A 50206-nucleotide genomic window follows, 5' to 3' on the forward strand; every position below is an offset into this window, starting at 1 on the left:
ACGGACGGCCTGACGCCGCGGTCATACTTCCGGGTTGTCCGCTACTAATCGACGAATCTAGTGCTCGGTTACCGATACGCTGGAGATTGATCCGCTCAGGTTACGCTCTCTGGTAGACAGCTCTGCCCCAACCCGGCGGGCAATATCCCGGTATCGGCGTGCGACTTCGGAATCCGGTTCGGCGACTACCGAGGGGATGCCGCCGTCGGTCTGTTCACGGATAGTCATGTGCAACGGTAGCTGGCCGAGGAGTGTAGTGTCGTATTCCTCCGCGATGCGCTCGCCGCCGCCGTGACCGAACAGAGGTTCTTCGTGGCCGCAGTTGCTGCAGATGTGGACGCTCATGTTTTCCACCACGCCCAGCACCGGGATGTCGACTTTGCGGAACATTTCGATGCCTTTTTTGCCGTCCAGCAGGGCGATGTCCTGCGGGGTGGTGACGATGACGGCGCCGGTGACGGGGACTTTCTGGGCCAGGGTGAGCTGGATGTCGCCGGTGCCGGGGGGCATGTCGACGATGAGGTAGTCGAGTTCGTTCCACAGGGTCTGTTGCAGCAACTGCATGACGGCGCCGCTGACCATCGGGCCGCGCCAGACCATGGGGGTTTTGTCGGTGACGACGAAGGCCATGGAGTTGGCTTGCAGGCCGTGGGCGTCCATGGGGACGAAGTATTTGTTTTCGCGGGTGTCGGGGCGTTTGCCTTCGGGCACGCCGAGCATCATGCCGATGCTGGGGCCGTAGATGTCGGCGTCGAGGATGCCGACTCTGGCGCCTTCGGCCTGGAGGGCCAGGGCGAGGTTGACGGCGGTGGTGGATTTGCCGACGCCGCCCTTGCCGGAGGCGACGGCGATGATGTTTTTCACGCCTGGCACCGAGGGCAGGTCTTTCTGGACTTTGTAGGAGTGGATTTTCTGGCCGACGTGGACGTCGGCGCTGTCAACGCCTTCGACGTCTTCCAGGGCGTTGGTGACAAGTTGTTTCAGGGCGCCGGCGATGCCTTTTGACGGGTAAGGCAGCTCCACCATGAGGGTTACTTTGCCGTTGTCGTCCGCGGTCAGGGACTTGACGGCGCCGAGGTCGTATAGGTCCTGGTCACGATACGGGTCGCGGTACTGGCGAACCGCCGCTTGCAGGGCCTGTTCTGAAATCTGGGTCATCGGGTTCTCCGGAATAAGCTCATGCTCTATTTTAAGCACGGAAACGGGTGTTTCGGATGAAAAATATCTGCCCGGAAGGTATCATCTGTGCCCGTTTCTGGCCATACAGAGTCTTTACCCGGATCAAGGGGCATCTCTGTTTCACTGATTAACGCCAAATCCTTATTCATTAAAGGTTCGGATATCAACATGACGCAAGCGAGTTCAAAGCAACAGCGCGATATTCTGGTCACCAGCGCCCTGCCTTATGCCAATGGCCCTATTCATCTGGGTCATCTGCTGGAATACATTCAGACGGACATCTGGGTGCGTTACCAGAATATGCGAGGCCAGAACTGTTACTACGTTTGCGCCGACGATGCCCACGGTACCGCGATCATGCTGCGTGCCGAACGCGAGGATATTACGTCCGAGCAGCTGATTGATCGCATCCGTGACGAGCATCAACAGGATTTCAGCGGTTTCCATATCCGCTTTGACAACTATTACACTACGCATTCCGAGGAAAACCGTCAGTTCTCGGAATATATCTACCGGCAGCTGCAGGAAAACGGGCATATTGCGACCCGCAAGATCACCCAGTCCTTTGATCCGGAAAAGAACATGTTCCTGGCGGACCGGTTTATCAAGGGCACCTGCCCGAAATGTAAGACCGAGGATCAGTACGGGGACAACTGCGAAGCCTGTGGCGCCACTTATACGCCGGCGGAGCTGATTAACCCGCGCTCTGCCGTGTCTGGCGCCACGCCGATTGAGAAGGAATCCGAGCACTATTTCTTCAAGCTGCCGGACTTTGCCGATTTCCTCGCCAAGTGGACCCGTAGCGGTACGCTTCAGCCGCAGGTGGCCAACAAGCTGGCTGAATGGCTGGATGCCGGTCTGCAGGAGTGGGATATCAGCCGTGACGCGCCCTACTTCGGGTTCGAGATTCCGGACGCTCCGGGCAAGTATTTCTATGTCTGGCTGGATGCTCCCATCGGGTACCTGGCCAGCTTCAAGAACCTGTGCAACCGGGAAGGCATCGACTTCGAGCATTTCTGGAAGGCCGATTCCACCGCCGAGGTGTACCACTTCATCGGCAAGGACATTATCAACTTCCACGCGCTGTTCTGGCCGTCGATGCTGCACGACGCCGGTTTCCGTACGCCGACAGCGGTCTGGGCCCATGGTTTTGTAACCGTCAACGGCAAGAAGATGTCCAAGTCCCGGGGCACGTTCATTATGGCCCGTACTTACCTGGATCACCTGAATCCGGAGTACCTGCGCTATTACTTCGCTGCCAAGCTGACCGGCGGCGTGGATGACATGGACCTGAACCTGGAGGACTTCGCCTTGCGGGTGAACTCGGATCTGGTGGGTAAGGTGGTCAATATCGCCAGCCGCAGTGCAGGGTTCATTACCAAGCGTTTCAATGGCCAGCTTGGTCAGGTCACCGAGCACGACAAGCTGAAAGAGTTTATTGATGCCGGTGAGGAAATCGCCGACTTCTATGAGGCCCGCGAGTTTGGCCGTGCCATGCGCCGCATCATGGAGCTGGCGGATATTGCCAACCAGTACGTGAACGATGAGCAGCCGTGGGTGATCGCCAAGCAGGAAGGTCAGGAAGACAATCTGCAGGCGATCTGCACCAACGCCATCAACATGTTCCATCTGTTGATGACCTATCTGGCTCCGGTGCTGCCGGAGACCGCGAAGGCCTCTGAGGCATTCCTGAAGGCCGGGCTCGACTGGAACAACCGCGGCGAGCGCCTGGAAAACCACGGCATCAACAAGTTCAAGCCGCTGATGAGCCGGGTGGATATGGCACAGATCGAGAAAATGCTGGATGCGTCCAAAGAGGAGCTGCCCGCAGCGACCGGAAAACCGGCTGAGACTGCCAATCTCGAACCGGTGGCCGACGAGATAGAATTCGGGGACTTTGCAAAAGTGGACCTTCGGGTCGCAAAAATTGTCAAAGCCGAACATGTCGAAGGCGCAGACAAGCTGCTTCGGCTGACGCTGGATATCGGGCATGGTGACCGCAACGTGTTTGCCGGCATCAAATCCGCCTACAAGCCAGAGGAACTGGAAGGCCGGCTGACGGTGATGGTTGCCAACCTGAAGCCCCGTAAGATGAAGTTCGGAATGTCTGAAGGCATGGTTCTGGCAGCGGGCCCCGGCGGCAAGGATATCTTCATCCTGTCACCGGACTCCGGAGCCACCCCGGGCATGCGGATCATGTAAGGCACCTGCGTAAACGCAGTGTGATGGAGCAAGGCGAATGACCGAGTATTTGCTGATTCTGGTCAGCACCATTCTGGTGAACAACTTTGTGCTGGTTCAGTTCCTGGGGCTGTGCCCGTTCATGGGGGTGTCCGGCAAGCTGGAGACCGCCATGGGCATGTCTCTGGCCACCACTTTTGTGCTGACCCTTGCTTCGGTGTGCAGTTATCTGGCCTACACCTACCTGCTGGAGCCCCTGGATCTGGCGTTCCTGAAAACCATCACCTTTATCCTGGTGATTGCGGTGGTGGTTCAGTTCACCGAAATGGTGGTGCGCAAGACCAGCCCCCTGCTCTATCGGGTTCTCGGCATTTTCCTGCCGTTGATCACCACCAACTGCGCGGTACTCGGCGTGGCGTTGCTGAACCTGAACAAGAACAACAACTTCGTGGAATCTGTCCTGTACGGTTTTGGCGCAGCCGCCGGCTTCTCGCTGGTGCTGGTGCTGTTTGCCGCCATGCGTGAGCGTATCGCCGTTGCCGATGTGCCCGTGGCCTTTCGAGGCGCGGCCATCGGCATGGTGACCGCCGGGCTGATGTCATTGGCGTTCCTGGGCTTTACCGGCCTGGTCGGCGTTTGACGGGATAAGGTTTAAGGGTAACGGTTTATGTGGACTAGTATTCTCGTCGCTGTTGTTGTTCTGCTGGCCCTGGCCGTGGTGTTTGGCGGGCTGCTGGGTTACGCCGCTGAGCGCTTCCGGATTGAAGGGAACCCTCTGGTGGAGCAAATCGATTCCCTGCTGCCGCAGACCCAGTGTGGCCAGTGCGGCTACCCGGGGTGCCGCCCCTACGCGGAATCCATTGCCGAGGGTGGCCCCATCAACAAATGCCCTCCGGGCGGTGAAGGCACCATCAAATCCCTGGCCGACCTGCTGGATGTGGAGCCGGAGCCTCTGGACGCCGAGCACGGCGTGGAGCAGGAAAAACGGGTAGCGGTGATCCGTGAGGACGAATGCATTGGCTGCACCAAGTGCATCCAGGCCTGCCCCGTCGACGCCATTCTGGGTTCCGCCAAGCACATGCATACGGTGATTGAAAGCGAATGCACCGGCTGTGACCTGTGCGTGGACCCCTGCCCGGTCGACTGCATCGACATGGTCACCATCGAACCAGACATCCGCGCCTGGACCTGGAATCCGCCAAAGGCGGACATCATTGCCACTGATCGCCAGGGGGCCAGCGCCTGATGACACAACTCTGGGATTTCGCCGGCGGTATTCACCCGGCAGAGCACAAGCATCAGTCAACGGGGCGCCCCATCCGCCCCGCCGGCATTCCGCAACGGCTGGTGTTGCCGCTGCAGCAACACATCGGCGTTCCCGCAGAGGCAATGGTGGCGATTGGCGACCGCGTACTGAAAGGCCAGCGAATTGCAGAAGTGTCCGGCGGCATGGGTGTGCCCATTCACGCGCCGACTTCCGGAATCATTGAGTCCATCGCCCGCATGCCGGTCCCCCATCCCTCCGGCATGGATGACTGGTGTATCACCCTGAAGCCTGACGGCGAGGACCAATGGTGCCAGCGCCACCCGCTACCGGATTATCGCACCCTGGATCGCGAGGAAGTTCTGGAAACCATCCGCAATGCCGGCATCTCGGGCATGGGTGGCGCGGGCTTCCCGACCAACATCAAACTCAGGCCGCCCAGGGATCGCAAGGTTGGCACCCTGATCCTCAATGGCGCTGAGTGCGAGCCGTACATCACCGCCGATGATATGACCATGCGCGAACGGGCGGATGAAATCATTGCCGGCCTGAAGATCATGGCGTGGATCCTGCGCCCGGAACGCTGCGTCATCGCCATTGAGGACAACAAGCCGGAAGCGATTGCAGCGATGAAGACGGCGGCCGAAGGGACGCAGATCGAAGTGATCGTGGTGCCGACCAAGTACCCGTCCGGCGGCGAAAAACAGCTGATCCAGATCCTCACCGGCATGGAGGTGCCCAGTGGCGGCATCCCGGCGGACATTGGCGTTATGTGTCAGAACGTCGGCACCGCCATTGCCGTGGCCCGCGCCATTCTGGAGGGCGAACCGCTGACCCGCCGCGTAATCACTATTACCGGCGAAGCGGTTTCCGAACCCGGAAACTTCGAAGCGCTTCTGGGCACCCCCATCCATTATCTGCTGAGCCAGGCCGGATTGCAGGAAGCACAACTGAACCGGCTGGTCCTCGGCGGCCCGATGATGGGATATACGCTGAATACCCCCGACATACCGGTGGTCAAGACCAGCAACTGCGTGATTGCCGCCAGCGCGCAGGAACTGCCCGAGCCCGAACCGGAACAACCCTGCATCCGTTGCGGCCAGTGCGCCGAAGCCTGTCCCATGGAGCTGCTACCGCAACAACTGTTCTGGCACGCCAAGGCCGGCGAATTCGAGAAGGCAGAACACCTGAACCTGTTCGACTGCATTGAATGCGGAGCCTGTTCCTATGTCTGCCCCAGCTCCATTCCCCTGGTGCAGTATTACCGGTTTGCCAAGGGCGAAATCCGGGTGCAGCAGGCGGAGCATGTAAAAGCAGATCGGGCCCGGGAGCGTTTCGAGGCACGTCAGGCCCGGCTGGAACGGGAACAACAGGAGAAGGAATTGCGCCGCAAGGAACGCGCCAAAGCCGCAGCGGAAGCCCAGGCGAAGAAGAAAGAGGAAGCGGAGCAAGCCGCTGCCAAAGGCGAAGCCGTCGATGAAAAGGCCGCCAAGGCAGCTCTGGTCCAGGAGGCGCTGGCTCGCAAGAAAGCCGGCACGCCAGCTGTGTCCGAAGCACAGGCCACCGCCACGGAGAACACGGCATCGGCGCCCGATATTCCCGCCCTGGAAAAGCAGCTGACCCAGGCGAAGTCCAAGCTGGAAACCATGCAGTCAATGCTGAATGACGCCAAGGCACAGCAAGCGGACAACGTCGACAAGCTCGAGCGCGCGGTTGCCAAAAATCACGAACGGGTAAAACGGGCGGAAGAAGCCCTGGCTGAGGCCGGTGCGGACACGGCCCCGGCGACCCAATCCACCGAATAACGGACATCAGGGCCAAGTCTTCATGGCATTAGTACAACAGTCTTCTCCCCATGCCCGCAAAGCCCGGTCAACTTCCCGGCTCATGCTTTGGGTGATTCTGGCCGCCGTGCCAGGCTTGCTGGCGCAGACGATCTTCTTCGGCTGGGGCAACCTGATCAATGTGGTGTGGTGTATTGCCGTTGCCCTGGCTGCGGAAGCCGCCATGCTGTCGCTTCGCAGGAAGCCGCTGGCGTTTTTTCTCAGGGACAACACCGCCGCCGTGACCGGCCTGCTGCTGGGGTTGTCGCTGCCGCAGTTTGTTCCCCTGTGGGTCTCGGCCATCGCCGTGATCTCTGCCATTGTCATGGCCAAACAGCTCTATGGCGGGCTTGGTTCCAACCCCTTCAACCCGGCCATGGTGGGTTATGCGCTGGTGCTGATTTCCTTTCCGGTGGCGATGACGACCAACTGGGCCCAGCCCGGCCTGCTCTGGGAGTCCGCCCCCGGGTTGGGCGAAACCCTCAACCTGCTGGCATCCGGTCAGCAGGCCGTTGTGGATGGCTACACCATGGCCACACCGCTGGATGAGTACAAGCACAAGATAGCCACCCACACGGCTACGGAAGTACTTGCACACCCCACCTTCGGCGACGGCATCGCCCACGGCTGGGAGTGGGTGAACGCGGCTTTCCTGCTGGGCGGTCTGGTGCTGATCGGCCTCAAAATCATTACCTGGCACATTCCCGTCAGTATGGTGGCCGCCATTGCCGTGATGAGCCTTGCCTTTGGCAGTAATCCCGACCAGTACGCGCCGGTTACCCTGCATATGCTGGCCGGCGGAACCATGCTCGGCGCCTTCTTTATAGCCACCGATCCGGTCTCCGCCGCCACCAGTCATCAGGGAAAGCTCATTTACGGGGCCGGTATCGGGGTGCTGATATACGTTATCCGCAGCTGGGGCAATTACCCGGACGCGGTTGCATTCAGCGTACTGTTGATGAATTTCGCCGTGCCCTTTATCGATCACTACACGCCGCCACGCACTTATGGTCACCATAAGGCCCGGCGCGGCGTTCCCGGCAAGACTCAGGGGTAACTCATGGCCGCTATTGCACAGTCCGTCCGTCGCAGCGCCATTGGTCTCGGCCTGTTCGCGGTCATCACCGGCGGCACCATTGCCGTCACCCAGGTTATGACCGCCGATCGCATTGCCGAACAGGCCGCCCGCGCCGAAGCCCAGGCCCTGTTCGAGATTATTCCCGAGAGCCATCACGACAACGATCTGCTCAGGGACACCGTGCAACTGCCGGCAAGTGATCGCCTGGCCCAGCCTGACCCCATAACCGCCTGGGTAGCGCGCAAGGGTGAGCGGCCTGTCGGACTGATCCTTCCCGCAGTGGCGCCGGATGGCTATTCCGGAAACATCCGCCTGCTGGTGGGCATCGACCTTCAGGGCAACGTTCTCGGCGTGCGGGTAACCAGCCACCGGGAAACCCCGGGGCTCGGCGACGGCATTGAAACCAAGAAATCCGACTGGATTTATTCGTTTGACGGCCGTAGCCTCGGCGATCCGGCCCCCGACCGCTGGAACGTAAAAAAGAACGGCGGTGTCTTTGACCAGTTTACCGGCGCCACCATTACCCCAAGGGCCGTGGTCAAGGCCGTTCAGCGGACCCTGGTATACTTCCACCAGAACCGGGAGGAAATGCGGGATATTCTCAATGAGCCTCCGGAAAGGCGAAGCAGCCCCATCAGTCCGGACACTGTCGCTGGCGAACATCAAGACGCGGAGCATTCCTGATCATGGCAACCAAGAGCAACCCGGAAATCATTCGTGAGGGCCTCTGGACCAACAACCCTGCCCTGGTCCAGGTACTCGGCCTGTGCCCATTGCTGGCGGTCACCAGTACCGTGGTCAACGCCATCGGACTGGGGCTGGCGACCCTTATGGTATTGATGGGATCAAACCTGGCCGTATCGCTGATCCGGAATTTTGTGAGCGAATCCGTACGCCTTCCCGCGTTTGTGATGATCATCGCCTCCTTCGTCACCTGTGCCGAGCTACTGATGCAGGCTTTCACCTATGAGCTGTATCAGATCCTCGGCATTTTCATCCCGCTGATCGTCACCAACTGCGCCATTCTGGGTCGGGCGGATGCGTTCGCCTCCAAGAACGGACCGGTACCGGCCCTTCTGGACGGCGTGATGATGGGGCTGGGGTTCCTTGCGGTGCTGGTGGTGCTCGGCGCCATGCGCGAGCTGATTGGTCAGGGCACCCTGTTTACCGGCATGGATCTGCTGCTTGGCCCCATGGCCGCGGACTGGGGTATTCGCCCGCTGGAAAATTACCCGGACATGCTGTTCATGGTACTGCCGCCAGGTGCGTTCGTGGGGCTGGGGCTATTGATCGCACTGAAGAACGGCATCGACAACCAGATCAAGGAACGCCGCAGTGCCGGAGTGACCGATCCGGTCAACACAGGCAGCAAGCGGGTTCGGGTTACAGGGCAGGTTTCTTGAAATGAACCGGGAAAAACGCACTGAAATATTCACTCGTCTGCGGGACAACAACCCCAACCCCACGACTGAACTGAACTACTCAACTCCATTTGAGTTGCTGGTCGCCGTCACCCTGTCAGCCCAGGCCACCGATGTCGGGGTCAACAAGGCCACGGACAAGCTGTTTCCGATTGCCAACACGCCTGCCGCCATCCTGGCCCTGGGAGTGCATGGTCTGAAGGAATACATCAAGACCATCGGCCTGTTTAACAGCAAGGCGGAGAATGTCATCAAGACCTGCCGGATACTGCTGGAAAAACACGGGGGCGAGGTACCCGATAATCGTGAGGATCTGGAAGCCCTACCGGGCGTTGGCCGGAAAACGGCGAATGTGGTACTTAACACGGCCTTTGGGCAACCGGCCATGGCGGTAGATACCCACATTTTCCGGGTGTCCAACCGCACCGGAATTGCCCCGGGAAAAAACGTTCTGGAAGTGGAAAAGCGCCTGATGCGCCTGGTGCCAAAAGAGTTTCTTCTGGACGCCCACCACTGGCTGATTCTTCACGGCCGATACACCTGCACCGCCAGAAAGCCCAAATGCGGCGCCTGTCTCATTGAAGACCTGTGTGAGTTCAAACAGAAGCGGGACTATCAGTAGTCAGCTGGCAGCCGCCGGAACAGATTGCCCGGCGGCCGGTAATGGCGGGGCGACTTACCGCTGGCCCAGCATGCTGGCTTTCAGGTCTTTCTGGGCAGGCGTGTCGGACAGCCAGATACCGAACAGGGCCTTTTTGAACTCCAGATCACCCACGGTATCCCGGACCTCACCATTCTTGAGGACACGTACACCTTCAGACGGAAGGTAGACAAGATCGAATACGTCACCCTCGGTGATCTCTTCCTCAAAGACTGACATGAACCGGTCCACATCGTCCTGGATTGCCGACATATCCCCATCGGTCGCGCTTTCGAAACCTTCCAGGGTGGCCTCGGTCATGCGATCGCTGGTGATCATGCCGGAAATGATGTGCAAAGTGATTGCCTGGGGTTCATCGGCGTTAATCACCGCTACACCATCATCAATAGTTTCCGGCACGTATAGACCACCTACATACAGGTCCATAAACCATTTGGAACGGGTACCGGCACCGTTGAGCTTGAGTTCGGTGTCCATGGCGGAATAGGTGTCCGGGACATCCACGCCTTCCACAGTAAGGGCGGACACCGGAGCCGACAACGCGGCAGACAGTGCCAGTGACACAAAACCTGTTGATAGAGCCTTCTTCATCATCCTTTCCTTTTCAGTCGTTATTATTGAGTCGTTCTATTTTTATACCGGGTTTCGACAGCCTATCCCTGCCCGGGAAAAACATTCTAACAGGGGGAATAACGACGATTGCGCAACGTGGTTCTCATTTGGGCGCCTACTGAAACAGAAAAGCCGGCCATTTTCCATGGCCGGCTTTCGGGGATGACAGGACTCTAATGTTTACATGAACAGCAGGGAACCTGACAGACCTTCCTTCTCCAGGATCTCCCGGAGACGACGCAGCGCCTCCACCTGGATCTGGCGTACCCGCTCGCGGGTCAGCCCGATTTCCTGGCCAACTTCCTCGAGGGTGCTGACCGGATAACCACGCAGACCAAAGCGGCGGGAAAGCACTTCCTGTTGTTTGTCACTCAACTGGTCGATCCACTTCTCGACACAGGAGCACATGTTGTTGTCCTGCAGCAGGTCGGCGGGATCCGAGGCGCCCTCATCCGCCACCGTATCCAGCAGGGATTTCTCACCACCAGCGCCGATCGGCGTGTCCATGGAAGCCACGCGCTCATTCAGCCCGAGCATCCGCTTTACATCATTCACAGGCTTGTCGACCATGCGGGCGATTTCTTCCGCGGAGGGCTCGTGATCCAGCTTCTGGGTCAGCTCACGGGCGGCGCGCAGGTACAGATTCAGTTCCTTGACGACATGGATCGGCAGGCGGATGGTGCGGGTCTGGTTCATGATCGCCCGCTCGATGGTCTGGCGGATCCACCAGGTTGCGTAGGTGGAGAACCGGAATCCGCGCTCCGGATCAAACTTTTCCACCGCACGGATCAGACCAAGGTTACCTTCCTCAATCAGATCAAGCAGCGTCAGCCCCCTGTTGACATACCTGCGGGCGATTTTCACGACCAGCCGCAGGTTGCTCTCGATCATACGCTTACGGCCGGATTCCTCGCCCTTACGGGCCAGTCTGGCAAAATACACTTCTTCTTCGGGGGTAAGCAGTGGGGAAAAACCAATTTCGTTCAGGTATAACTGGGTCGCGTCGAGTTGTTTCTGGCTGGTGAAGTATCGGCCCTGGGCCGGGATACCTTCTTCGACTTCTGCCACTTCCGTGTCAGAAGTACCCTTATCGACCTTGTCTTCCGCCAAAATCTGATCTTCGGCGTCTTCCATATCGCTCACACGATCGATGATGAGATCTTCTTGCTCTGCTGACATATCTCTTGCCCCGCCTCTCAATAATCCTGGTTATTCGCTCACGAATTCTTTTTATTGTGAGCACCTGCTGCGTTCGCGTTCTTGTTCAGGACATATAGTTGTTGGCTGGTTACAACCGTAACCATTATTTTTATTTTTCGCTGTCGGCTTTTTTGTCAGTGCCGGGACGTTTTCTGTGTCTGGCTGGCTTCTCGGTCAGCGTGGCGGCAAATAATGCATCGGATCAACCGGATTGCCATTTTTTCGAATCTCGAAATGCAATTTGGGTCGATCTGAACCGCTACTCCCGAGCTCTGCGATTACCTGCCCGGCTTTTACATCCTCCCCTTCCCGCACCAGAATCTTCCGGTTGTGAGCGTAAGCACTTAAATAGTGCTCATTATGATTCACAATAATCAGATTGCCGTATCCAAGCAATCCGCTTCCGGCGTAGACCACATTACCGCCTGCGGATGCCCTTACAGGATCTCCCGGTTTTCCTGCAATATCAACACCTTTATTGACTTTACCGGATGTTGAATAACCTGCAATTACGGTGCCAACGTGTGGCCAGCGCCAATTGACGTTCGACACCGTCTGGGTCTGGCTGTTCAGCGGCGACTTTCGGTCCGGGGCCCTGGAAACCTTCGGCCTGGGTTCCGGCTTCGGGGCCGGCGCCTTGCTCGTCTGCCTTGACGGCGGCTTTGCCGGCGATGGCTTGGTACGCCTCTTATTCTGCACCGAGGATGTGACAGTTCCGCGAAGATCCAGGCGCAATACCTGACCGGCTTTCAGGTGCCACGGTTCACTTATACCATTCGCATTCCCCAATTCCCGGTAATCCCGGCCATACCGCCACGCTATGCTGTACAGCGTTTCCCCGGGCTTGACCACATGCCGCCCCCAGTACACCGGAGGGTTATAGCGATCATCCTGGTAGATCGCATGGGTGTTACAGCCGCTGATCAGCGGGGGCACAAAGAGAAGGAGCAGTAGCAGGGGGAGCCAGGAAGGAGACAGGACTGGCTTTTGTAGCCATAAGGATACCCGGGTACCGGAGGGGAACCGCAGGGATGCTGCACAATCGGTCTTGGGGGACCCAGGTAAACATCTCACAGGTATAAAAATAGCCCCGTTATAAGCAATCCGTATTAAAAATACGGCAGTTTCTAAAGTTCTTGGAGTAACTTGCTAATATATTGCACATTTTATAATCAAATCCAAGTTACTACACGGCCACATTTGTTACTGCCCGAAACATCCGTGTTGACCAAAAAGTAACACCTGCGAACCTTATGGCCTGGTGCGACTTCCCAGCCACTCAACCAACAGCACCATGGCAAAGCCAAGGATAGCCACGCTTAGCGCCACCGGCCATTGGGAATCCAGACCGGTCAGCTCGGCGTAGTAGCCGGGAGTTACGCTGACCTCATTGAGTGGAACCAGCTCGCCCGAGCTGTTGGTGCGCCAGCTCACCGTTTCCTTCCAGGGCCACACCTTGTTAAGCGCACCGATCATAAACCCCGTCAGCAACGCCAGCACCGGATCATGAAACCGGTGAAATGCCCAGGTGATCAAGCGAGCAACAGACAACAACCCGATCAGGCAGCCGGACGCAAACAGCATCAGGACACCCGCTTCCAGATTACGAATGGCATCCAGTACCGGCGCATACATACCGATAACAACCAGTATAAAGCTGCCGGAAATACCCGGCAGGATCATGGCGCATATTGCCAGCGCACCGGCGCCCAGGAACACCAGGCCGGAGGGATCCACCTGCCCCGCTGGCAGTGTGGTCACCCACCAGGCAAAAGCGATACCCGCCAGCAGCGGCCCCAACAGGACCGGAGAAAGTTCACGCACCTGACGTCCGACATGCCAGACTGACGCCACGATCAGCCCGAAAAAGAAGCTCCAGATCAGGACCGGGTAGGTTTCCAGACCGTAACTGATAATGGAGGCCAGCGTCGCAATACTGATCAGGATGCCGACCAGCAGGCTGATCAGGAAGGTGCCGTCACACCGGTCCCAGAATCCTTTCAGATCGCCACGGAACAGGTGCCCTATAACGGCTCCCGGTACGGCATTGATAGCCTCCAGCAATCGGAAGTAGATACCCGTAATGAACGCAATGGTACCGCCGGAGACGCCAGGGACGATGTCGGCCGCTCCCATTGCCATACCACGGAGAAAAACGGCAAAGGGGTGATGCTGGCGCGAGCTATCCGTCAACGGACCACCCCGCCCAACAAAGGCACGAAATTAACCGCTTCGATTTCAGTGGTTTCAAAGCTGTCCCCGTAACGCACCATTTTCACCAGGTTCTGATTCACTTCTCCAACGGGCGCAACAACGACACCACCCTCGGCGAGCTGGGCCCGTAATTCCGTCGGGATTTCCTTTGGCGCGGCTGTCAGCATAATGCCATCAAATGGCCCTCGGTCAGGCCATCCCATGCCGCCATCGGCGTGCTTGAGCAAGACATTGCGCATGCCCAGCTGGCGCAGCCTGTCCCGGGCCCGGTCCTGCAGTGGCTTGATCCGCTCCACACTGAACACTTCATCCACCAGCCGCGACAGGATAGCGGTCTGGTAGCCGGAGCCAGTGCCAAGTTCCAGCACGCGGGACGGCGCATGTTGCATCAGGATCTCGGTCATCCTGGCGACAATATACGGCTGGGAAAGCGTCTGGCTGTAACCGATCGGCAGGGAGGTATCCTCATAAGCCCGGTGTGACAGGGCCTCGTCCAGAAAAATATGGCGCGGTACCTCAGCCATCACATCCAGTACACGCTGGTCATCAATGCCTGCGTCCCTCAGGCGCTGAATCAGGCGCATGCGGGTTCTGCGGGAGGTCATTCCGATACCCTGAAGCTCTGGAACCATCACTGCGCCTCCCCGGAAGTCATGTCATCAACCCACTCCCGGAGTGAAGACAACGCTTCGTGGCGGGTCATGTCCACATGAACGGGGGTAATCGAGACGAAGTTTTCACGAACGGCGTGAAAATCGGTCCCCGGTCCGGCGTCGCTACCCTGACCGGCGGCGCCAATCCAGTAGCGTTCCTTGCCACGGGGACACGTCATCGGAACAGCGCCTTCGGCCCGGTCACGGTGCCCCAGGCGGGTAACACGGAAACCCGCAATCTCCTCCCAGGGCACATCCGGCACATTCACGTTGAGAATGCACCTCGGACCCAGGGCCAGTGCTTTCCTGCCTTCCAGGAGGGTCCGCACTACCCGGGCCGCGGTTTCATAGTGGAAGTGCCCGTTGTTAACGAGAGAAACCGCTATGGCGGGCAGGCCGAGGTTCCGGCCCTCGGTCGCTGCCGCGACGGTACCGGAATAGATGATGTCATCGCCCAGGTTGGCGTGGGTGTTGATGCCGGAAACAACCCGATCGAATGGCTCACTGAACAGACCATTCACCGCCAGGTGAACGCAGTCCGTCGGTGTGCCGTCCACAGACCTGAAACCGTTAGGATGCTGCTCTACCGTCAGCGGTCGGTTCAGCGTCAGGGCATTGCTGGCTCCGCTGTGATCCCGGTCGGGAGCAACCACCTCCAGTTCTCCGATGCCTTCCAGGCCTTCGTGGAGAGCCTGAAGCCCCGGTGAATGAACACCGTCATCATTGGATAACAGTATGCGCACAATTTTCTCCGCTAGCCTTTATGTTCCGGATCGTCACACCTGATAGCAGGTTGTCCGCCCGGACATTTTATTGTTCGGGGTCTTTTGCCCCTTCATACAATTCAAAGATATCTGCCAGGATGGTGGTTGCGTATTGCCCCGGCGCGAGCCAGAAACTGATCCGCAGCATGTCCTCCGCCAGCCATTGCCAGTGCAGCTGCTCCGGCCTGGCAATCAGGGGACGACGCTCCGGCTTCATCCGGGTGGCTGAAAACAACCCTTCCAACCCGGGGTTCCCGGCAACGACGTCACGCTCCAGAGCCCCCTGCTCCGATACCGCTTCGGTACCGCCATCTCCCCACAAGGGACCGGTCGGAACCAGTTCCGAATCCGGGCCCAAACCGGGCTCTCCGTCCAGAAGCTGCCTCCAGTTGCCAGCCTCGACCCGACGACCAAGTGCCTCATTAAACAGCCATGACCGGGCAGCAGAAAAGTACAATACGTTTTTACTGTCCTGACTGCCAGAGCCTGAATGCCTGCCGCCCCTTTTTTTACCGCCCTTCCGGCCACCCCGCTTGAGTTTCGACGGGTCAATGGTGAGGGCACGGTCAAGGTTGGCGCCGCCATGGCCGAATCGCTGGGGACCAAAATAGTTGGGGGCGCCCGACAGGGTCAGCTCAGACAATGCTTTGTCAATGTCTTCTGTGGTGCCTGTCACCCGGCGAAGGGTTATCTCGAAGTGGTTGCCCCGGTGATCTCCCCGGCGAAGTTTACGGGCAGAGCGCGTCCACGCAAGAACCGGCCAGCGCTCCACCACTTGCGCAATGAAGGCTTCATCATCGCGCTCCATACCCGGGCGATAGATGCTGAACCATTGCCGGGTTACGGCGTGGCGGTCTTTTAGGCCGCAAAACCCCACATCGAAATGGCGACACCCGGACAACAACGCCAGCTGGCGCGCGACATATTCGGTATTGTCGCCGGTCTTTTCCAGTAGCAGACAGAGATGCTCGCCACCGGTGGCGTCGTCTCCTGGCGGGCCTTCAGCGGGAAATCCGGGCAACCCCAGGTCCTCGAAAACCCTGAAATCCTCCGGCATGTGTTTCAGTTCTGCCCGGGCAATCCGGCCCCCTCGCGACGTGGGCCAATCCAGTGTCCAGTTGCCGGTATTTACAGGTTGATCACTCATGAGGACACCGGCTCCAACAGGCAAATAGCCTGGCAGGCAATACCCTCACCGCGCCCGGTAAAGCCGAGCTTTTCGGTGGTGGTGGCTTTCACGCTGACCCGGCTGGCCGGGATGGCCAGATCTTCCGAAATATTCAGCCGCATGGCCTCAACGTGGGGAGCCATTTTTGGGGCCTGGGCAATGAGCGTTGTATCCACATTCACGACCGAAAAACCCTCCTCGGCCACCCGGGCCATGACACGACGCAGCAGATCCCGGCTGTCGGCTCCGGCCCACTCATCACTGGTATCGGGAAATAAATGCCCGATATCACCGAGTGCCACCGCCCCCAGAAGCGCATCCGCCAGCGCGTGCAGCAGTACATCGCCATCAGAATGGGCTTTCAGGCCGTGATTATGGGGAATCCGGACACCACCGAGAGTGACATAGGTGCCTTCACAGAAGGCATGGACATCAAAGCCCTGACCAATACGCATAGAGACTTTCCCGAGATCGTGCAGGCAATTTCAGAACTGGCTGAGGATAAATCCCGCCAGGGCGAGATCCGCCGGGACAGTAATCTTGATATTGTCCGGGCGTCCTTCCACCAATACCGGCATGTTACCTGAAAATTCCATGGCAGAGGATTCATCTGTCACAGGCTGACCATTTTCCAGGGCCTGCTCGAGGGCATTGACCAGTTTGTCGTACCGGAACATTTGGGGAGTGAGGGCTCGCCACAGGGAACTCCGATCCACTGTCTCCAGGGCTTCCGGAGGGGTGGCGTTATTCCCCCTTTTCAGAGTATCGGCAACGGGAGAAGCCAGCAGGCCGCCGACATCATGATTCTGCAGCGAAGTTATCAACCGGGCCAGATCGTCCCGGTGGAGGCATGGACGGGCAGCATCGTGGACCAACACCCAGTCATCCGCACCGGCCTGAGGTGCCAGCGCACGAAGAGCCGAAAGAACCGAGTCTGCCCGTTCGGAGCCACCACGACAGGTTTGAATCCGGGAATCGCCACTGGCCTCGGTGTCCGGCCACCAGCGGTCGTCCGGATGGAGAGCAACGATACAGCCATCAAACAAGGCAGAGTCGAGGGTACGTGACAGGGTGATATCGAGAATAAAACGACGATCAATCCTGAGGTACTGCTTGGGGCACTCGGCCTGCATGCGCTGGCCAATACCGGCGGCAGGCACGATCAGCCAGAATCGTGGATTCGTCATTGGCTTGTATCAGTTTTCAACAACCAGGAAGAAGGTTTCATCGTCACGGATAAGCCCCAGGTTCATCCTCGCACGCTCTTCCACCGCGCCCTGCTCGTTATGCAGGTTACGGACTTCAGCGTAAAGGCGTTCGTTGCGGGCGGACAATTCGGCGTTCTCTTCCCGCTGCTCGGAAATGGACTGTTGCAGGGCCCATACCTGCGCAAAGCTGCCCTCCCCGATCCACAGGCGCACCTGCAGCAGGAGTATCAGCACAGCCATGATGGACCAGAGCAACTTCATTGCTAATTCCGTTTAATAAAAGCCGAACAAAAAACCAACACCGAGTGCTGAGTATAGACCTTAGAGTAGATTAACAACAAATTCTGCTAAATGGTTGTGCAAAAAGGCCATCGTGACTGAATGTTCATCCAGATCACGATGGCCTTAACATTTTGTTACCTGAATTGAGCATCAATACAGGTAACAAATGACTCCGTCAGGCCTCAGCCCTGACCCTTGATCTCGGTCAGGCCACGGTAAGGCGCCTTGCCATCCAGGGCTTCCTCGATGCGCAGCAACTGGTTGTACTTGGCAACGCGATCCGAGCGGCACAGGGAACCGGTCTTGATCTGGCCGGCGCAGGTGGCCACCGCCAGGTCGGCAATGGTGGTGTCTTCCGTTTCACCGGAACGGTGGGAAATCACCGCAGTGAAGCCAGCGTCCTGGGCCATCTTGATGGCGTCGAGGGTTTCGCTCAGGCTACCAATCTGGTTGAACTTGATCAGAATGGAATTGCCAACGCCCTTGTCGATACCCTGCTTCAGGATTTTGGTGTTGGTTACGAACAGGTCATCCCCAACCAGCTGCACCTTGCTGCCCAGTTTGTCGGTCAGCACTTTCCAGCCGTCCCAGTCGCTCTCGTCCATACCGTCTTCGATGGAAACGATCGGGTAACGCTCGCTCAGGCCCGCCAGGTAATCGGCAAAGCCTTCGGAATCGAAACTCTTGCCTTCACCGGACAACTGGTACTGGCCATCCCTGTAGAATTCGGAAGACGCGCAGTCCAGAGCCAGGGTCACATCAGAACCCAGCTTGTAACCGGCCTTCTCGACCGCCTCCTGGATAACCGCCAGCGCTGCTTCGTTGGACGGCAGGTTCGGAGCGAAACCACCTTCGTCACCCACCGCGGTGTTCAGGCCCTGAGACTTCAGCACCTTCTTCAGGCTGTGGAAGATCTCAGCGCCAATGCGCAGGGCTTCAGCAAAGCTCTTGGCCGCCACCGGCTGAATCATGAACTCCTGGATATCAACGTTGTTGTCCGCGTGCTCGCCGCCGTTGAGGATGTTCATCATCGGCACCGGCATGGAGTACTTGCCGGACGTGCCGTTCAGCTCCGCAATATGCGCGTACAGCGGCTTGCCCAGAGACGTGGCTGCCGCCTTGGCCGCAGCCAGGGAAACCGCCAGAATCGCGTTGGCGCCCAGATTGGCCTTGTTCTCAGTGCCATCCAGTTCCAGCATCACGTTGTCCAGGGCACGCTGATCGGCTGCATCCTTGCCGATCAGGGCTTCACGGATTCTGGTGTTTACCGCCTCAACGGCTTTCAGTACACCTTTACCCAGATAGCGGTTTGCGTCCTTGTCCCGAAGCTCCAGGGCTTCACGGGAACCGGTGGACGCCCCGGAGGGCGCACAGGCACTGCCAATGGTGCCGTCTTCAAGAATCACATCCGCTTCAACCGTGGGGTTCCCGCGGGAATCCAGTACTTCACGGCCTTTGATGTTGGCAATTTTTGTCATTCGTCCGAATCTCCGTATTTTCAATGTCTAGAAGGTTATGACTTATAGTTCGATCAAGAGCAGTCGGGGTATGACTGCTCGGCTCCCCCCGAGCAATACAAAAACAGACACCGCCCTTCAGGCGGTGTCGATAGGTTTAAAACTCTTAACGAGATCATCCACGGCCTTGACCCGCTGAAGGAATGGCTCCAACTGGCTCAGACGCAAGGCACAAGGGCCGTCGCATTTGGCATTATCCGGGTCGGGATGGGCTTCCAGAAACAGGCCGGCCAGGCCCTGGGACATACCCGCAAGCGCGAGATCGGTTACCTGGGCACGGCGGCCACCAGCGGAATCCGCGCGACCACCGGGCATTTGTAGTGAGTGCGTCACATCAAACATCACCGGCACATTCATGGACTTCATGATGCCGAAGCCGAGCATGTCGACCACCAGGTTGTTGTAACCGAAGCTGCTGCCCCGCTCGCACAGGATGACCTTGTCATTACCGGCTTCTTCGCACTTGGTGATGATGTGCTTCATTTCCTGAGGTGCCAGGAACTGGGCTTTCTTGATGTTGATCACGGCGCCGGTTTTGGCCATCGCGACCACCAGATCGGTCTGGCGGCTCAGGAAAGCGGGCAACTGAATGATGTCGCACACCTCTGCCGCAGGCTCCGCCTGCGCTGGCTCATGGACATCGGAAATAATGGGGACACCGAACTTGCTCTTGATGTCTGCCAGTATCTGCACCCCCTTGTCCAGGCCAGGGCCACGGAAAGAGTTCACGGAAGAACGGTTGGCCTTGTCGAAGGAAGCCTTGAACACATACGGAATGCCCAGCTTGCCAGTGGCCTCAACATAAGCCTCGGCCACTTCCATGGCCAGCTCGGGAGATTCCAGTACGTTCATACCGCCAAACAGCACGAACGGCTTGTCGTTGGCGACCTCAATTCCGGAGACGTTGACCGTGCTCTGCGCCATGCTCAGGATTCCTTCTTGTGGGCCAGTGCTGCCTGGACAAAGCCCTTGAACAGGGGATGCCCGTCACGGGGCGTTGACGTGAATTCCGGGTGGAACTGGCACGCCACGAACCAGGGATGATCCGGAGCCTCGACAACTTCCACCAGACGGCTATCGGTCGAGCGACCGGAAACCTTCAATCCAGCCCCTTCCAGATTCGGCAGGAAATGGTTGTTGACTTCATAGCGGTGGCGGTGGCGCTCACGGATGGTTTTCTTGCCGTAGCAGTTGGCGATGGTGGAGCCTTCGGTCAGCACGCAGTCCTGTGCGCCGAGGCGCATGGTACCGCCCAGATCGGATTCCTCGGTCCGTTCCTCACGCTCACCGCTGGCATCCAGCCATTCGGTAATCAGGCCAACCACCGGTTCCGGTGTGTGCTGGCGGAACTCTGTGCTGTGAGCGTCCTTCAGGTTGGCCACGTTGCGCGCATATTCGATAACCGCTACCTGCATGCCAAGGCAGATACCCAGATACGGCACCTTGTTTTCGCGGGCATACTGTACCGTGCGAATCTTGCCTTCCACACCGCGCTCACCAAAGCCGCCCGGCACCAGGATGGCGTCGGCACTGTCGAGCGCTCCGGTACCGTCACGCTCGATGTCCTCGGAATCGATGTAGTTGATCTTCACCTTGGTACGGGTCTTGATACCGGCGTGCAGCAAGGACTCGATCAGAGACTTGTAGGCATCCAGAAGCTCCATGTATTTGCCAACCATGGCAATGGTCACTTCGTCTTCCGGATTCATCAGGGATTCCACAACCGCGTCCCACTCACTCAGGTCAGCGGCACGCGCATCCAGGCTGAAGCGTTCGATCACCAGCTGATCAAGACCATGTTCATAAAGCATTCGTGGAATGGCATAGATGGACTTGGCATCCTGCAACGGGATGACCGCCCGCTCTTCCACGTTGGTGAACAGGGCAATCTTGCGGCGAGAGCTGGCATCTACCTCGTGTTCCGAGCGGCACAGCAGGATATCCGGCTGCAGACCGATGGAACGCATTTCCTTCACGGAGTGCTGAGTCGGCTTGGTCTTGATCTCGCCGGCTGTGGCAATGTAAGGCACCAGCGTCAGGTGCATGAACAACGCCCGCTGGGGGCCCACTTCCACCTTCAGCTGACGGCAGGCTTCCAGGAACGGCAGGGACTCGATATCACCCACGGTACCGCCGATTTCGATCAGCGCCACGTCAGAACCGGCGGCCCCCTCCACCACACGACGCTTGATTTCGTCGGTGATATGGGGGATGACCTGAACGGTGCCGCCCAGATAGTCTCCGCGACGCTCCTTGCGAATCACCTCTTCGTACACACGGCCGGTGGTGAAGTTGTTGCGACGACTCATGCGGCTACGAATGAATCGCTCGTAGTGTCCCAGGTCGAGGTCAGTTTCCGCGCCATCTTCGGTGACAAATACTTCACCGTGCTGAAACGGGCTCATGGTACCGGGATCCACGTTGATGTACGGGTCCAGCTTGAGGATAGTGACCTTCAGGCCGCGTGCCTCGAGGATCGCAGCCAGTGAAGCGGATGCGATACCTTTCCCCAAGGAGGACACGACACCGCCGGTGACGAAAATATAACGCGTCATGCAGATTCCATGATTATCTGGTTCGGTGAAGAGAGGGAGATTGTCATCTCAAGATGGGACGCCAGACTACCAGAAACCCCCACCTTACTCAATCAAATTCCCGCTCCACAACAATGCGCCAGCCGGCGGCTGGGGCCTCCCCACAGTATTTACCGGAAAGCCACAGGTCGCCCACGGCAACCAGTTCTTCGCAGTCTTCCTGACCCTCGAAAACCAAGGGAATCCGCGCCCTTTCCCAGGGCGGCACCTTCTGTTCCTGCAACCATTTCTTAAGCGGTTTCGAGGGCCCATCAGGACGGGTCCGTATGCGCTCGCCACCTTCCCTCGTAGATATTCGTATTGGCGGAGGAGTATTACCTGGGGTAGCGGTTGCACTCAGGGTAAATCGCCATGCACCGACCTGAACCGGATGCCCGGGCGCCAGGGATTGCGGCACTGGCAGGTCCCCGGGCTGATCGGGCACCAGGTAGATCCAGCCATGGAAGCGGCGCAGTGAGAATCCTTCACCACGGAACTCAGGCTCCCTGTCCGCAGCGGACAGTAACAGCTCATCCAATACCTGTTGCCAGTTTGCCACCGCCGGATAACGGTAACCTGACCGGGTGACCCACCAATGCACCAGGTTTTTCTGCTCCGCGAGACTGAGACCAAGCATCTGGGTGACCCGCAGTCGCCCCTCGCCGCCGGCCACCGAAGCGTAATGAATCTGGGCCAGGGACGCCGCCAGCTCACCCTGATCATGGCAGGCCGAGGCGCTGTGCCCAAGCCGCTTGATCAATGATGGCCAGCGGGACTTGAGCAGCGGCATGACCGAATGGCGCAGAAAGTTACGATCGTATTTAAGGTCGGTATTGCTGGGGTCTTCCACCCACATCAGGCCTGCCTGCTGCGACCAGTCCTGAATCTGCTGGCGACGGAAAGCCAGGAGCGGCCGGTGCAACTCCCCCTGACCAAGAGCCCGACTGGCCGGCATACCCGCAAGACCAGCCACGCCGCTGCCCCGCAACAGTCGGAACAACACGGTTTCGGCCTGATCATCACCATGGTGAGCCATCAGCAACAACTGGCCAGGTTCCAGAATGCTCTCGAACACATCATAACGGGCTCGGCGCGCGGCTTCCTCGACACCACCGGTCGTCGAATCTTCGGTGGCGCTGGCCTCGACGGTGACGCGCCTGACGGTCAGGGGAATCGCCAGGCTTTTACACTGGTTCCTGCAGAATCGTTCGGTCTCTTCAGCGTTGGACTGGAGCTGATGATTGACGTGAATCGCTGCGATCGCCCGATCACTGCCAAGACATCGGGAGACGAGATGAAGGAGAAATACCGAATCGAGCCCGCCGCTAAGGGCAACCCACACACAGGAGGCATCGGGAAGGCGCCTGACCGACTCACACAACTCCGCCGGCCAGGAAAAGTCCGGGGCGGATTTACCGCCCGGTGTCATATCGGGTCAGCCGCTCATAACGGCGTGATACCAATTCATCAGCCGGAAGGCGGCTCAGTTCGGCAACCCCTTTCCTCAGGGTCTCACGGAGCGACTCGGACATCTTCTCGGGGTTCCGGTGAGCACCACCCAGAGGCTCCTTGATGACATTGTCAGCCAGCCCCAGGTGTTTCAGGCGATCCGCCGTCACACCCATGGCTTCCGCTGCCTGGGCTGCGTACTCGGCGCTCTTCCACAGAATGGACGCACAGCCTTCCGGGGAAATCACGGCGTAGGTTGAGTACTGCAACATGTTCAGCTGATCACACACGCCAATGGCCAGCGCACCACCGGAGCCGCCCTCGCCAATCACCGTGGAAATGATTGGCGTTTTAAGACGCGACATCACCGCCAGGTTAAACGCGATTGCCTCGCTCTGGCCCCGCTCTTCGGCGCCGATACCGGGATAAGCCCCTGGCGTATCGATGAAGGTGAGGATCGGCATGCGGAAACGTTCGGCCATTTCCATCAGACGCAGCGCCTTGCGATACCCTTCCGGACGCGGCATGCCAAAGTTACGCTTGACCTTGTCACGCACCTCCCGGCCCTTCTGATGCCCGATAATCATCACCGGCTTGTCGTCCAGGCGGGCTGTCCCGCCAACAATCGAGAGATCATCCGCATACCGGCGGTCGCCGTGCAGCTCGTCAAAATCATCGAAGATCAATTCGATGTAATCGAGCGTATAGGGCCGGCGTGGATGACGCGCCAGACGCGCCACGTCCCAGGGCTGAAGATCGGAAAAAATACTTTCCGTCAGGCTGACGCTTTTGCTTTTCAGCCGATTGATTTCATCGGAGATGTTGATGTCGGTGTCGTTACCCACCATGCGAAGCTCTTCGATCTTCGCTTCCAGGTCGGCGATAGGCTGTTCGAAATCAAGATAGTTAGGGTTCATGATGTTCCATCATTTGATTGCAGGACGGAAATTTATCCCGTCAAACCAGAATTTTGGACAAAGATAGCAGTGCCCGCTCCGAGGCTAAAGCGGACATTGGTATGAGTCCGCAGTCTGACAAACATTTAACGTTAAACCTGCTGCATTCCTCAATCATAGACCAGTTCCACGGACTGGTCGCCCACAAGGTAGCGTAACTCCAGCAACAGGTCGTCATCTGGCTGGATCCTCCAGGCTTCTCCCAGCTCAATGCGTGTTCTCGCTTCCGCGCTGCTGTACTCGATCCACACCGGACTCCCCTCGCAACGAAACGGCTCAAGGGTACTCCCCAGCTTGTCCAGCAGACCATTTTGCAACTGGTCCGCATGCAGAGACAACTTCAGCCCGCGGCTGAACTGCTGGCGTGCGGTCCCGACGTCCATGACGGAGTTGACCCGCATCTTCATCTGACCGGAATAATCGTCGTGGCTGACCTGACCTTCCACCACTATCACCTGATCCGACTGCAGCAGTTCGCGATTCTCGAAGAACGCTTCCGAAAACAGCGTGGCTTCGATGCGGGCACTGCGGTCATCCAGGGTTATAAAACACATAGTGGACCCGGTACGGGTTTTCATGGTGCGCTGGGCAACCACGAGCCCGGCCACCCGCTGGGGTGACTTGTTGGGCTTGAGGTCAGAGATGGACGAGCGCACAAACCGGCGCACTTCTTTCTCGTATTCATCGAACGGGTGCCCGGTCAGGTACAGGCCCAGGGTGTCTTTCTCCCCTTTCAGCCGCTCTTTCTCCGGCCATTCCCGGACATGGGCCACGTCTTCGTAGGGATCGGTGTCGCCGCCCGCTTCCAGGGTTTCCCCAAACATGTCCATCATGCCCACGGCGTCGTTACGGGACTGCTGCCCAGCCTGTTGCACCGCCTTGTCGATGCTGGCCATGAGTTGTGCCCGACCGGCACCCATTTTGTCCATGGCACCGGAGCGGATCAGCGCTTCCATGGCCCGCTTGTTGACTTTCTTCGGGTCCACCCGGCGACAGAAATCGAAGATATCCTGATAGGGTTCGCCATCGGCCCTGCCTTCTACAATGCTCTGAATCGGTCCTTCACCCAGCCCCTTGATGGCGCCGAGGCCATATACGATCTGGCCGTCGTCGTTAACGGTAAAGGTATATTCCGAGCGGCTGACGTCCGGCACCAAAAGGTCCAGCTTCATGTTCCGACACTCTTCCACCAGCGTCACGACCTTGTCGGTATTCTGCATATCGGCGGTGAGAACCGCGGCCATGAATTCGGCCGGGTAATGGGCCTTCAGCCACAGCGTCTGATAGGACACCAGGGCATAGGCGGCGGAGTGCGACTTGTTAAAGCCGTAACCGGCGAACTTTTCCACCAGGTCGAAAATGTTCTCCGCCAGGACCTTGTCGATGCCATTCTTTTCACAGCCGTCAAGAAAGAACTGTTTCTGCTTGGCCATCTCCTCGGGTTTTTTCTTGCCCATGGCCCGACGCAACATGTCGGCGTTACCGAGGCTGTAACCGGCCATCACCTGGGCGATCTGCATGACCTGCTCCTGGTACAGGATGACCCCATAGGTGGGCTCCAGTACCGGTTTCAGGCCATCGTACTGATAATCCGGGTGCGGAAACGAGACCGGCTGCCGGCCATGCTTACGGTCGATGAAGTCGTCCACCATCCCTGACTGCAGCGGACCCGGACGGAACAGCGCTACCAGGGCGATCATGTCTTCCAGGGAGTCCGGCTGCAGGCGGCGGATCAGATCCTTCATGCCGCGGGATTCCAGCTGAAACACCGCCGTGGTTTCCGCTTTCTTCAACATATCGAAGGACGGCACGTCCGCCAGCGGGATCTCGTTGATATCCAGCGGTGGCAGTCCGCGCTTTTCCCGGCGCGGATTGACCATTTTCAGGGCCCAGTCGATGATAGTGAGGGTCCGCAGCCCCAAGAAGTCGAACTTCACCAGACCGGCGTCTTCCACATCGCCCTTGTCGAACTGGGTCACCAGGCTGCCGCCTTCGTCGTCGCAATACAGCGGCGAAAAGTCGGTGATCTTGGTGGGCGCGATCACCACCCCCCCGGCATGCTTACCGGCGTTCCGGCACACACCTTCCAGCTTCAGGGCCATATCCCAGATTTCCTGGGCTTCCTCATCCTGCTCGAGGAAATCGGTCAGTTGGGGCTCCTGCTCAAGGGCCTTCTCCAGGGTCATCCCCGGCTCAAACGGAATCATCTTGGACAATTTGTCCGCCAGGCCGTAGGACTTACCCTGAACCCGGGCCACGTCCCGCACCACCGCCTTCGCGGCCATGGTGCCGAACGTGATGATCTGGGATACCGCCTCACGGCCGTATTTTTCCGCCACGTAGGCAATCACCCGGTCCCGCCCTTCCATACAGAAGTCGACGTCAAAGTCGGGCATGGATACCCGTTCCGGGTTCAGGAAGCGCTCAAACAGCAGGTCGTATTCCAGCGGGTCCAGATCGGTAATCAACTGCGCGTAGGCTACCAGGGAGCCGGCGCCGGAACCCCGGCCAGGGCCCACCGGCACGCCGTTGTTCTTCGCCCATTTGATAAAGTCCATTACGATGAGGAAGTACCCGGGGAACCCCATCTGGATGATGATATCCAGCTCAAAGTTAAGACGCGTGTAATAGGCTTCGCGCTTGGTGTCGTATTCGGGATCGTCCTTGCTCAGGGTTTTGGCCAGGCGTTCTTCCAGGCCGTCTTCCGACACCTTGCGAAAGTATTCGTCCATGGTCATCCCGTCGGGAATCGGGTAGTTGGGCAGGAAGTACTCACCCATGCGAACTTTGACCGAGCAGCGGCGGGCAATCTCGACGGTGTTCTCAACCGCTTCAGGAATGTCCTCGAACAGCTCGATCATTTCTTCCGCACTGCGGAGGAATTGCTGATCACTGAACCGGCGGTCACGGCGGGGATCGTCCAGAGTCCGGCTTTCGCCAATGCAGACCCGGGCTTCATGGGCCTCGAAATCTTCGGTTTCCAGAAAATGAACATCGTTAGTGGCCACCACCGGAATCGCCAGGGATTCCGCCAGCTCGACGTTCAGGTGCAGGCAGTCTTCGTCGCCGGCACGGCCGGTGCGCTGAAGTTCCAGGTAATAGGCATCCGGATAGAGATTCATCCAGTATTCGGCCCGTTCCCGGGCCAGCTCCGGCTTACCCGCCAGCAACGCCCTGCCCACATCACCGAGTTTGCCCCCCGACAGGGCGATCAGGCCTCCTGAACGGGCTTCCAGCCACGCCCGCTGAATGATGGGCTTACCAAAACGCTGGCCTTCCGTGTAACCCTGACTGATGATTTCAGTCAGGTGAAGGTAACCGTCATTGTTACGGGCCAGCAGCGTCAGACGGAAGGGGTTTTCCGGCTCCTCAGGATTCTCCAGCCACAGATCGGCACCAATAATGGGCTTGACGCCCGCTCCGGTGGCGGCCTTGTAAAAGCGCACAAGCGCGCACATGTTCGACTGATCGGTGAGGCCCACGGCCGGCATGCCGAGCTCCGCAACCCGGCTGACCAGCGGCTTGACCCGCACCAGTCCATCCACCATGGAGTATTCGGAGTGTACGCGGAGGTGTACAAAGGTTTGCGCCATAACGTCAGGCTATTCCTGCTGTTGAATTCCAGTTGCGGGCGATATCAGCCGCCCGTCAGTTCTTTCACTTCTGCTTCCGTCACGGGTCCGAAACGGGTCTCGTGCAGCTCACCCTCAGGATTCACCACAAAGGTAGCAGGCAATCCCACCGGGGTTTTCCAGCCAAACTCAGGGCCCGGATCTTCCGCCAGCATGGTATAGCGGATACCCATGGTTTCGCCCAGATCGACCAACGCCTGCCCCTTGATGCCGTCAAAATTCACGCCCAGCACAGTAATACGGCTACTGCGGTCCAGCTTATTCAATTCGGGTATTTCTTCCAGACAAGGCTTGCACCACTCGGCCCAATAATTCACCAGGACCCACTGCCCCCGAAGACTGTCCCAGTCGACAGGCTCACCTTGTGCCTGCTCGAACGCCACCTTTTCACAACCAGACAGCGCCAACAGGGAGATCACCACGACCAGAGGTGAAAAGAGAGTTCGACAACGAGACCTTGCAGGGTACTGCACGGAGAGTCCTCCTGTTAGACTACGGGGCATCCGAAATTCAGGAAAGCCATTTAAAACTCAGGCCAGAAGATGACAGAACCGACCCGTATTTTCCACAACCCCCGCTGTTCAAAATCCAGACAAACCCTTGAACTGCTTACTGATCGCGGTATCGAGCCGGAGATTATACGCTACCTTGAAACCCCACCGACAGAGCAGGAACTCATACACATCCTGGATGTGCTCGGTTATGAACCCCGCCAGTTGATGCGTACCAAGGAAAAGGAGTACAGGGAACTTGGCCTGGATAGCCCGGAACTGGATCGTGATGCCTTGGTCAGTGCCATGGTGGCCACTCCCAAACTGATTGAACGCCCTATCGTGATCTGTGGCGACAAGGTTGCCCTGGGTCGTCCGCCGGAAAACGTGCTGGCCATTCTCTGACCGGAGCCTGTTGATGTCGTCTGACACCCCATACGTACTGGTGCTCTACTACAGCCAAACCGGTCAGACCGCCGAAATGGCCACCCAGATTGGCCGCGGTGTATCGCGGGTGAACGGTGTGGACGTTCGCATTCGCACGGTGCCACCGGTGTCTCCGGATACCGAGTCAACCCTGCCACCGGTTCCCGACAGCGGCGCCCCCTACGCCAGCAAGGACGACCTTGCTCACTGCGCTGGCCTGGCCATTGGCAGCCCGACCCGTTTCGGCAACATGGCGGCGCCGCTCAAGCACTTTCTGGACAACACCGGGGATCTGTGGCTGAACGGCACCCTGTCAGGCAGGCCCGCCGGAGCGTTTACCTCCACCGGCAGTCTCCACGGCGGCCAGGAAGCCACCCTGCTCAGCATGATGTTGCCCCTGTTGCATCATGGCATGGTGTTGTGTGGTGTGCCCTATTCAGAGTCAGCGCTGAATGAAACCTCGTCCGGAGGGACGCCCTATGGCCCTTCTCACTGGGCGGGCACTGGCGAGCAGCAGCCGCTGACAAGCCATGAAAAAACCGTTTGCCAGAGCTTTGGTGAACGGCTGGGCACCCTGGCACTGAAACTTTTTTGAGCCAGCATTCAAGACACTGACAAGATCATAAACGGAAAGCACCTATGCTCCACAACCCGAAAGCACGCGTAACAGCCAGACTGACCATCGGCCTGTACATTGCGGTATTGGCGACACTCCTGATTACCACGTTTTATCCAACCCAGGTCGAGGGCGTGTCGGTTCCGCTGATGCTGACAGTCAAACTGCTTCCCCTGCTGGCCTTTGCGGTTCCGGTCTTTCGCGGTCATAACCGGGGATATATCTGGATGGCCTTTGTGGTGATTTTTTACTTCACCCAGGCGGTGGTCTCGGCCTGGCTGAGCGAGGGCGCCGCTGCCCCGCTCATCCTGACGATCCTGACGTTCCTGCTGTTCACGGTCGCCATGGTGCATCTGAAAGTGAATCGACCGCTTCCGGCCACGGGCGCATGATTGGGTCTTCTTATGGGTAACCTCCGCGCACCTGCACCGCCCAGAAGCACTCTGACCCTTCGCGACCTGGCGACGGCTCTGGTCACCGGCGGTGAAATCTCCCAGCAGGATGCCGATCGCATCCTGCAGGCCAATATCGGTGCGGACACCGACCGCCGACACCCCCTTGAGCTGTTTGCTATTGCCAGCCTCAAGAGCCTGAATTCCGGCCGCACACTGGATCTGGATCGCCTGACCCAGTGGCTGGCAGAGTGGGCGGGGCAGCCCTGGTACCACATTGATCCCCTGAAGATTGATACTCCCTCCATCGCCAGGGTAATGTCCTACGCCTTTGCCCAGCGCCACGGCATACTGGCGGTCGAGATACACCCGGAGGAGGTGCTGATCGCCAGCGCCGAACCTTTCAAAAGCGACTGGGAAAGCAACCTTCGCCAGGCGGTGCAGAAAGACATTCGCCGGGTTGTGGCCAACCCGGAGGATATCCGCCGCTATACGGTCGAGTTCTACCAGTTGGCCAATTCCGTCAGCAAGGCCAGTGGTCGACAAGGGTCCGGTTCTGCCGGCAACCAGAATTTCGAGCAGCTGCTGGACCTGGGCGCCAACGAGAACCCCGATGCCAATGACCAGCACGTTGTCAAAATCGTGGATTGGCTATTGCAGTATGCGTTTGACCAGCGTGCATCCGATATTCACATCGAGCCGAGGCGCAACGTTACTCAGGTACGCTTCCGGATAGACGGCGTGCTGCACAATGTGTATGAATTCCCGGACCAGGTAGGCGTGGCCGTCACCAGCCGCCTGAAAATCCTGGGGCGCCTCAACGTCGCGGAAAAGCGCCGCCCCCAGGACGGCCGCATCAAAACCCGAAAGCCGGACAACAGCGAGGTGGAATTACGCCTTGCCACCATGCCCACGGCATTTGGCGAGAAAATGGTGATGCGGATTTTCGATCCCGAAGTTCTGCTCAAGTCCTACGAACAGCTGGGCTTCTCCCGCGAAGACCGGGAGCGCTGGCACGATATTACCGATCGTCCCCACGGTATTGTCCTGGTCACCGGCCCCACCGGGTCGGGCAAAACCACCACACTCTATTCGACTCTCAAGCAGTTGGCCTCCTCGGAGGTAAACCTCTGCACCATTGAAGACCCGATCGAGATGGTGGAGCCTGCCTTCAACCAGATGCAGGTCCAGACCAACATTGAGCTGACATTTGCCTCCGGTGTCCGGGCGCTTCTGCGCCAGGATCCGGACATCATCATGATCGGTGAGATCCGCGATCTCGAAACCGCTGAAATGGCGGTACAGGCTGCGCTGACGGGGCATCTTGTGCTCTCTACCCTGCACACCAACGACGCACCCAGCGCAATCACACGCCTGATGGAACTGGGCATTCCACCCTACCTGATCCGCGCCACGGTTCTCGGGGTAATGGCGCAACGCCTGGCACGCACCCTGTGTCCTCACTGCAAGGCACCCGGCCCCGTGGATGACCAGGCCTGGAAAAGCCTCACGCGCCCATGGAAAGCCCCGACGCCAGAGCAGGTCTACCAGCCGGTAGGCTGTCTGGAATGCCGCAACACCGGCTATTATGGCCGTGCCGGAGTTTATGAAATCCTCAAGTTGTCCGGCGACCTGAGCGCCCGGATCACCGATCAGTGCGAACTTGAGCAGTTGCGACTCGAGGCCTACAAGACCGGGATGAAATCCTTGCGATTAAGCGGCGCTCAGAAAGTGGCCGCGGGCCAGACAACGATTGAGGAAATACTGCGCGTTACCCCCGAAAGTCAGCGCTGATCGTCGGTTCAGGCGCCCGGCCTCAGGCCACACTGCCCCAACAGTTGCTGCCAGCTCTCCGTGTGCTCTGCCATTGCGCGATCCAGCGCCTGCCACAGGCTGTCATCCCCGGTTGTGGCCAGGTAGCGGCGGGACCAGGCACTGAAGGAATCCGGCATTACCTCCTCCTGAGCGACTGACAAGGCCGCCAGCGGACGGATCAGGTCGTCCCGGGCGCGACGAACGTCACTCATATAGGGCTGAACCCTGTCGATGTAGACACTGAAGAACATGTTCCGGACGATATCGGACTGGCTGTTGGGCTTGCCGTCAATGCACAGCGGACGGCTGCCCAGCCGTGACCGGATAAGCGCCGTGGCGTCGTCCAGCCTGGCGATCAGCAGGCGCGCGCTGTTCAGCAGCTGACCTGCCCGGTGTTCTGCCTGCCAGCGCTGGTGCACCTCACCCACATAGTCCAGTGAATGGCCGAGTCGACCTTCCAGAAGGGACTGCACAGTTGAGTTGAGGCGACTGATGTCAGCAGACAGGTCCGATACCGGGTTGCCATCGGCGGCCACGGGGAAGTATCCCTTGGACAGGGTGAACAGTGTTTCTATTTCTTCCGTAGCCCAGGTTGCGTTCCAGATGGCCACTGGCAACGATTCCAGCTTGCTGTCTATCGCCTGTTCAACGCTCTTTTTCAACTTTTCGCGGTCGATATCCGGCAGGCAGTCACGGGCGGCTTCAATAAAACGGAGTTCGTAACGAAGGCGATTCAGCGGATCCATGACCCGCCCCATCACCGAGTTGCGCTCACCAACGACGTACTGCAACTGACAGCCATAGAGCGACAGGAAATCCAGGATGCCCATATCCAGATCGGGCATGTCCATACGACGGTCGCGCCGACGCGGCATACGCTGGATCTCGGGCAATTCCGACAGCGACACCTCGCCATCGAGCACCCTGGCGACCCGCTCAACGTATTCATCCATCATCGACGGAGCTTCAGAGAACGGGTTGCAGCCGGCGGTCACCAGAGCCAGGAAAACAACGATCAGATGACGCACAATCACTGCGCAGATACCCCCTGAACCAGGACGAACGGCCCGCGTAGCGGCAGCAAGTCCTCAACGCTTTCTGAGCAGGTCATCCACCTCGGCAAAATTCCGGGCCACCACCCGGTCAGTGTTCGGCAGTTCGCCTTCCCGAACCAGCCAGGCGGTCTGGATACCGGCTTCCTCCGCGGCTTGCAGTTCCGCTTCCACATCGGACAGAAACAGCACCGTTTCCGGCTCCACACCCAATTGCTCCAGGATATTGCGATAGGACTGGGCTTCCTTCTTGCCCCCTACCCGGGTATCGAAATAACCAGAGAAGAACGGCGTGAAGTCCCCTGCTTCGCTGAATCCGAAAATCAGCTTCTGGGCCTTCACCGATCCGGAGGAATAGACGAACAACCTCAGCCCCCGGTCGTGCCAGCGCTGGAGGTAATCCGCGGCATCCGGGTAGATATGGCCATGAAAGGCGCCCTGCTGGTAACCCTGTTCCCAGAGCATGCCCTGCAGAGCCTTCAGAGAGGTTTCCTTGCGGTCGTCGCGGATCCATGACTGGAGAACGTCAATCAGCCCCTCGATGTCACCACGATCAACCCCGGAACGCTGCGCAACTACATCCAGCTGCTCGGCGATGGCGGGGGTATCCGCGGCCCCTTCACGGACAAAATCCGCGATGTGTTCTGCCGCGTAGGGAAACAGCACTTCGTGGACAAACGATATGGAGCTGGTGGTGCCTTCAATGTCAGTGAGAATCACTCGGATCATCAGGCAGCCCCAGCCAGTTTTTCATAGCGCGGCAGTCGGCTGGCGATGTCTTCACCGGTAAAATTGGCGACCCAGCCTTCAGGGTTGGAAAAAAGGCGGATACAGGTGAAGCGGGGCTCAGGCCCCATATCGAACCAGTGGCGGGTACCGTCAGGCACACTGATCAGATCGTTTTTCTGGCACAGCACGGCAAATACCTGATCGTCCAGATGCAGATAGAACAAGCCCTGGCCGCGCACGAAGAAACGCACTTCATCTTCACTGTGTACGTGTTCATCCAGAAATTTCTGGCGCAGGGTGTCTTTCTGCGGATTGTCCGGATTCAGGCTGATCACATCGGCGGTCTGAAACCCACATTCCTGTTTCAGCGCCGCCACCTCTGCCTGATAGGCTTCCAGAATCGCATCCTGGGTAGCGTCCTCTTGCAGGTCACGGGTCGGCCATTGCTCGAATCGAATGCCCTTTTCCCCCAGCAACCGCTGGATTTCGCTGGCGTCTTCCGTCACCGTCTGAGGTTGCTCTGGCTGGTTCTGGTTAAAAATGCTCAGGGTAGTCATGGACGGAGCCTCATGGTTGCAAGTTCACACTCAAACAGGAATTCAAACGCCTCAATATGCCTCAGGCAGTCTGCCATGGTCCTGCCCCAGGTATAAAGACCGTGGCCCCGGATCAGGTAACCGGGCTGGTCCGGATGGTCCCGGAACCATTGCTTTGTCCGCTCGGCCAGGTGCGGAATGTCCTGCGTGTTGTCGAATACCGGCACGACCAGCGTGTCTTCATGGGTGTCATGGCCGGGAAAGGCTTTCTGCAGTTCATAGCCCTGTAGCTCCAGTGACTGATCCGGAGGCAGGATTCGACTGAGAACCGTCGCATTGACCGAGTGGGTATGAAGCACCGCTCCGACATCCGGAAACAGCTCATACAGCACCGTATGCAGCCGGGTTTCCGCAGACGAGCGGGATTGGCTCTGAACTGCCTGGCCGGCCAGATCCACCACCATGACATCGCTGGCCCCCAGTTCGCCCTTGTGGCGACCGGAAACCGTAATGGCAATATGGTTGGCATCAATACGGGCAGAGTAGTTACTGCTGGTCGCCGGTGACCAGCCACGGCCATACAGGAAGCGCCCGGCGTCAATAATGGACTCGGCCGCCCGGGCGTATCGGGTTACATCGAACAAGGGCATTCTCCAGACTCAGCCAACGCTGGGGCAGCGGGCAGTTTCAGACCTATTTTACGACAGCTTCGCCGTCCTGATCATTCCAGATCTTGCGGTCATCACCGTCCATTTTGCCTTTGGTATCCCAGACTTCCCGGTTTTCCGTGGCTTCATCCACCTTGCCATTGTCATTCCAGATCACCCGGTCCTTACAACCCGCCATCGCCAGGGATATACACACTACAAAGAACAGTTTCTTAGCCATAGCTTTCTCCAGAGTCCTGTCTTACCAGGCTGTTTGATCGGTTCAGCCTTAGTATACAGCCGGCGCCGTTACCGGCTGCCATGTATTTCGCGATTGTGTTGCTTGTCCCGCTCGCTCTTGCGAACCATGACATAGACCGCGCCCGTGCCGCCATGGTGTTTCCGGGCCGAATGGAAGGCAAGCACGCTGTCCAGTTCCGGCAGCCATTTCGCGAGGTAACTTTTCAGTTGGGCAATACCATCCGGGTTGCGCTCGCCTTTGCCATGGAGAATGATGACTGAGCGAAGACCGTAGCGCACGCAATCATTGATGAAACCGAAGACCTCCCGCCGGGCTTCCTCAACGGTCATACGGTGCAGGTCCAGCCTCGCCTCTATCGGATACTGGCCCAGCCTCAGTTTGCGGAACACGCCATGCTGGACGCCAGGGCGCTGCCAGCTCAGAATATCATGTGCCGTCAGGGGCTCCACCATATCGGATGTCAGATGATTCGCATCTTTCACGGGTTGGTCCACGGCAGACCGTTGGCGCTCCAGATGACCGGGCGTCACTTCCCTCGGCGTTTTAACTTCCGCACGATTGGGCCTGCGGATGCGCCGGACATCCTTCATTTCTTCCAGAAAGCTCAGGCGCTCGTCTTTGGTCGTCATGATAATGTTGTTCAGCGTTGGAGTTAACGGAACTTTACCACCCGGCCCCACGGGCATAAAGCCAGACGGTCTCAGTGTAACTACCTGCGACGAAAATCGTAGGGCTGCCCCTCAGGGCCTGATCTACACTCGAGACTACAACAAACAGGACGGACGATAGTATGGTTGCCGCCTCGACGGATACCCCCCGCCCCCAGAACACCCGCGCGATCATGATGTTTCTCGGGGAGCATGCCCCGTTTTCCAGCATGGATGATACACATCTCGCGCACTTCGCCGAGCACGCCTCGCTACGCTTCTATGCCGATGGCGACATTGTGCTGTCTCCCGAGGATGGCCCGGTTCAACGTTTCTATGTGGTGAAGCAGGGGCGAATTCGCGGCGAACGCCACAACGAAAAGGAAGACAAGACTGAGACCACCTTCGAGATCAGTCAGGGGGAGTGTTTTCCCCTGGCGGCGCTCGTAGGCGAGCGCCCCACCCGCACCCTTCACCGCGCCTCGGGCGATACTTTCTGCCTGAGCATCGAACACGATGCTTTTGTCACCCTGCTTTCGGAAAGCGACCCATTCCGCGATTTTTGCCTGCGAGGTGTCAGCAGCCTGCTGGACCAGGTCAACCAGCGAATTCAGTCCGGCGCCATGGCGTCTATCGGCTCCAGCAGTTCCCTGGACACCCCTCTGGAGCGGTACGCCCTCCGGAATCCGATTGTCTGCTCTCCAGACCTTCCGGTTCGCAAGGCCGTCGCCCGGATGCACGAAAACAACGTGGGGAGCATTATCATTACCGATGATGAGCGGCACCCCACCGGCATTTTTACCCTGAGGGATCTGCGCACCATGGTGGCCGAGGAAAAAGGCCCCCTCAACACCCCGATCAGCCAGGTCATGACCAGAAACCCCATTTGCCTGACCTCCAACGCCGATGCCTTTGAGGCCGCCATGCTGATGGCCGAGCACCATTTTGCCCACCTGTGCGTGATCGATGAAGAGCATCGTCTGATCGGAGTGGTTTCCGAACGTGACCTGTTCTCCCTCCAACGGGTGGACCTGGTCAACCTGGCCAGGACCATCGGCACCGCCACCCATTTACGCACCCTCGTCAGCCTCCGCTCGGACGTATCCCGCCTGGTGGATGCCATGCTCGCCCATGGCGCCGACTCCGGCCAGGTGGTAAAAATCATTACCACGCTGAATGACGTGACTGTGCGGCGGGTGCTGGAGCTCAACATCAAGAAAAACGACCCCGGCATTCCCTTTACCTGGCTGACCTTCGGCAGCGAAGGGAGACAGGAGCAAACGCTGCTGACCGACCAGGATAACGGCATCCTGTTTGAGACACCGGAAGGCATGACGGAGGAACAGGTGCGGGAGAAGCTTCTGCCATTTGCAGAGAAGGTGAACAGGGAACTGGCGGAATGTGGCTTTACCTTGTGTAAGGGCAACATCATGGCCAGCAACCCGAAGCTATGCCTGAGCGGCAGGGAATGGGACGACTGGTTTATTCGCTTCATCGACGCATCGACACCGCAAAATCTGGTGTACTCCTCTATTTTCCTCGACATGCGTGCAGTCTTTGGCCCTACCGGGCCTCTGGAAGATCTGTACGGCAAGGTCCTGACACGTATCCAGAAAAATGCCCTGTTCCAGAAAATGCTGGCCGGCAACGCCATGAACCGGCGACCGCCGCTCACCATTTTTCGCAATTTCCGCTACGCGCCAGACGGCAGGAAACACACCATTGATCTCAAGCGCCAGGGGCTGGCCCCCTTTGTAGAGGCCATCCGGGTGTTTGCCCTGGCAAACGGGGTGGAGGAAGCCAACACCCTTGAACGTATGGACCGGCTCGTTGCCAAGGGGGCGTTTGATCCCAAGGATGCCAATGCCTGGAAAGAAGCCTACAGCCTTATCCAGGCTATTCGCATGCGGGCCCACCAGGAAATGCTGGATCGCAATGAACCGCTGTCCAATTACATTGACCCGGATGATCTCAACCCGCTGGACCGTCGGATCCTGAGGGAATCGTTCCGACAGGCCCAGCGTCTCCAGCAAAAGCTGGAAGTCACCTACCAACTATGATGAAAGGGCCAGGTGATATGCTGGAACAGATCCGTAACTGGATTGGACAACGTCGCGCCGGAACGCACGGGGCACATGACCCTGAGCACCTCCCCTCCCCCAGGGCCGCCGGTGATCAGGCGCTGTCTGACTGCCGGCTGGTTGTGCTGGATCTGGAAACCACCGGCTTTCACACAGGAAAAGACCAGGTCATCGCCATCGGCGCCGTTGCCATCACGGGGAGCGTCATCCACCTGGAAGACCAGTTCGACCTGATTCTTCGCCGCCCCGAACTTGATATCAGCGAGACAGTACTTATCCATGGCATAGGCCCCGAGGCCCTGACCCGGGGACATGAAACCGAAGACGCGCTGCTTCACCTGCTGGAATGGATGAATGGTGACCCGATCCTGGCTTTCCACTCGGCGTTCGACCAGAAGTTCCTGGAGAAAACCCTGAGACGGACACTGGGCTACACCCAAAGTCACACCTGGATCGATGCGGCCGAGTTGCTACCGGCTTTCTTCCCGGGCGCCAAACCCGGCGGGCGCGGCCTGGACAACTGGGTCGATTTCTTCGGTCTGGAGGTCAGCGAACGCCATCATGCGGCCGCAGACGCGCTGGCGACCGCAGAATTGACGCTGATTGCACTCAATAAGGCACAAAAAAATGACGTTTCAACGCTTGGAGAGCTGACCAACAAGCTACATTACTACCGGCGCCTGAAGAGGATGCAGCGCTTCTGAGCCGACACCCTTCGAGCTATGGAATCGTCCGATTCCGAGGCAAATGACTGAGAATTAGACCTTTTGCCAATATCTATATATCCCTTGACCAGTAAAGTCAGAGAGGACAACAAGTCGGAGAAGCACCTATATGAATAATAAATTCTCTAGCAATCGTATCTCTCCAGTAACAACACACCCAACCTCCACAACAACAATACAGGAGTGATCCTATGTCAGGTCATAGCTACGACGCTGAAAATTACTGGAAGGCGAATCTTCGCCTGATATTCGGGAGCCTGATCATTTGGGCCCTCGTTTCCTATGGCTTTGCCATCCTGCTGCGCCCGCTGCTTTCGGGCATTGCAATCGGTGGAACCGATCTTGGCTTCTGGTTCGCCCAACAAGGGTCGATCCTTACGTTTATTGCTCTGATCTTCTTCTATGCATGGCGCATGAACAAGATCGATGAACAATTCGGCGTACACGAGGAGTAAGATCGAATGAGCCAATTTGCAATCAATATTCTGTTCGTGGGGGGCTCCTTCCTCCTCTATATCGGCATCGCGATCTGGGCGAAGGCCGGTAGCACCAAGGACTTCTACGTTGCCGGCGGCGGCGTTCACCCGGTAACCAACGGTATGGCTATCGGCGCTGACTGGATGTCTGCAGCATCCTTTATCTCCATGGCGGGCCTGATTGCCGCCGGTGGTTATGCGAACTCCACCTTCCTTATGGGCTGGACCGGGGGCTATGTCCTGCTGGCGATGCTGCTGGCGCCTTACCTGCGCAAGTTCGGCAAGTTTACGGTGCCGGAGTTCATCGGCGACCGCTTCTACAGCCGTAACGCTCGCCTGGTGGCCGTTGTCTGCCTGATTGTGGCGTCTGTGACCTACGTCATCGGTCAAATGGCCGGCGCCGGCGTGGCCTTCTCCCGCTTCCTGGAAGTTGAAGCCACCATGGGTCTGATCATTGCCGCCGTTGTGGTCTTCATCTATGCCGTTCTGGGTGGCATGAAGGGCATCACCTACACCCAGGTTGCCCAGTACTGCGTACTGATCATTGCCTACACCATCCCTGCCGTGTTCATTTCACTGCAGTTGACTGGCAACCCGATTCCGCCACTGGGCCTGTTCTCCACACATACTGAAACCGGGCTTCCCCTGCTAGAGCGGCTGGACCAGGTGATCACCGAACTGGGCTTCCGCGACTACACAGCCGATGTCGATAACAAGCTGAACATGGTTCTGTTTACGCTGTCCCTGATGATCGGTACTGCGGGTCTGCCTCACGTTATTATCCGCTTCTTCACCGTACCCAAGGTGGCTGACGCACGCTGGTCCGCAGGCTGGGCACTGGTCTTCATCGCCCTGTTGTACCTGACCGCTCCGGCTGTCGCTTCCATGGCGCGTCTGAACCTGATGACCACTATCTATCCGGAAGGACCGACCTCTGCGCCAATCGAGTATGAAAACCGTCCGGGCTGGATGTCGACCTGGGAAGAAACCGGTCTGATCACCTACGAGGACAAAAACAACGACGGCCGCATCCAGTTGTACAACGACTCCGAAGCCTTTGCACCGGAAGCGGAAAGCCGCGGCTGGGCAGGTAACGAGCTGGTTGTGAACAACGACATTCTCGTGCTGGCGAACCCGGAAATCGCCAACCTGCCTGGCTGGGTCATCGGTCTGATCGCCGCAGGTGGTCTGGCAGCAGCATTGTCGACGGCAGCGGGTCTGCTGCTGGCCATTTCCTCAGCCATCAGTCATGACCTTATCAAGGGGGCTATCAATCCGAAAATTACGGAGAAAGGTGAGCTGAAAGCAGCGCGTATCTCGATGGCGGTGGCTATTGTGGTCGCGACCTATCTTGGCGCCAACCCTCCGGGCTTCGCGGCTCAGGTCGTAGCGCTGGCGTTTGGTATCGCCGCCGCTTCCCTGTTCCCGGTGCTGATGATGGGCATCTTCTCCAAGCGTGTAAATAACAAGGGCGCCGTTGCCGGTATGCTGGCTGGTCTTGGCGCAACCCTGGTTTACATCTTCATCTTCCTGGGCTGGTTCTTCATCCCTGGCACCAACAACCTGGCCAATACCCCCGATAACTGGCTGCTGGGTATTTCCCCGCTGTCCTTCGGTGCAGTTGGTGCCCTGATCAACTTTGCGGTAGCCTTTGCAGTCTCTTATGCGACTGAAGAGCCGCCCGTTGAGATTCAGGAGCTGGTTGAAAGCGTCCGTTACCCACGTGGTGCCGGTACCGCTCAAGACCACTAAGCAACAAGTCAACCGCTATCAGTCAACGTACTGACGGTTGATCCCGAACGGGCTTCCTCTGTGAGGGAGCCCGTTTTTTTTCGAGGAAAGCCTATTATGTTCTGGACTTTTGTAGCGACTGTATTCTCCGGATTGGGCGCTGCGGGCATTGCCCTTGGCATCCGTGCCCTGACCCGAAAGAGAGCGCCAAAATGGATTATCCCGGTCTTTGCGGGGGCGGGCATGCTGGCCTATCTGGTCTACATGGAATACGACTGGTTCGAACAGAAGCAAACCCTGCTTCCTGAGGAAGCGGTGGTCGTGAGCACGGAAAAGTACGGCGCCCCCTGGCGCCCCTGGACCTATGTGGTGCCGCAAGTGACAGCCTTTACCGTGCTGGATACAGACAGCATTGTTCAGGACAATCCCAACCAAAACGTAGTACGGTTCAATCTGTACCGGTTTGAGCAGTCATACACCGATGCCGTATCCCATAAAATGTACCTGCTCAACTGTGATACCCGGGAACTTGTGCCCTTCGCCAGGGACGACGAACCGGATCTGGACGAACTCCGGACCCTGTCACAGGATGACCGGCTATTAAGGGCCGCATGCACTGAATAACCCGGGCAACCGGGTCTGACAACCACCTATCGTTTCTTGGGAAAGCCTGTATATGCTCAGTGGCTGGCTGTTAGTTCTGATTTCAATCACCTACATCTCGCTACTGTTTGCCATTGCCTGGGCCGGCGATCGCCACCCCGGGCTTTATCGCCGCCGCTGGGCGCGGACTCACATCTACGCCCTGTCTCTGGCGGTATATTTCACATCCTGGACGTTCTACGGCGCTGTCGGTCGGGCCACCCAGGAGGGCCTGGGGTTCCTCCCTATCTATCTGGGGCCATTACTGGTGTTTGTGTTCGGCGCCCCGTTGTTGCGCCGGATTATCTACATCAGTAAACGCAACAACAGCACGTCCATTGCCGACTTCATTGCCTCACGGTATGGCAAGTCGCAGATTCTTGCCGCCATGATCGCGACTTTTGCCCTTATTGGCAGCGTGCCCTACATCGCGCTTCAGCTGAAGGCGATTTCCATGGGCTTCAATGTATTGTCGGATACCAGCACCGGTTACCATGAACTGAGCACCGCAGCCTGGAATGATTCAGCGTGGTATATCACTCTGGTTCTGGCGGTATTCACCGTATTATTTGGTACGCGCCACCTGGAGTCCACCGAGCACCACCGGGGGATGATTCAGGCTGTAGCGTTTGAATCCGTGATCAAGCTCGTGGCCTTCGTCGCTGTTGGCCTGTTCGTCAGTTTTGGCCTGTTCGGGGGTTTTGGTGATTTGCTTGCCAACGTCAGGGAAGCGGATCTGACCGGCACCCTCACGACCGACGGCATCGAGGCGCCAGCGTTTATTACACAGACCCTGGTGGCCATGTTGGCGATTATCTGCCTGCCGAGGCAATTTCACGTCATGGTGGTGGAAAATACCGACCATCGGGATTTCGAGACAGCCCGCTGGGCCATGCCTATTTACCTGATCATTGCCAGCGCATTTGTACTGCCCATAGCCGCCGGCGGACTGCTCTATCCTGAAGCCGGCAATACCGACCCCGACATCCTGATTCTCAAACTGCCCATTCTGGCCGGTGAGGAATGGCTTGCCATTCTGGCCTTCCTCGGGGGCGGTTCGGCGGCCGCGGCAATGGTTATCGTGTGTTCGGTGGCCATTGCCACCATGGTCAGCAACGAAATCATCATGCCGGCACTGCTCAAGTTCTTCCGCCCGAGGATGAATCAGCGTGCGGATCTCAGCCACCTTCTCCTGAGCATTCGCCGCGTCGCCATATTCGTGGTGCTTCTGACCGCCTACGGCTTTTACCGAATGGCGGGAGAAGATTACAGCCTGACCGCCTTCGGTCTGCTGTCATTTGCCGCCGCTGCACAGTTCGGCCCGGCACTGGTCGGTGGCATCATCTGGCGGAGGGGGAACTTTACCGGCGCCAGCTGGGGGCTGGGACTCGGCTTCCTGATGTGGTGTTACACCATGCTGCTACCAGCACTTGCATCCACCGGCTGGCTGACCGACACGCTGATAGACCAGGGCATATGGGGTATGGGGTGGACGCGCCCGACCGCCCTGTTTGGCTCAGAGCTCGACCATATCAGCCACGGCATTATCTGGAGCCTGGGTATCAACACTGTGACCTATGTCGTGCTGTCGATGCTGACACGCCAGCGGGTGCGCGAGAAAATCCAGATTGCCTCGTTCTTTCATGATCCCCAGCCCAAGGCGGAAACACCCCAGCACCAGACCTGGCAGGGCGAAATCCTGACGTCCGATCTCCAGGCCCTGAGCGATCGCTTCATGGGGGAGGAACGCTCCGAAACCATTCTGCGGAACTATGAGCGCCGCAACGCCATTCGCCTGCACCCTCACCGACCGGCCTCCTCGCATCTGATGAAATACATTGAGCGGCAACTGGCATCGGTCATCGGTGCGTCAACCGCTCGGGTGGTTCTGGAATCAACACTCACTGGCCGTGACATGCAGATCGAGGATGTGGTCAGTATTGTTGATGAAGCGTCACAGGCGATGACGTTCAGCCGTGAGCTGCTACAGTCTGCCATCGAGAACATCAGCCTTGGGGTGTCGGTGGTCAATCACCAACAACAGCTGGTGGTCTGGAACCACCGGTATCTGGAGTTGTTCAACTACCCCAAAGGCTACGTTCGTGTCGGGCGTCCGGTCGAAGACCTGATGCGCTACAACCTGACCAACGCCAACCTGTCCGCCCGGCGGATTGACGAGATCATTACCGACCGCTGTGGCAGCATGCGCGACGGATTGCCCATGTCCTACGAACGCCAGCGTCCCGATGGCACAGTTTTGCGAGTCGATGGCAGCCCCATTCCCGGCGGGGGCTATGTCACGACGTTTCAGGATATTACCGCGATGAGGCGCACGGAGCAGGCGCTCAAGGAAACCAATATTTACCTGGAGCAGCGGGTGAAGGAGCGGACCCAGGAATTGCAGGTGATCAACGAGCAGATGCTGAAGGCCAAGTCCGTTGCGGAACAGGCAAACCAGAGCAAGACCCGCTTCCTGGCATCCGCCAGTCATGATTTATTGCAACCGCTGAACGCCGCCCGCCTGTTCACCTCCGCCCTGGCTGGCAAAGCCGACGGGGACATGAAGGATCTGGTGGAGCACATCGACAGCTCACTGGGCGCCGCTGAGGAAATTATCAGCACTCTGCTGGACATCTCCAAACTCGACGCCGGCGCACTGGAGCCGGACATTGGCGCGTTCCCGGTTAACGACATAATGCGCCACCTGGCAACGGACTTCTCAGCCATCGCCATAGACCAGGGGCTGGAGCTCCATGTGGTACCGAGTACGGTGTGGATCCGCTCTGATGCAAAACTACTGCGTCGGGTGGTACAGAACTTCCTGTCCAACGCCATCCGGTATACCCCGGAAGGAAAAATTCTGCTGGGCTGCCGTCGACTGAAAGGCTATGCCCGTATTGAAGTCTGGGATACCGGTCCGGGGATACCCGAGGATCAGCTTGCCCATATCTTCGAAGAGTTCCGCCGCTTCCAGCACGGTCGTGACAAGAAAGGCCTGGGTCTTGGCCTGGCCATCGTGGACCGCATCAGTGGCATGCTCAATCACCCGGTCAACGTTCATTCTGTTCAGGGGCGAGGCAGTGTCTTCAGTATTACCGTGCCGGTTGTCCCCGCGGCACAGCCCCAAACATCGGTGGTAAAGAGTCAGGCCAGCTCTCGTCGTGTATCGAGCCTGGGAGGACTCCAGGTCCTTTGCATCGATAACGATCCCGCCATCCTACAGGGCATGGCCGCGCTGCTGGGCAACTGGCAGTGTGAGGTAACCTCCGCGGAAAGTCTCGACGATGCCCGCTACAAGCTGGACGGACAGCAACCCGATATTATACTTGCTGATTATCAGCTTGATGATAACAGGAACGGGCTGGACGCCATGGACGCGCTGAGAGACGGGTTCAGCGATGACGTCCCAGGTATACTGATCACCGGTTACATGGCGCCCGAGGTCAGGGAAGATGCAATAGCGCGAGGCTACCAGATTCTCTACAAACCAGTGAAACCCGCGGCACTGCGGGCACTGGTTAACAAGCTACTGAAACAGAAGCGTCCATGACAGACACGACGAGATCCAGCGGGGGCAATCCTTTTGGAAAGCTCCATTACCTGATCATCGATGATTTTGAGAATTTCCGGCTGTCCATGCGACAGATGTTGCGCAGTTGTGGCGCCGACAAGATAGAGCTGGTTGCTCATGGCGCCCCGGCCATTCAGTACTGTGCCTACAATCACGTTGATGTGGTTCTGTGTGATTACAATCTTGGTGAAGGCAAGAATGGCCAGCATATTCTGGAGGAGCTAAGACACAAGAAACTGCTCAAGCGATCGTCCCTGTTCCTGATGGTTACTGCGGAAACCTCCAAGGAAATGGTGATGGGGGCCAGGGAGTACCAACCTGATGCCTACCTGACCAAACCCATCAACCGCGCCATGCTGGAAAAGCGACTCAGTGGCCTGATCGAGCAGCGCAATGCACTGCTCCCCATTAACCGTGAAATCGACCGGGAAAACTACCCAGAGGCGATCTCACTGTGTCTGAACACCCTGCCCAAGCAGCCCCGTTACAAAACCTGGCTAATGAAAACCCTGGCCGATCTCTACTATCAGGTCGGCGATTACAGCCACGCCCTCAAGATCTACACGGATGTCCTCAACCAACGGGATCTGTCATGGGCAAAGCTTGGGCGAGGCAAGATCCTCCTGGCCACCCAGAATTATGATCAGGCAGTCTCTGCACTGAGGGAACTGATCAGCAAACACCCTGATTATATGGAGGCCTATGACCTGCTCGCCGATGGCCTTGAGCGCCAGGGCCGCGTGACACAGGCACAGCAGGTACTGGAAAAAGCCACGGAACACTCGCCCAATGCGTTGCTGCGGCAGAAACAGCTGGCCCGCCTCGCTACGTCGAACCAGGATATGTCCACCGCTTCAGATGCGTGGCGCCAAACAGTGAACCTTGGCACCCACTCCATCCATGACAGTTCAGATCATTACCTCTCGCTGGGGCAGACACTGTCTGACCTGAGTGAAGGCGACTCCAGCGATGAAGGTTCGAAGCATGCCGACGAAGCCATCAAAGTGTTGTCCAGAATGGAGAAACGCTTCTCTGATGACGACGGCGTACAGGTACGAAGCAGAATTGTTCAATCCAGGGTTTATGCCGGGCAGGGCAGGATAAGAGAGGCTGAAAAAGCACTTGAGTCCGTGGCAGAGGCCCTGGCCGAACCGGATCTGATTGACGCCGACACCGGCATTGATTATGCCAAGACCCTTTTCCGACTCGGCCGTGAGGACCAGGCCAAACATTTGTTGGGACAGTTGGCCCAACGGTTTCGTGAGGAACCGGACACCCTGCAGAAGATAGAAAACCTGCTGGATGAACCGGTTGGCTTCCGTCAGAAACTACAAGCCAGAGCCCATAACCGGGATGGAATCAAAGCATTCGAATCCGGCGACCTGGAAGCCGCTATTGATGAATTCTCGGGTGCGCTCGCTATCGTGCCAGCGCACGCCGCACTCAACCTGAATCTGGTTCAGGTCCTTATGAAAAAGCACGCGGATGTCGAGAACGATCCACAGTTATTGCAGCGGTGCCAGCAACACCTGGACAGACTTGCCAGCTTGCCGGAACAGCATCGGCAATATCGTCGTTATCTCGCATTAAGCAAAAAACTGAAAGGAATGATGGCATGAACAAGATGTCTGACCAAGGTACCGATAGTTCCAGAGACAATCATATCGACTTTTCCATGGTTCTGGCTTCCGCTGTCCATGACATGAAAAATTCCCTTGGCATGTTGCTGAACTCCCTGGATGAATTACGGACAGACTACGCTGACAGCATGAGTGAATCCTCCCGTTTCAACACCCTGCAATACGAAGCAGAACGCATGCACAACGATCTCGTTCAACTGCTTGGTATTTACCGGCTTGGTGAAAACAACCTGTCAGCACACATCGAAGAGCATTTTGTGCCGGGTTTCCTGTCAGATCACCTCGCCCGTCACACGCCTTTGCTGGAAGGGCTTGGACTTGAATACTCTGTAGAGGCGGATGATATCAATGGCTTTTTTGACGATGACCTGCTGACCGGGGTACTGAATAACACCATCAACAATGCCATCCGATACACCAAAAGCCGAATACGGCTGACCGCTGGCGAAAAAGATGGGTATCTGGTGATCGGTGTTGAAGACGACGGCGAGGGTTATCCAGAAACGATGCAGCATAATGGAACCCCGAACTTCAAATCCCTGGACTTCAAAAGCGGAAGCACCAGTCTTGGGCTGTTTTTCGCATCTTCGGTCGCCAGACTGCACAGCGAGGGGGAGCGCACAGGCTCTATCCGGCTACATAACGGTGGTAGTTTTGGTGGCGGGGTGTTTGAGATCTGGCTGCCTTAAAGCCGCCTGTCGACGGGTTTTCTTTCAGGCAATAAAAAACCCCAACATCAAGGATGCTGGGGTTTTCGGTATTAGGAGCCTGACGATGACCTACTCTCACATGGGCAACGCCACACTACCATCGGCGCAGGTCTGTTTCACTTCTGAGTTCGGGATGGGATCAGGTGGTTCCAGACCGCTATGGTCGTCAGGCAAAACGGTTGATCACTGGGTGGACGAGATGGAACGTGTGTCTTTCGACTGTGATATCGATTTCGTTGCGTTATCCGCAATTGTCTTGGGTGTTATATAGTCAAGCCTCACGAGCAATTAGTATCGGTTAGCTCAACGCCTCGCAGCGCTTACACACCCGACCTATCAACGTCCTGGTCTTGAACGGCTCTTCAGGGACCTCAAGGGTCCAGGGAGATCTCATCTTGGAAGGGGCTTCCCGCTTAGATGCTTTCAGCGGTTATCCTGTCCGAACATAGCTACCGGGCAATGCGTCTGGCGACACAACCCGAACACCAGCGGTTCGTCCACTCCGGTCCTCTCGTACTAGGAGCAGCTTTCCTCAAATCTCCAACGTCCACGGCAGATAGGGACCGAACTGTCTCACGACGTTCTAAACCCAGCTCGCGTACCACTTTAAATGGCGAACAGCCATACCCTTGGGACCGGCTTCAGCCCCAGGATGTGATGAGCCGACATCGAGGTGCCAAACACCGCCGTCGATGTGAACTCTTGGGCGGTATCAGCCTGTTATCCCCGGAGTACCTTTTATCCGTTGAGCGATGGCCCTTCCATACAGAACCACCGGATCACTATGACCTACTTTCGTACCTGCTCGACGTGTCTGTCTCGCAGTTAAGCGGGCTTGTGCCATTACACTAACCGCACGATGTCCGACCGTGCTTAGCCCACCTTTGTGCTCCTCCGTTACGCTTTGGGAGGAGACCGCCCCAGTCAAACTACCCACCACACAGTGTCCTCATCCCCGATCAGGGGACCAAGTTAGAACCTCAAACATGTCAGGCTGGTATTTCAAGGTTGGCTCCACGAGAACTGGCGTTCTCGCTTCAAAGCCTCCCAGCTATCCTACACAAACATGCTCAAAGTTCACTGTGAAGCTATAGTAAAGGTTCACGGGGTCTTTCCGTCTAGCCGCGGATACACCGCATCTTCACGGCGATTTCAATTTCACTGAGTCTCGGGTAGAGACAGCGCCCCCATCGTTACGCCATTCGTGCAGGTCGGAACTTACCCGACAAGGAATTTCGCTACCTTAGGACCGTTATAGTTACGGCCGCCGTTTACCGGGGCTTCGATCAAGAGCTTCGCACGAATGCTAACCCCATCAATTAACCTTCCGGCACCGGGCAGGCGTCACACCGTATACGTCCACTTTCGTGTTAGCACAGTGCTGTGTTTTTAATAAACAGTCGCAGGGGCCTGGTATCTTCGACCGGCTTCCGCTCCACCCGCAGGGGCTTCACGTACATACCGGCGTGCCTTCTCCCGAAGTTACGGCACCATTTTGCCTAGTTCCTTTACCCGAGTTCTCTCAAGCGCCTTGGTATTCTCTACCTGACCACCTGTGTCGGTTTGGGGTACGGTCTCGAATCACCTGAAGCTTAGAAGATTTTCCTGGAAGCAGGGCATCAATGACTTCCCGCTCGCATGAGCAGTCGTCGTCGCGTCTCAGGATTGAGGACCCGGATTTGCCTAAGTCCTCTCCCTACTCGCTTAAACCGGGACAACCGTCGCCCGGCTCACCTAGCCTTCTCCGTCTCTCCATCGCAGTGATCCAAGGTACGGGAATATTAACCCGTTTCCCATCGACTACACCTTTCGGTCTCGCCTTAGGGGCCGACTCACCCTGCGCCGATTAGCGTTGCGCAGGAACCCTTGGTCTTCCGGCGTGGGAGTTTTTCACTCCCATTGTCGTTACTCATGTCAGCATTCGCACTTCTGATACCTCCAGCATGCTTCTCAACACACCTTCGCAGGCTTACAGAACGCTCCCCTACCCCGCATACAAAGTATGCAGCCGCAGCTTCGGTGACCAGTTTGAGCCCCGTTACATCTTCCGCGCAGGCCGACTCGACTAGTGAGCTATTACGCTTTCTTTAAAGGATGGCTGCTTCTAAGCCAACCTCCTAGCTGTCTGAGCCTTCCCACATCGTTTCCCACTTAACTGGTACTTGGGGACCTTAGCTGGCGGTCTGGGTTGTTTCCCTCTTCACGATGGACGTTAGCACCCACCGTGTGTCTCCCGGATAGTACTCACAGGTATTCGGAGTTTGCATCGGGTTGGTAAGTCGGGATGACCCCCTAGCCGAAACAGTGCTCTACCCCCTGTGGTATTCGTCCGAGGCGCTACCTAAATAGCTTTCGGGGAGAACCAGCTATCTCCGGGCTTGATTAGCCTTTCACTCCGATCCACAAGTCATCCCCTGGCTTTTCAACGACAGTGGGTTCGGTCCTCCAGTTGATGTTACTCAACCTTCAACCTGCTCATGGATAGATCGCCCGGTTTCGGGTCTATGCCCAGCGACTAAATCGCCCTATTCAGACTCGGTTTCCCTACGGCTCCCCTATACGGTTAACCTCGCCACTGAACATAAGTCGCTGACCCATTATACAAAAGGTACGCCGTCACGGAACAAGTCCGCTCCGACTGCTTGTACGCATACGGTTTCAGGATCTATTTCACTCCCCTCACAGGGGTTCTTTTCGCCTTTCCCTCACGGTACTGGTTCACTATCGGTCAGTCAGGAGTATTTAGCCTTGGAGGATGGTCCCCCCATGTTCAGACAGGATGTCTCGTGTCCCGTCCTACTCGATTTCACTGGACTCAGGTTTCGGATACGGGGCTATCACCCACTATGGCGGCTCTTTCCAGGGCCTTCTCCTACCAGTTGTCCAGCTTAAGGGCTGGTCCCCGTTCGCTCGCCGCTACTGAGGGAATCTCGGTTGATTTCTTTTCCTTCGGGTACTTAGATGTTTCAGTTCCCCGAGTTCGCCCCGTACGGCTATGTATTCACCGCACGGTACCGACCCGAAAGTCGGTGGGTTTCCCCATTCAGAGATGTCCGGATCACAGCTCGTTTGCCAGCTCCCCGAACCTTATCGCAGGCTTCCACGTCTTTCATCGCCTCTGACTGCCAAGGCATCCACCGTATGCGCTTAGTTGCTTGACTATATAACCCCAAGACAACTGA

The 50206-nt window shown here is 57.8% G+C and carries 44 protein-coding genes and 2 rRNA genes; 20 read left to right on the forward strand and 26 right to left on the reverse strand.

Features of this window, described 5'->3' with window-relative positions; all coding sequences use genetic code 11:
* Window positions 1-57 precede the first annotated feature (57 nt).
* The gene (apbC, locus tag ACJO5Y_RS05205; RefSeq protein WP_406985364.1) at window positions 58-1158 is read right to left on the reverse strand and encodes an iron-sulfur cluster carrier protein ApbC; all 1101 of its coding nucleotides are present in this window, start codon (window positions 1156-1158) and stop codon (window positions 58-60) included.
* A 189-nt stretch (window positions 1159-1347) separates the two neighbouring features.
* On the opposite strand from apbC, the gene metG reads away from it, so the two are divergent.
* From metG to nth, 8 genes are read left to right on the forward strand one after another with little or no spacing between them, the layout of a single operon-like run.
* Complete coding sequence (gene metG / locus ACJO5Y_RS05210) at window positions 1348-3381, forward strand: methionine--tRNA ligase (protein WP_406985365.1); 2034 nt, start codon at window positions 1348-1350, stop codon at window positions 3379-3381.
* Window positions 3382-3418: 37 nt separating this feature from the next.
* Window positions 3419-4000 carry an electron transport complex subunit RsxA gene (rsxA, locus tag ACJO5Y_RS05215; RefSeq protein WP_127331834.1) on the forward strand — a complete coding sequence of 194 codons (582 nt, stop codon included), beginning with the start codon at window positions 3419-3421 and terminating at the stop codon, window positions 3998-4000.
* Between the two features lie 27 nt (window positions 4001-4027).
* Window positions 4028-4606 (forward strand): electron transport complex subunit RsxB, encoded by a 579-nt coding sequence (gene rsxB, locus ACJO5Y_RS05220; protein WP_406985366.1) that lies wholly within the window; start codon window positions 4028-4030, stop codon window positions 4604-4606.
* The gene (rsxC, locus tag ACJO5Y_RS05225; protein WP_406985367.1) at window positions 4606-6429 is read left to right on the forward strand and encodes an electron transport complex subunit RsxC; all 1824 of its coding nucleotides are present in this window, start codon (window positions 4606-4608) and stop codon (window positions 6427-6429) included. Before rsxB ends, rsxC begins: the two co-directional genes overlap by 1 nt.
* 22 nt (window positions 6430-6451) lie before the next feature.
* A complete protein-coding gene (gene rsxD, locus ACJO5Y_RS05230) occupies window positions 6452-7504 on the forward strand; it encodes an electron transport complex subunit RsxD (RefSeq protein WP_406985368.1) in 1053 nt (350 codons plus the stop codon).
* A gap of 3 nt (window positions 7505-7507) precedes the next feature.
* Entirely contained in the window at window positions 7508-8209 is a 702-nt protein-coding gene (gene rsxG / locus ACJO5Y_RS05235) for an electron transport complex subunit RsxG (protein ID WP_406985369.1), read from the forward strand.
* 2 nt (window positions 8210-8211) lie between these two features.
* Complete coding sequence (locus tag ACJO5Y_RS05240) at window positions 8212-8928, forward strand: electron transport complex subunit E (protein ID WP_406985370.1); 717 nt, start codon at window positions 8212-8214, stop codon at window positions 8926-8928.
* Window position 8929: 1 nt separating this feature from the next.
* A complete protein-coding gene (gene nth / locus ACJO5Y_RS05245; RefSeq protein WP_406985371.1) occupies window positions 8930-9568 on the forward strand; it encodes an endonuclease III in 639 nt (212 codons plus the stop codon).
* Between the two features lie 54 nt (window positions 9569-9622).
* Here nth and ACJO5Y_RS05250 read toward each other — a convergent pair whose 3' ends face one another.
* The 17 genes from ACJO5Y_RS05250 to ACJO5Y_RS05330 form a co-directional block, all read right to left on the reverse strand.
* Complete coding sequence (locus ACJO5Y_RS05250; RefSeq protein ID WP_406985372.1) at window positions 9623-10198, reverse strand: chalcone isomerase family protein; 576 nt, start codon at window positions 10196-10198, stop codon at window positions 9623-9625.
* 201 nt (window positions 10199-10399) lie between these two features.
* The gene (rpoS, locus tag ACJO5Y_RS05255; protein ID WP_406985373.1) at window positions 10400-11398 is read right to left on the reverse strand and encodes an RNA polymerase sigma factor RpoS; all 999 of its coding nucleotides are present in this window, start codon (window positions 11396-11398) and stop codon (window positions 10400-10402) included.
* A gap of 195 nt (window positions 11399-11593) precedes the next feature.
* Window positions 11594-12397: a peptidoglycan DD-metalloendopeptidase family protein gene (locus tag ACJO5Y_RS05260; protein WP_406985404.1), complete on the reverse strand. Its 804-nt coding sequence runs from the start codon at window positions 12395-12397 to the stop codon at window positions 11594-11596.
* Window positions 12398-12670: 273 nt separating this feature from the next.
* Window positions 12671-13561 (reverse strand): DUF368 domain-containing protein, encoded by an 891-nt coding sequence (locus ACJO5Y_RS05265; RefSeq protein ID WP_406985405.1) that lies wholly within the window; start codon window positions 13559-13561, stop codon window positions 12671-12673.
* A 47-nt stretch (window positions 13562-13608) separates the two neighbouring features.
* On the reverse strand, window positions 13609-14265 hold the full coding sequence (locus ACJO5Y_RS05270; RefSeq protein WP_406985374.1) for a protein-L-isoaspartate(D-aspartate) O-methyltransferase: 657 nt from the start codon (window positions 14263-14265) through the stop codon (window positions 13609-13611).
* Entirely contained in the window at window positions 14265-15029 is a 765-nt protein-coding gene (surE, locus tag ACJO5Y_RS05275; protein ID WP_406985375.1) for a 5'/3'-nucleotidase SurE, read from the reverse strand. The genes ACJO5Y_RS05270 and surE overlap by 1 nt, the downstream gene beginning before the upstream one ends.
* Before the next feature lie 67 nt (window positions 15030-15096).
* Window positions 15097-16197 (reverse strand): tRNA pseudouridine(13) synthase TruD, encoded by a 1101-nt coding sequence (gene truD, locus ACJO5Y_RS05280; protein WP_406985376.1) that lies wholly within the window; start codon window positions 16195-16197, stop codon window positions 15097-15099.
* On the reverse strand, window positions 16194-16673 hold the full coding sequence (gene ispF, locus ACJO5Y_RS05285; protein ID WP_406985377.1) for a 2-C-methyl-D-erythritol 2,4-cyclodiphosphate synthase: 480 nt from the start codon (window positions 16671-16673) through the stop codon (window positions 16194-16196). Before ispF ends, truD begins: the two co-directional genes overlap by 4 nt.
* Window positions 16674-16703: 30 nt before the next feature.
* Window positions 16704-17405: a 2-C-methyl-D-erythritol 4-phosphate cytidylyltransferase gene (ispD, locus tag ACJO5Y_RS05290; protein WP_406985378.1), complete on the reverse strand. Its 702-nt coding sequence runs from the start codon at window positions 17403-17405 to the stop codon at window positions 16704-16706.
* A 9-nt stretch (window positions 17406-17414) separates the two neighbouring features.
* Complete coding sequence (locus ACJO5Y_RS05295) at window positions 17415-17687, reverse strand: septum formation initiator family protein (RefSeq protein WP_406985379.1); 273 nt, start codon at window positions 17685-17687, stop codon at window positions 17415-17417.
* A gap of 203 nt (window positions 17688-17890) precedes the next feature.
* Complete coding sequence (gene eno / locus ACJO5Y_RS05300) at window positions 17891-19186, reverse strand: phosphopyruvate hydratase (RefSeq protein WP_406985380.1); 1296 nt, start codon at window positions 19184-19186, stop codon at window positions 17891-17893.
* A 117-nt stretch (window positions 19187-19303) separates the two neighbouring features.
* Window positions 19304-20149 (reverse strand): 3-deoxy-8-phosphooctulonate synthase, encoded by an 846-nt coding sequence (gene kdsA / locus ACJO5Y_RS05305; RefSeq protein ID WP_406985381.1) that lies wholly within the window; start codon window positions 20147-20149, stop codon window positions 19304-19306.
* Window positions 20150-20151: 2 nt separating this feature from the next.
* On the reverse strand, window positions 20152-21780 hold the full coding sequence (pyrG, locus tag ACJO5Y_RS05310; RefSeq protein WP_406985382.1) for a CTP synthase: 1629 nt from the start codon (window positions 21778-21780) through the stop codon (window positions 20152-20154).
* A gap of 88 nt (window positions 21781-21868) precedes the next feature.
* The gene (gene tilS, locus ACJO5Y_RS05315; RefSeq protein WP_406985383.1) at window positions 21869-23227 is read right to left on the reverse strand and encodes a tRNA lysidine(34) synthetase TilS; all 1359 of its coding nucleotides are present in this window, start codon (window positions 23225-23227) and stop codon (window positions 21869-21871) included.
* On the reverse strand, window positions 23211-24164 hold the full coding sequence (gene accA / locus ACJO5Y_RS05320; protein ID WP_406985384.1) for an acetyl-CoA carboxylase carboxyl transferase subunit alpha: 954 nt from the start codon (window positions 24162-24164) through the stop codon (window positions 23211-23213). Before accA ends, tilS begins: the two co-directional genes overlap by 17 nt.
* A gap of 149 nt (window positions 24165-24313) precedes the next feature.
* Entirely contained in the window at window positions 24314-27796 is a 3483-nt protein-coding gene (gene dnaE, locus ACJO5Y_RS05325; RefSeq protein WP_406985385.1) for a DNA polymerase III subunit alpha, read from the reverse strand.
* Between the two features lie 44 nt (window positions 27797-27840).
* Complete coding sequence (locus ACJO5Y_RS05330) at window positions 27841-28308, reverse strand: TlpA family protein disulfide reductase (RefSeq protein WP_406985386.1); 468 nt, start codon at window positions 28306-28308, stop codon at window positions 27841-27843.
* Between the two features lie 69 nt (window positions 28309-28377).
* Here ACJO5Y_RS05330 and arsC point away from each other — a divergent pair, with 69 nt between their 5' ends.
* The 4 genes from arsC to tfpB are packed head-to-tail and all read left to right on the forward strand — an operon-like array spanning window position 28378 to window position 31554.
* Window positions 28378-28731 carry an arsenate reductase (glutaredoxin) gene (gene arsC / locus ACJO5Y_RS05335; protein WP_406985387.1) on the forward strand — a complete coding sequence of 118 codons (354 nt, stop codon included), beginning with the start codon at window positions 28378-28380 and terminating at the stop codon, window positions 28729-28731.
* A 13-nt stretch (window positions 28732-28744) separates the two neighbouring features.
* Window positions 28745-29347, forward strand: coding sequence for an NAD(P)H:quinone oxidoreductase (gene wrbA, locus ACJO5Y_RS05340; protein WP_406985388.1), 603 nt, complete (start codon window positions 28745-28747; stop codon window positions 29345-29347).
* Between the two features lie 44 nt (window positions 29348-29391).
* A complete protein-coding gene (locus tag ACJO5Y_RS05345; protein WP_406985389.1) occupies window positions 29392-29760 on the forward strand; it encodes a DUF2069 domain-containing protein in 369 nt (122 codons plus the stop codon).
* Window positions 29761-29772: 12 nt separating this feature from the next.
* Window positions 29773-31554, forward strand: a complete 1782-nt coding sequence (tfpB, locus tag ACJO5Y_RS05350) for a type IV pilus assembly ATPase TfpB (protein WP_406985390.1) — start codon at window positions 29773-29775, stop codon at window positions 31552-31554.
* 8 nt (window positions 31555-31562) lie between these two features.
* On the opposite strand, the gene ACJO5Y_RS05355 is transcribed toward tfpB, so the two are convergent.
* From ACJO5Y_RS05355 to smrA, 6 genes are all read right to left on the reverse strand, one after another.
* Window positions 31563-32609 (reverse strand): DUF3080 family protein, encoded by a 1047-nt coding sequence (locus ACJO5Y_RS05355; RefSeq protein ID WP_406985391.1) that lies wholly within the window; start codon window positions 32607-32609, stop codon window positions 31563-31565.
* A 54-nt stretch (window positions 32610-32663) separates the two neighbouring features.
* The gene (gene mtnC / locus ACJO5Y_RS05360; protein WP_406985392.1) at window positions 32664-33356 is read right to left on the reverse strand and encodes an acireductone synthase; all 693 of its coding nucleotides are present in this window, start codon (window positions 33354-33356) and stop codon (window positions 32664-32666) included.
* Window positions 33356-33913, reverse strand: a complete 558-nt coding sequence (locus ACJO5Y_RS05365; RefSeq protein ID WP_406985393.1) for a 1,2-dihydroxy-3-keto-5-methylthiopentene dioxygenase — start codon at window positions 33911-33913, stop codon at window positions 33356-33358. Before ACJO5Y_RS05365 ends, mtnC begins: the two co-directional genes overlap by 1 nt.
* The gene (locus ACJO5Y_RS05370; protein ID WP_406985394.1) at window positions 33910-34536 is read right to left on the reverse strand and encodes a methylthioribulose 1-phosphate dehydratase; all 627 of its coding nucleotides are present in this window, start codon (window positions 34534-34536) and stop codon (window positions 33910-33912) included. The genes ACJO5Y_RS05365 and ACJO5Y_RS05370 overlap by 4 nt, the downstream gene beginning before the upstream one ends.
* Window positions 34537-34585: 49 nt before the next feature.
* Window positions 34586-34780 carry a hypothetical protein gene (locus ACJO5Y_RS05375; protein ID WP_406985395.1) on the reverse strand — a complete coding sequence of 65 codons (195 nt, stop codon included), beginning with the start codon at window positions 34778-34780 and terminating at the stop codon, window positions 34586-34588.
* 68 nt (window positions 34781-34848) lie between these two features.
* Complete coding sequence (smrA, locus tag ACJO5Y_RS05380; protein WP_406985396.1) at window positions 34849-35430, reverse strand: DNA endonuclease SmrA; 582 nt, start codon at window positions 35428-35430, stop codon at window positions 34849-34851.
* Window positions 35431-35591: 161 nt separating this feature from the next.
* Here smrA and ACJO5Y_RS05385 point away from each other — a divergent pair, with 161 nt between their 5' ends.
* From ACJO5Y_RS05385 to ACJO5Y_RS05420, 8 genes are all read left to right on the forward strand, one after another.
* Window positions 35592-37508 (forward strand): putative nucleotidyltransferase substrate binding domain-containing protein, encoded by a 1917-nt coding sequence (locus ACJO5Y_RS05385; RefSeq protein ID WP_406985397.1) that lies wholly within the window; start codon window positions 35592-35594, stop codon window positions 37506-37508.
* A 17-nt stretch (window positions 37509-37525) separates the two neighbouring features.
* The gene (locus ACJO5Y_RS05390) at window positions 37526-38233 is read left to right on the forward strand and encodes a 3'-5' exonuclease (protein WP_406985398.1); all 708 of its coding nucleotides are present in this window, start codon (window positions 37526-37528) and stop codon (window positions 38231-38233) included.
* 212 nt (window positions 38234-38445) lie between these two features.
* Entirely contained in the window at window positions 38446-38709 is a 264-nt protein-coding gene (locus ACJO5Y_RS05395) for a DUF4212 domain-containing protein (RefSeq protein ID WP_406985399.1), read from the forward strand.
* Between the two features lie 6 nt (window positions 38710-38715).
* On the forward strand, window positions 38716-40482 hold the full coding sequence (locus ACJO5Y_RS05400; protein ID WP_406985400.1) for a sodium:solute symporter family protein: 1767 nt from the start codon (window positions 38716-38718) through the stop codon (window positions 40480-40482).
* A 96-nt stretch (window positions 40483-40578) separates the two neighbouring features.
* Complete coding sequence (locus ACJO5Y_RS05405) at window positions 40579-41085, forward strand: hypothetical protein (RefSeq protein WP_406985401.1); 507 nt, start codon at window positions 40579-40581, stop codon at window positions 41083-41085.
* A 52-nt stretch (window positions 41086-41137) separates the two neighbouring features.
* Window positions 41138-44653: a hybrid sensor histidine kinase/response regulator gene (locus ACJO5Y_RS05410; protein WP_406985402.1), complete on the forward strand. Its 3516-nt coding sequence runs from the start codon at window positions 41138-41140 to the stop codon at window positions 44651-44653.
* Window positions 44650-46293, forward strand: coding sequence for a tetratricopeptide repeat protein (locus ACJO5Y_RS05415; RefSeq protein ID WP_406985403.1), 1644 nt, complete (start codon window positions 44650-44652; stop codon window positions 46291-46293). The genes ACJO5Y_RS05410 and ACJO5Y_RS05415 overlap by 4 nt, the downstream gene beginning before the upstream one ends.
* A gap of 5 nt (window positions 46294-46298) precedes the next feature.
* The gene (locus tag ACJO5Y_RS05420; protein ID WP_406985406.1) at window positions 46299-47003 is read left to right on the forward strand and encodes a sensor histidine kinase; all 705 of its coding nucleotides are present in this window, start codon (window positions 46299-46301) and stop codon (window positions 47001-47003) included.
* 77 nt (window positions 47004-47080) lie between these two features.
* Here ACJO5Y_RS05420 and rrf read toward each other — a convergent pair.
* Window positions 47081-47195, reverse strand: a 5S ribosomal RNA gene (gene rrf, locus ACJO5Y_RS05425).
* Between the two features lie 96 nt (window positions 47196-47291).
* Window positions 47292-50185: ribosomal RNA gene (locus tag ACJO5Y_RS05430) — 23S ribosomal RNA — on the reverse strand.
* Window positions 50186-50206 lie beyond the last annotated feature (21 nt).

The organism is Marinobacter alkalisoli (genome assembly GCF_045449855.1).
Classification (GTDB): Bacteria; Pseudomonadota; Gammaproteobacteria; order Pseudomonadales; family Oleiphilaceae; genus Marinobacter.

What these genes read in the sequence shown, in the direction of transcription:
- apbC (WP_406985364.1), bottom strand. Translation starts at nt 1,158, where the DNA reads ATGACCCAGATTTCAGAACAGGCCCTGCAAGCGGCGGTTCGCCAGTAC.
- metG (WP_406985365.1), top strand. Translation starts at nt 1,348, where the DNA reads ATGACGCAAGCGAGTTCAAAGCAACAGCGCGATATTCTGGTCACCAGC.
- rsxA (WP_127331834.1), top strand. Translation starts at nt 3,419, where the DNA reads ATGACCGAGTATTTGCTGATTCTGGTCAGCACCATTCTGGTGAACAAC.
- rsxB (WP_406985366.1), top strand. Translation starts at nt 4,028, where the DNA reads ATGTGGACTAGTATTCTCGTCGCTGTTGTTGTTCTGCTGGCCCTGGCC.
- rsxC (WP_406985367.1), top strand. Translation starts at nt 4,606, where the DNA reads ATGACACAACTCTGGGATTTCGCCGGCGGTATTCACCCGGCAGAGCAC.
- rsxD (WP_406985368.1), top strand. Translation starts at nt 6,452, where the DNA reads ATGGCATTAGTACAACAGTCTTCTCCCCATGCCCGCAAAGCCCGGTCA.
- rsxG (WP_406985369.1), top strand. Translation starts at nt 7,508, where the DNA reads ATGGCCGCTATTGCACAGTCCGTCCGTCGCAGCGCCATTGGTCTCGGC.
- ACJO5Y_RS05240 (WP_406985370.1), top strand. Translation starts at nt 8,212, where the DNA reads ATGGCAACCAAGAGCAACCCGGAAATCATTCGTGAGGGCCTCTGGACC.
- nth (WP_406985371.1), top strand. Translation starts at nt 8,930, where the DNA reads ATGAACCGGGAAAAACGCACTGAAATATTCACTCGTCTGCGGGACAAC.
- ACJO5Y_RS05250 (WP_406985372.1), bottom strand. Translation starts at nt 10,198, where the DNA reads ATGAAGAAGGCTCTATCAACAGGTTTTGTGTCACTGGCACTGTCTGCC.
- rpoS (WP_406985373.1), bottom strand. Translation starts at nt 11,398, where the DNA reads ATGTCAGCAGAGCAAGAAGATCTCATCATCGATCGTGTGAGCGATATG.
- ACJO5Y_RS05265 (WP_406985405.1), bottom strand. Translation starts at nt 13,561, where the DNA reads ATGGCAATGGGAGCGGCCGACATCGTCCCTGGCGTCTCCGGCGGTACC.
- ACJO5Y_RS05270 (WP_406985374.1), bottom strand. Translation starts at nt 14,265, where the DNA reads ATGGTTCCAGAGCTTCAGGGTATCGGAATGACCTCCCGCAGAACCCGC.
- truD (WP_406985376.1), bottom strand. Translation starts at nt 16,197, where the DNA reads ATGAGTGATCAACCTGTAAATACCGGCAACTGGACACTGGATTGGCCC.
- ispF (WP_406985377.1), bottom strand. Translation starts at nt 16,673, where the DNA reads ATGCGTATTGGTCAGGGCTTTGATGTCCATGCCTTCTGTGAAGGCACC.
- ispD (WP_406985378.1), bottom strand. Translation starts at nt 17,405, where the DNA reads ATGACGAATCCACGATTCTGGCTGATCGTGCCTGCCGCCGGTATTGGC.
- ACJO5Y_RS05295 (WP_406985379.1), bottom strand. Translation starts at nt 17,687, where the DNA reads ATGAAGTTGCTCTGGTCCATCATGGCTGTGCTGATACTCCTGCTGCAG.
- eno (WP_406985380.1), bottom strand. Translation starts at nt 19,186, where the DNA reads ATGACAAAAATTGCCAACATCAAAGGCCGTGAAGTACTGGATTCCCGC.
- kdsA (WP_406985381.1), bottom strand. Translation starts at nt 20,149, where the DNA reads ATGGCGCAGAGCACGGTCAACGTCTCCGGAATTGAGGTCGCCAACGAC.
- pyrG (WP_406985382.1), bottom strand. Translation starts at nt 21,780, where the DNA reads ATGACGCGTTATATTTTCGTCACCGGCGGTGTCGTGTCCTCCTTGGGG.
- tilS (WP_406985383.1), bottom strand. Translation starts at nt 23,227, where the DNA reads ATGACACCGGGCGGTAAATCCGCCCCGGACTTTTCCTGGCCGGCGGAG.
- accA (WP_406985384.1), bottom strand. Translation starts at nt 24,164, where the DNA reads ATGAACCCTAACTATCTTGATTTCGAACAGCCTATCGCCGACCTGGAA.
- dnaE (WP_406985385.1), bottom strand. Translation starts at nt 27,796, where the DNA reads ATGGCGCAAACCTTTGTACACCTCCGCGTACACTCCGAATACTCCATG.
- arsC (WP_406985387.1), top strand. Translation starts at nt 28,378, where the DNA reads ATGACAGAACCGACCCGTATTTTCCACAACCCCCGCTGTTCAAAATCC.
- wrbA (WP_406985388.1), top strand. Translation starts at nt 28,745, where the DNA reads ATGTCGTCTGACACCCCATACGTACTGGTGCTCTACTACAGCCAAACC.
- ACJO5Y_RS05345 (WP_406985389.1), top strand. Translation starts at nt 29,392, where the DNA reads ATGCTCCACAACCCGAAAGCACGCGTAACAGCCAGACTGACCATCGGC.
- tfpB (WP_406985390.1), top strand. Translation starts at nt 29,773, where the DNA reads ATGGGTAACCTCCGCGCACCTGCACCGCCCAGAAGCACTCTGACCCTT.
- mtnC (WP_406985392.1), bottom strand. Translation starts at nt 33,356, where the DNA reads ATGATCCGAGTGATTCTCACTGACATTGAAGGCACCACCAGCTCCATA.
- ACJO5Y_RS05365 (WP_406985393.1), bottom strand. Translation starts at nt 33,913, where the DNA reads ATGACTACCCTGAGCATTTTTAACCAGAACCAGCCAGAGCAACCTCAG.
- ACJO5Y_RS05375 (WP_406985395.1), bottom strand. Translation starts at nt 34,780, where the DNA reads ATGGCTAAGAAACTGTTCTTTGTAGTGTGTATATCCCTGGCGATGGCG.
- smrA (WP_406985396.1), bottom strand. Translation starts at nt 35,430, where the DNA reads ATGACGACCAAAGACGAGCGCCTGAGCTTTCTGGAAGAAATGAAGGAT.
- ACJO5Y_RS05385 (WP_406985397.1), top strand. Translation starts at nt 35,592, where the DNA reads ATGGTTGCCGCCTCGACGGATACCCCCCGCCCCCAGAACACCCGCGCG.
- ACJO5Y_RS05390 (WP_406985398.1), top strand. Translation starts at nt 37,526, where the DNA reads ATGCTGGAACAGATCCGTAACTGGATTGGACAACGTCGCGCCGGAACG.
- ACJO5Y_RS05395 (WP_406985399.1), top strand. Translation starts at nt 38,446, where the DNA reads ATGTCAGGTCATAGCTACGACGCTGAAAATTACTGGAAGGCGAATCTT.
- ACJO5Y_RS05400 (WP_406985400.1), top strand. Translation starts at nt 38,716, where the DNA reads ATGAGCCAATTTGCAATCAATATTCTGTTCGTGGGGGGCTCCTTCCTC.
- ACJO5Y_RS05405 (WP_406985401.1), top strand. Translation starts at nt 40,579, where the DNA reads ATGTTCTGGACTTTTGTAGCGACTGTATTCTCCGGATTGGGCGCTGCG.
- ACJO5Y_RS05410 (WP_406985402.1), top strand. Translation starts at nt 41,138, where the DNA reads ATGCTCAGTGGCTGGCTGTTAGTTCTGATTTCAATCACCTACATCTCG.
- ACJO5Y_RS05415 (WP_406985403.1), top strand. Translation starts at nt 44,650, where the DNA reads ATGACAGACACGACGAGATCCAGCGGGGGCAATCCTTTTGGAAAGCTC.
- ACJO5Y_RS05420 (WP_406985406.1), top strand. Translation starts at nt 46,299, where the DNA reads ATGTCTGACCAAGGTACCGATAGTTCCAGAGACAATCATATCGACTTT.